We start from the raw sequence: 57,671 nt of genomic DNA, 5'->3' as shown, positions 1-57,671 counted from the left end.
TACACGGTAGACTCACAGGTGGCGCGCAAGGAGGAGGGGGGCTTCGAACTAGCAGACGAACTGGTTAGCCGTCTGGAGGACAATGTTCGTGAACTGGTTCGGGAAACCCGCCTGCGTCAGGGATAGGCCAAGCGTTAATGAGCTACAGAGCCGGCGGTCCGGGAGATTCCGGATGCCGGCTTTTTTTGTGCCGGGGGATGGCTGTGAACCGTTGTTAAATAGTACAATAGAATAAGTTGACTTTAGGAGGATAAGACATCATGTTGAAGTTGGTCTTTTTTGTAGGGGTTGCCGGGACAGGGAAAACCACGGTAGCCCGTAAGCTGGCAAGACGCATGTCCGCAGCTTTCCTGGATCGGGATACGGTGGGCGGACGCTTTGCTGAGAAAATTTTGGAGATGAACGGGCTGGACACCAACGACCGGGACTCCGCTTTTTACAAAGAGCATTTGCGTGATTTGGAGTATGAGGCCACTCGTGATATCTGTATTGAGAATCTGTCGGCGGGTCAGAACGTCTTTATGATCTCCCCCTTTACAGCAGAGCTGAAGAGCAGGGAATGGCTGGGCAAGCTTCTGCAAGATGCAGGGATGTCGAGTCAAGAGGTAGATGTGAAGGTCGTTGTGGTTACGCTTGAGGATATGGATACGCAGAAGGAAAGAATTATTGAACGCAGCACGGACCGCGATAGCTGGAAGCTGAGCCATTGGGACGACTTCAAGCAGCGCGTACAATTTGTACCGGAGATTAACTGGGATATTCCCGCCTCATCTATCTATGTATTCGATAATAGCGGCCAACTGACGGAAGAGAAGGTGGACGCAGTCTTCGAATTTGTCCAAAGTGAGGCTGGACGGATGTAGTTATAGCTTATGCCTTTCCTGCGGCCAAGCCGTCAGGAGGGGCTTTATTTGTCTTCGGACTGGCCGGAAACGGAGGGGTAGGGATGACTGTCATATTTGGATTTCTTAAAAAGTACCGGGTAGCCGCCATTTCGGCGATTGCCATGCTATTGATCGAACTGGCTGTGGAGCTCATTCAGCCGCTATTGATTGCCCGTATCATTGATGATGGCATACGTGAAGGTAATGTGGCCGTCGCCTGGCTCTGGGGCGGAGTTCTGACAGGTAGTGCGTTGCTCGCTTTTCTTGGAGGCATTGGCAGTTCCTTTTTTGCTGCTCACGTCAGCCAGGGGGTAGGTTATGATCTTCGGGATAAGTTGTACGAGAAGGTGCAATCCTTCTCCTATGAAGTGTTCAACCGCTTTGCGGCTTCCTCGCTAATCACTCGGCTGACCGGGGATATCACCGTGTTGCAGGATATGATCTTCATGAGCTTGCGCTTTGCCACACGGGTTCCGTTATTAGTGCTTGGCAGCGTGGTCATGGCCTTGCTGGTCCATGCGAAGCTGGGGCTTCTGCTCACGGTGATGGTGCCTATACTGCTATGGTTCGTGTTGTGGATGATCAAGAAGGCGGCGGCCTTGTTCCGAACTGTGCAGCAGCGTACCGACCGTATGAATGGCTTGATTCAGGAGAATCTGACCGGGATGCGGCTGATTCGGGTATTCGTGCGCATGGGCCATGAGATCGGCCGGTTCCAGCGGCGCAATCGCGAGTTAAGAGAAGACTCGGTTACGGCATTGCGGCTGACGGAGACCACGATGCCATTCCTGTTATTCGTTATGAATGCCGGAATTATTGCGGTACTGTGGTTTGGGAGGCTGGAGATTCAAAGTGGCGGGGCCACCGTGGGGGAGGTTGTCGCCGTTATCAACTATTCCTTACGAACGATTGGCGCTTTGTCGGCGTTGTCATGGATTATGAATTCGTTCTCTCGGGCTTCGGCTTCGGAAGGGCGAATTCGGGAGGTGCTGACCACCGATGATCCGGAAGCGGAGCTTGGGGTTATTACAGGGAATCCGGTGTACCTGGAAGATAGAAATGATGCGGATGGTCCGAATGTTGGGTTGACGGAAGTCCATGGGGAGATTGAATTTTCGGGGGTGTCCTTCCATTACCCTGGCCGAGATGAGGCTGTATTAGAGCAGGTATCCTTCACCGTGAAGCCGGGGCAACGGGTGGCGATTATGGGGGCAACGGGCTCTGGCAAATCTTCGCTGATTCAACTGGTTCCCCGGCTGTACGAACCGACCGAAGGAACGATACGCATCGACGGCAGGGACATTCGGGAGATAGACCGTACGGAGCTACGCCATGCCATCGGCTACGTTCCCCAGGAGGTTATGCTGTTCACCGGAACTATTCGGGAGAATATAGCGTGGGGGCTGGAAGGGGCGGATGACGGGCAGATTGAGACGGCCGCCAGGCGTGCGCAGATCCATGAGATGGTCACTCGGCTCCCTCTCGGCTACAAGACGCGGCTCGGTCAGCGCGGCGTGAACCTGTCGGGCGGGCAGAAGCAGCGTTTATCGATTGCCAGAGCGCTGGTGCGTCAGCCTTCAATTCTCATTCTGGACGACAGTACCAGTGCTCTGGATGTACGCACAGAGGCGGCCTTGCTTGAGGAAGTATCGCATCTTTCCTGCACAACGCTGCTGGTCACTCAAAAGATCAGTGCCGTAGCTTCTGCAGATTTGATTCTGCTGCTGGACGATGGGCGTCTGATTGCCAGCGGGAAGCACGAGGAGTTGCTTGAGAGCTCGGCGTTATATCGCCGCATCTATGAATCCCAATATGGTAAGGAAGGGGAGGTGCAGCATGTTCAAGACCTTCATTGAACCCTTTCGTCATCCTTATCCCAAGCTGGATGTGGCTAAGGGGAACGCAGAGCGGGATGCGCAGGCTGAACGGGCGATGGCGCAGGAGAAGCAGAGACGGGGCGGACATGGCGGAAGCCGGGGAATGCCGGGTCCTAAGATCAGGGCCAAGAACTGGTCGGGTACGCTGGGACGAATTTGGCAGTATCTATCCGTGCACCGGGCCCGGCTGGGAGCAGTTCTGCTCATGGTGGTGTTCAGCTCGGCGCTGGCCCTGCTGGGTCCGTACATGGTCGGTATGGCTGTGGACCATTACCTTGAAGGTGGAGGCGGGTCATGGGGGCTGTTCCTGCTTGGCCTGCTGGCTGTGTATGCCGGTTCTTCCCTGACCACCTGGCTGCAAAATATATGGATGATCGAGATTGCTCAGGAAACGGTGTACCGCATGCGCTCCGAGTTGTTTGCCCAGCTTCACAAGCTACCGATTCCTTTCTACGGGAAGCGGCAGCAGGGCGATATCATGAGCCGATTGACGAATGATATGGATAACGTCAGTTCTACCCTAAACAGCTCGGCTATTCAGATTTTCTCCAGTGTGCTGACCTTGCTGGGTACGCTGGGGGTGATGTTGTATCTTAGCCCGTTATTAACGCTGTTAACCTTCCTCGTGGTTCCGCTTATGCTGGCTGGCATGCGCTGGATTACGAAGCGGACAGGTCCGCTGTATCGCAAACGGCAGCAGGATTTGGGCAGTCTGAATGGTTATATTGAAGAGACCTTGTCCGGTCAGCGTATCATTAAGGCCTTCTCCCAGGAGCAGCGTGTGTTGCGGAACTTTCGTGAGCGTAATGAAGCTATTCTTAGCTCCGGCTTTTGGGCGCAGACCATCTCCGGATTTATCCCGAAGCTGATGAATGGACTGAACAATCTCAGCTTTGCCATGGTTGCGGGAATCGGGGCTATTCTGGCTATCCGTGGTCATGGTGCGGTGACAATAGGGGTTATCATCGTGTTTGTGGAATATGCTCGTCAGTTCACCCGGCCGTTAAATGATCTGGCCAATCAATGGAATACTTTGCTATCAGCGATTGCCGGGGCAGAGCGCGTGTTCGAAGTGCTTGACGAGCAGGTGGAAGCCAGTGACGAAGCTGAAGCGGTAGAACTGGACTCTGTGCACGGAGCGGTTGCTTTCTCTGGGATAGCCTTTTCCTATGGGGAAGACGATAAGGGGAACACTTTGGAGGACATCAGCTTTGCAGCGAAGCCCGGCGAGTTAATCGCTCTGGTCGGCCCAACCGGGGCGGGGAAGACGACGCTCATTCAATTGTTGTCGAGATTTTATGAACCGTCGCGGGGCACGATAACCATAGATGGACGTGATACGAGGACAATCCGCCGCGAGAGCTTGCGTTCGCATATGGCGTTTGTGCTTCAGGATTCCTTCCTGTTCCAGGGGACGGTTCGTGAGAACATTCGTTATGGGCGGCTGGATGCCACCGATGCCGAAGTAGAAGAAGCGGCCAAACTGGCTAACGCTCATTCCTTTATTGTCCGGCTGCCTGGAGGTTATGACAAAGTGCTGGATGTAGGGGGCGGAGGAATCAGTCAGGGCCAACGCCAATTGCTCGGTATCGCACGGGCGATCCTGGCTAATCCGTCTATTCTTGTGCTGGATGAAGCTACGAGCAGCATCGACACGGTGACGGAAATCAAAATTCAGGAGGGCTTGCATCGCTTGATGCAGGGGCGCACCAGCTTTGTCATTGCCCACCGTCTAAACACGATTCGCATGGCTGACAAAATTATCGTCCTCAAAGAAGGACGTCTTATTGAACAAGGCCCGCATGAGGAATTGCTTTCACAGCGCGGGTTTTATCATAGCCTGTATCACGGCGGTCTTATGGAGGAGTAAATGAATGGAGGGAACATGGCATGAATATGCATGCTTATCTGCGGTCCATGCTGCTGCTGCGAGGAGAGGTTCCCGGCTTTGGGGCCTATCCTTTCAACCTTCCGGCCGTGACTTCACTGGAACACCTGGAGTTTCATCCCAAGGTTACTTATATCGTCGGAGAGAACGGTATGGGAAAGTCGACCCTGCTGGAGGCCATCGCGATTGCGCTTGGTTTTAATGCAGAGGGAGGAACGCTCAATTTAAACTTTGCTACAGCGGAGACACATTCGGATCTGTATCGCTATCTTCGGATGGTTCGTGGGGCGGTGCGACCCCGCGACGGCTTCTTCTTCCGGGCAGAGAGTTACTATAATCTGGCGACGGCCATCGATGAGCTGGACCGGCAGCCGATGGCTGGGAGGGCCATTAAGGACTCGTACGGCGGGAAATCTTTGCACATGATGTCGCATGGAGAGTCCTTTTTCGCTACCTTTATGAACCGCTTCGGCGGGCGTGGCCTATACATTCTGGATGAGCCTGAGGCGGCCTTGTCTCCCTATCGTCAGATGGCGATGTTGTCACGCATTCATGAACTGGTGGGGCGTCATTCGCAGTTTATCATTTCAACGCATTCACCTATTTTGATGGCTTACCCGGACAGCCTGATGTATCAATTAACCCCAGCCGGGATTGAGCAAACGGTGCTGGAGGAGACGGATCATTTTGTCATTATGAAGGAGTTTGTGAATAATCGGGCGGGGATGTTGGAAGAACTGTTCAAGGAAGAATAGTAGCAATGCTGTTTGACTTATCGCCAACCTGAAACTATAATGGTTACAGGTTGAAAAATTCTTGATCAAGAATTTAACGATAAAGGAGGAATTCAGGATGAAAATATTAGTAACAGGTGCAACGGGGCAATTAGGCTCGAAGGTAGTGGATGCGTTGCTAGGTCTGGTTCCGGCAGAGCAAGTAGCGGTCAGCGTACGTCAGCCAGAGAAGGCTTCTGCGCTGAGCGCGCTTGGTGTGGAGGTGCGGTACGGGGACTTTGATGAACCAGCTTCATTGGATCAGGCCTTTGCGGGTATTGATCGTCTGCTGATCGTGTCCACGCAAGGGGATAACGATACTCGGGTGCGTCAGCATGGAGCTGCCGTTGATGCAGCGAAGAAGGCAGGGGTTCAGTTCATTGCCTACACCAGCTTGGTGAATGCAGCCAAAAGTCAGTTAGCCTTGGCTCCGGTGCATAAAGCGACAGAGGAAGCCATCTTGAAGACAGGCATTCCTTACGCTTTCCTGCGCAACAACTGGTACATTGAGAATGAGACGGGTACAATTCAGGGCGTTCTCGCTGGAGCACCAGTTATTACCTCGGCCGGTAGTGGCAAGGTAGGCTGGGCTACACGTGGGGATTACGCCGCGGCTGCTGCCGCCGTGCTTGCTGGAACAGGACATGAGAACAAGGTGTATGAGCTCTCGGGCAAGCTGCTTACTCATGATGATCTGGCCAAGAGCATTGGCGAAGCGTTGGGACGTGAGGTTCCTATTCAGCATGTGGACGATGCGGCCTACGCTGAGGCTATGCGCGGAGCCGGAGTACCGGAGCCGGTTGTTCCTTTCCTCGTAGCAATCCAAAGCGGTATTCGCGAGGGTGGTTTGGATGTAGCCAGCAACGACCTCGAAACGCTGCTTGGCCGTCCTGCGACTTCACTGGTGGAAGCCATCCGTGAAATTGTGAAGGAAGTGCAGGGTTAAACCATGATTTGCTAATCGATATAGTTATACAAGGATGAGCATCCTTCCCTTTTAGCGGGGAGGATGCTTTTTTTGATTTATTGGTTTGCGTACGAGATAAAATTAAGAAATTCTTCAGAAAGATCCCGCATGAATGTTAAGATTTTCCCTTTACTATACAATGATGAGAGCAGATTAATAGGGAAAGTAGGGAGAGCATGAGCAATTACGCTGTGCTGGTTGTCGATGATGATAAGGAAATCCGGGATGGCATCGAAATTTACCTCAAGAATGAAGGACTCACGGTACATCAGGCAACAAATGGCATAGAAGCGCTAGAAATCCTGTCCAGCCAGCAGGTTCATCTTATTATTATGGATATTATGATGCCGGGGCTTGATGGAATTGCTGCAACGTCAAAAATTCGTGAGGAGAAGAATATTCCTATCCTGATGCTAAGCGCTAAAAGTGAGGACAGCGATAAGATATTAGGTCTTCATGTGGGAGCCGACGATTATGTGACCAAGCCATTTCATCCAATGGAGCTAGTGGCCCGGGTAAAGTCACAGCTAAGAAGATATGTAAATCTGGGGGCCTATGCGGAAGCCGCCTCCCTCATTGATCTAAAGGGCCTGATTCTGGATACAGCCTCCAAGGAGGTCAAGGTTTTTGAGCAAGCCGTCAAGCTTACGCCAATCGAATATAAAATTGTTGAGTTGTTAATGACGAATGCTGGGCGTGTATTTTCAATCCATGAAATTTATGAGCGGGTATGGAAAGAGCCTTGCTTTAACGCAGAAAATACAGTCGCGGTTCATATTCGAAAAATAAGAGAGAAAATCGAAATTGATCCTAAAAATCCAAAATATTTAAAGGTGGTGTGGGGGATTGGCTACAAAATGGAAAAATAAATACATAGTGGGTCTTTGGGCAATCCTGCTCACTTTTGGTTTGAGCGGAATCGTAATTACTTTTTCCTTAGGCGGTAATTATGTGCAACGAAATTATTTTCATACGCCGGCCTTTCAAGGGAAACTTGATGAGTTTGTCAGCTATTTAAACATGTTTGTGCTTAATGATCTGCCCCTTGAGGAAGCCAAGCAGCAATTGAAGGTTACTGAAGATGAGATCGTTAACTACTGGATGAATCAAGGAGGGATAACGGTACAATCCGACTCCTTGGCAGGCAATTATCAATTTTATATCAGTGATGCACCGCCGGATGGTCATGAAGAAGTGGGGGTTTATCCTAATGCTGAAATGGAGGCTTTTGCTCGGACCGAGCTGCTGCGCGAAAAGCAACGGCAACTGGAGGAATACTATCAACAGAGAGAAGTCCTCAGAAGCCATTATGTAAAGTTTCATGATCAGTTTCAATATTATTTTACAAGCAGCGTTTCCGATAAATTTCACACAAATATGAGCAGTGTTAATGCAAAAGCGGCTGAAATGGAAATGAATGCCCAGAGCTTACAGTATCGGACGCGCTACTATGTTCCTAATGACGTATATCTCATGACTTTTAACGCTGTACATGGGGAACTGAAAGGGAAGTACATCCCGTTTCAAGGGGAAATCGCTGTATCCTCAGACCTAGCTCCAGGCAGTAACCTGATGGTTGAGTACAATAGGTACAGGCAAGGGCAGATCCTCGTCTGGTCTTATGTGTTTGCGGCTATGGCTGCTCTAATTATCTGCGGCCTCAAGCTCAATAAGAAGGTGCTCCTTATGGGGTCAGGGAACAAATGGGGGATGCATTATAATAAGCTGCCTGTCGATCTCCGAATCATTTTAATGTTCTTGAGCAGTATCGGTGCTGTCAGCCTTCTGTTTTTTATGAAAGGAACCTTTGTGTCCTTGTATCACAGTTACTTTGCAGGTGTGTGGACATTTGTTGTCGATATGCTGACAGGCTTGCTACTGGCCTCTCTGCTGGTGCTCATTACTTCTATTCAAGGAAAGTATGTAGTGGAAGCTTTGACGAAGGGGCAATCTCTTCGGCAAGAGTGGGAGAGGAGCCTGCTGTACCGGACTGGTCAACGAATAAAGTTATGGTCACGTGAAGTCAAAATGGGTCTCACCAACGCCTTTCTTAAAAAGAGTGTGGGCATGCAATTTGTGTCGCTTGTGCTTATGGTATTCACTTGGGGAGTGCTGACGGTAATCATCGTGTTTTATCCCGTAATGATCTTCTTGTATGCTCTCTGGCTTGCGGTAGCAATCCCGGTGGCTTGGTTCTTGATTAAGCAGATCGGCTATTTTAACCAGATTGTGATTAAGACCGAAGAACTGACCAGAGGGGATATTAGTCAAGAGCTTTCAGTCAAGGGTAAATCTGTACTGGCTGGGATGGCTGCAAATATGAATTTGTTAACTCAAGCGGCCAAGAGCTGGCAGAATGAGCAGGTCAAGAGTGAACGATTAAAAACGGAGCTGATCACAAATGTGAGTCATGACTTGAGGACACCGTTAACCTCTATTATCACTTATACGGAGTTGCTGAAAAAGGAAGACATTACCCGTGAAGAACGGCAAGCTTACGTAAATATTATTGATCAGAAATCCCAGCGATTAAAGGTGCTGATTAATGATTTATTTGAAATCTCCAAAATGGCTAGTGGAAATGTGGAGGTGGTGAAGGAGAAGGTTGACTTGATTCAGCTACTCCAGCAGGCATTGGCAGAATACAGTGATAGTATTGCTGAATCCAGCTTGCACTTCAGATTCTCGAACGATTCTGGCCCGGTGTATGCTTCAGTGGATGGTCAAAAGCTATGGCGTGTATTTGATAATCTCATTGGAAATGTCTTGAAATATTCTCTTGAACACTCACGCGTCTATATCTCTGTACAAGAGCTTGGCAATCAGGCAATAATCTCCTTTAAGAACGTAACTAAATATGAACTTAGCGGAGATATGGATGAGCTTCTGGAAAGGTTTAAACGGGGAGACTCGTCGCGCCATACAGAGGGCTCTGGGCTGGGTCTGGCGATTGCCAGATCCATTGTAGAGCTTCATGGAGGGAAGTTTGATATTAATGTGGAGGGTGATCTGTTTAAAGTAGATATCATTTTGAGTTAAAATAGAATCCAAAGCTTGATAGAATGAGCGGGGTGGGGAAGATGAGAGATCGTAATATAGCCGGAAATGTCTATTATGCTGAACTTTTTGTGGCCGATAAGCGGGACTTTGAATTTGTTTATTCTGTAGGCATTGACTTGATCACAAACCAATATATGACCGAACATTCGAAGTATATTGAACATTCCTTTGTAGCGTATAATGAAAATACGTATCGCCTAATCGATACCAAAGAATTCTTGCAACTGTTAGAGCAGTCTTTTTCCCGGCATTTCATCACGGAACAGGTCTACACACAGCTCAAGACATATGAGAAGCCTGATCTCAACACTATTAAAGAGCTGTCAGCTCAATACGAGAAAATAGCTCAAAAAATGATAAGGGAGCAGAGAAAGAAAGTTCTCCTCCCTGCCCAGCCGGTCATAAAACCACAGCATGTGTACGCAAATTATCGTAACTACAGGGATCAAAATGATTTTGAACTCTTATATCTAAATCGTTATTCTAAAAATCATGGTTGGTGTGTAAGGCTGGCACATAATGAAATTGGCTACAAATTGGTTGTCGTCTACAGTGAGAATCCTATTGCTGATTTGTATGAACAAGACAACTATATCAGCTTCTTGAAGCGCTACTACAATGAAGTTGACACTTACGTCAGCTATGATGTCTATGAGAAACAACTGACAGCATGGGAAATGAGCGAGATTATACATTTGCTAGAAGATGAGCAGTTCTATGCTCTACTTGCACCTAAAATGAAATTGACTAATCAAAAGAGCGTGGGGTACACGGGGGAATGTCAGATTAAAGTGAAGTATACTCAAACAGAAATAAACGGATATACCCCAAACGATTCTAAAGAAGCGTGTGGCATTGACTTCTTCAAGCTGATTGATCGCTGCCGGAGTATAGCAGAGTACGGGTCTGCTTTTTAAGAACAATACAATCGCTCTGCAAGGTTACCTGTCCACCCGGGTAGCCTTATTTTTTGTTTCTCCCTCCTAAGATTGATCCGATATTTTTCACCCCTATGCCCGCAAATCGTCACCTTACCTATTGATAACGCTTCCATTAGAATGTAATTAATTTAAAGTAAGGGGGAAACGTTCTTGAAGACAAAATGGATAGCTATGATATGCAGTGCTGCCATGATGGTGTTATTGCTCTCCGGTTGTGGTGGAGATAATGAGAGCTCCGGCAGTGGAGGAGAAGGAGAGAAGGTTAGCATTTCCATTTGGCATAACTGGACGGGGCAGGATGCCAAGGCGGTGGCGATGCGCAAGATTATTGAGGACTTCCGCGTCGATCATCCGGAGATTGAGGTCATTGATGAAGGCTTGCCAACCGATGGTCTGAGAACGCGCCTGCGGACGGTAGCTGCGGCTGATGAGATGCCTGAGCTATTCGTTATGTTCCCGGATGCGATGACCAAGGAATTCGTGAAGGGTAATCTGCTGCAACCTATTGATGAGGAATTGAATGCAAATCCCGAATGGAGAGATAACTTCATTCCCAATGCGCTGGACGGCTTCACGGTGGATGGCAAGGTGTACTCCGTACCGATGAATCTGGCGCCTAGCTCCTTTGTATTTTATAACGATGCCCTGTTCAAACAACATAATGTAAAGGTGCCTGAAACGTGGGAGGAATTACAGACAGCGGTGCAAACGTTCAAGGAGAACGGCGTCATTCCGATTGCGCTGGGCAATAAAACGAACTGGGTGGCACAGTCGACGTTCTTCAGTACCGTGGCGGACCGAATCACGGGCACGGATTGGTTCCTGAAGGCCGTCGAACAGGACGGAGCAAAGTTCACAGATCCCGAGTTCATCGATGCGCTGAAGACGTTCCAGGAGCTGGGCGAGCTTGGCGCCTTCCAGGAGGGCTTCAATAGTCTGGATGAGACGCAGATGATGCAGCTTTACTTCCAGGGTAACGCAGCAATGGTGATCAATGGCGGCTGGGCGTTGGCCAATCTGGTCAACAACGCACCACCTGAGGTGCTGGACAATACGCATATTACCATTGTGCCTGCCATTTCTGGTGGCAAAGGTGCACCGGATACCACCTCCGGCGTGGTCGGAACGGGTCTTGGCGTAAGCAAGAAGCTAAGCGGCAGTCAGAAAGAGGCAGCGATGAAGCTGTTCTATGCGCTGGCTGGCCCGGATGGACAGAAGGCGACTTTGGAGAGCAGCACCCTGGTCAGCTATAACATCGAGTTGGATAAGAGCAAGGCTCATCCGCTGTTTGTCGAGTTGTATGATTTGATTCAGAACGTGAAGATTGTGCCAGTATACGATTCCAAGCTCGGCTCGGCCACGGTAGAAGTGGTCAATAACGGACTGCAAGAGCTGCTAATGGGCGGAAATGCCGAGGATATTGCGGCCAAGATTCAAAGTGCTCAGGCTACGGCTGTAGAGAATTAAGCGCAAGCCCTCTCCCGACAATGGGTTGAACTCGCCCTAATAAGGAGGGGGCTTTCTATTTAAGCCTTGTTGAAGCAGGGGACTGTCATGAAAGGATGTGAAAAGAGTATGAATGCACTGCGCAGCAAGCGGTTTATCATCACGGGGCTAGTACCCGCTGTTGTCATCTACTCCTTATTCGTGTTCGTACCTGTCGTTTGGTCGGCTTATTACGGCTTCTTCAGTTGGTCCGGTATGGGCGAGGCCAAATATATCGGACTTGGCAATTATGCAGAAATTTTGAGGGACCCCGTGTTTGGGCGCGCACTCAAGAATAACGTCATTTTTGTGCTGGCCTCGGTATTTGGGCAGATTCCGCTGGCCTTGGTGTTGGCGGTGCTGCTGCATAAGAACAATTTCTTGCAACGCTTCCTGCGTTCGGCGATTTTTCTGCCCATGGTACTTTCGACGGTCGTCATCGGTATGATCTGGCAATATATATATCATCCGCAGATCGGCATTCTGAACTTTTTGCTGGATGCACTCAAGCTGGGGGATTGGAAGCTGCAATGGCTGTCCGACGGACATATCGCCATCTATTCCTTGATTCCACCGCTCATCTGGAGTTATGTGGGCCTATACCTGATCATCTTTATGTCTGCCCTGCAAAATATTCCTGGTGAAATTCACGATGCGGCTAAGATCGATGGCGTCTCCGGTGTGCGTAAGCTGCTCTCTATCTCGCTACCTATGATCAAGAATACCGTACAGGTGGCGGTTATTCTTTGTATTTCGGGGAGCCTCAAGTCCTTTGATCTGGTCTACATCATGACCAAGGGTGGGCCAGCTCATGCCACCGAACTGCTAGCCACATACATGTATAACTCGACGTTTGCGACGTATCGTTATGGCTTCGGGAGCGCTATTTCAACCAGTATTATGCTGATTAGTCTGCTGCTGATCGGCACCAGTCAGTGGCTGACCAGCCGCAGGAGAGCACGCGAATAAGGGGAAAGGGGAGAGGATCATGAGTTCGACAACACCGATGTTCATGGGCAAGGCAGGACCCTCCGCCCAAGCGGGAACGCAGGTATGGCGGCGAACGAGAAACGCGATATTTTGGACCCTGCTGACGTGCTATGGCATCGTGACTTTATATCCGTTTTTGTGGCTGGTACTAAGCGCTTTTAAAACCAACGAAGATTTCTATGTACGCCCCTTCGGGCTACCGCAAGTATGGCATAGCGAAAATTTTATGAAGGCTTGGGATAGCTCCCGACTGGGTACCGCATTTGGCAATTCGCTGATTGTAGCGTTGGGGGCGCTAGTATTGACCTTGTTTATCGCCGCCTTGACTTCTTTTATTTTGGCCCGGTTTCAATTCCGCTGGAAAGGTGGGGTGTTGGCTTTCTTCGTCGTGGGGATGCTGATTCCCATTCACAGCACGCTGGTTCCCTTATTTATTCTGATGAAGCAGATGTCGCTGCTGAATACGTATTGGGCACTCATTTTGCCTTATACTGCCTTTGCCTTGCCAACTGCGGTCTTCGTATTGACGGCCTATCTGACCAGCGTGCCACGCGATCTGGAGGAAGCGGCGTTTATTGATGGTACAGGGTTATGGGGCTTGTTCTTCCGCATCATGTTGCCTATGTCTATCCCGGCGCTGGCTACTGTGACGATTCTCAGCTTTCTGCATTCCTGGAACGATTTCTCCTTTGCCTTGGTATTTATCAATAAAACAGCGCTCAAGACGCTGCCGCTGGCGATTGCCAATTTTGCCGACGGGTATCAGACGGACTACGGCTTGACCTTGGCGGCGATGACGTTATCCGTGATTCCGACAATTGCCCTGTATTTGGTATTTCAGGAGCAGATGATGAAGGGAATGACTGCTGGCGCGGTGAAAGGATAAGGAAGGCATGTCCGGTGGTCAAGCCGGATTACAGAAATCAAAGGGAGGAGCATGGCCATGCGCGGTTGGATGACATCATCCCTGCAACGGAAGCTGTCGGTCGTTGTAGCGGGCTCAATGATTGTGCCTATGCTGGCTCTCGGGTTATTTGCCTTCCTGATCTCCTCCCGCATATCCGAGGAGAAGACCAAGCTGACGGGGAGCGATATGCTGAAGCAGATGGATGCCAACGTGCGGTTCATGCTGGAGGATATCGAGACGATTTCCATTTTTCTAATCGGTGAACGCGACCTGCAAGCCTATCTTAGTCAAACTGAGGATGAGGAAAGTGAACGTATTGCGCTCGTGGGACGAATGACCAATTTGGCGGCTTCCAAGCCGTACATTGCCAATATTGCCATTTACCCGGGACAGTTCCAGGCTGGATTGTCTACGGCTTACTGGTATGAAAGCGGGCTGCCCAAGGAGGCGGAACAATCCTTTGCCGGTGGGGTCAAAGTTTGGTCTGGTGTCTATGAGGTTCATGACTACGCTGGACCGCGGCAAGTAATAACCCTGTTTCGTCCTATCCGCAGTGTGCATGATTTTCGCCATTTAGGGTGGCTGGCCATCAGTCTGGATGAACGAGAGTTGTCCCGCAACTGGAAGGCACCGGAGCTTGGGCAAGCGGCGGGACAGGTGGAGCTAATCGGGAAGGACGGGACGATCCTCTCCGCCAGTGATTCAGGTCGGCTGGGTCAGCCGCTGGAGGCCTTTAGACCGGGGCTGTTGCAGTTAATTACCAGCCGTGCAGCGGGGCCGGAAGAAGTCGCCTATCGAAGCGGGAGTGTGATCTACGGGGAAGGCGAGGGGAAATCGACAGTGTTATACCGCCGGCAGCCGCTTACCGGCTGGATTTTGACGGGGAGCGTGCCGTACGATCAGTATCGCGCGGAGAACCGTTATATGCTGACTCTGACTGCGGCTGTTGTAGGCTTGTCCGTGGCACTCAGCGTGCTGCTGATCTGGTTCATTGTACGGCGAATTACGCTGCCGCTGCGTGTACTGACCCGGCATCTCTTACGTATTGATCCGGAGCGGCCTCTGCCACGGTTCCCAGCCGATACGGATGATGAAATCGGCCGGCTCGGCCGCAGCTATAATATGCTGGGCGCTCACATCGAACGCTTGAAGCGGGAGGTTATTCAGGGCGAAGTTCGGAAGAAGGAAGCGGATTTGCGCGCCCTGCAGGCACAGATTAACCCGCACTTTTTATACAATACCTTGTCCTCCGTGCATTGGATTGCCTTAATGTCAGGGGAACGGAGGATTGCCGAGATGGTCGAGGGGTTGAGTGATTTCTTGCGGATCAGCTTGAATCAAGGGCGGGAATATTGTCCGGTTGAGCAGGAACTGGCGCATATTCATAACTACGTGCGTGTCCAGTCGATTCGGTATCCGGACAAATTTATCGTAGATTACATGGTTGATGAGGATTTGCAGAACAAATGGATGCTTAAGCTGCTATTGCAGCCCCTGGTTGAAAATGCAATGATTCACGGCATTCAGAAGCGAGAAGGGTTGGGAACGATTACGATTTTGCTGCAACATGAAGGTCACTCGATGAAGGTAATGGTCCTGGATGATGGAATCGGCATGGCTCCCGAGCGTTTGCAGGAGGTTCGCCACGCCTTGGCAGCTCCGCTCTCCAAGCAAGCACGGTCGTCCGGAATAGGGGACAGCTATGGACTGGGTAATGTGAACGAACGGCTGCTGCTGCATTACGGCAAGGCAGCTTTACTGCAAGTAGAGAGCCGGGAAGGTGAAGGCACGCAGGTGTCGTTTTCGATTCCGCTTATGGAGGAGGCTCCTCATGAACATACTGATCGTTGATGATGAAGTTATTATCCGTACCGGGTTAGCCAGCGTCATTTCCTGGAGCGAGCTGGGCCTCAATCTACTTCCCCCGGCGGCTTCTGCGGAAGAAGCACTGGAGCGTCTGGAAGAGGAACGTCCGGATATTCTCATGACCGATATTCGAATGAACGGGAAGAGTGGACTTGAACTGGCTGAGGAGGCATCCCGACTGCTTCCCGGGCTGGAGGTGATCATTCTGTCGGGATATGGGGATTTTGACTATACCCAGCAAGCCATTCGTCAAGGCGTAGGGGATTACTTGCTCAAAACAAGCAAGCCGGAAGAGATCATTAAGACGGTGCTGCAGGCGAAGCAACGGCTAATGGAGCGACGGTTGAAGGAATCCCATGCCCAGCGGCTGGCTCGGGAGGACCGGGTCCGGCAATTGCAGCGCTGGGTCATCGGCGGAGAGACAGAGGCAGCAGCATCGATTCTGAATGAAGAGGGAGTTCGGCCAAGCGAGGGCTTATGGCAGGTGCTTCTGGTTGCAGCCGAGGGCTGGGGAACGGAAGGGCAAGCAGCTTCGCTGCTCAGCTTTGCCGTACATAATATGCTGGTGGAATTGCTGCCACATACGGAAGTGTTTATTTATGAAGGCATGAATGTCTGCGTCAGGAGGGCATCCATGGAGGGGCGATATGAGGGAACGATAGAGCGGATTGAAGCCTTGCTGAAATGCCGACTTCATGCGGCCAAAGGGACTTGTGTTCACGACTACAAGCAGGTTCATCAGGCCTACGTTACGGCACAGATCGCATTTACCTATTATCCCTTGCTACCAGGTGGGCATCTGATCGATTACAACGAGGTATCCGGGCGCCAAGGTGGGCGAACGGTATTGTCGCAAGAAGAGGAGAACGGGCTGGGCAGGATATTGCTGGAGCAAGATGCGATGGGCTTAAAAAGCTGGACCCGAACTTTGGCGGAAGCCTTAATCGCTGATCCGGAATGTACGCCGTTATCGTTCAAGGCGTGTCTGCAGTCGGCAGCCGTTGCAGCGCACCGCTGGCTGGAGCGTACGCTTCGAGCGATCGGCCGGGAGGATGGGGCCCGCTATGAGCCTTGCCTGCTGGAGCCTATGGAGGGTCTGAAGCAACGGGATATTTTGTTCCGCCATCTGCATGGCATCATGAGTCTGTACCATACCAAGCTGGCAGAGGGGCAGACCTCTCATGTGCAGCGCGCCAAGGCCTTTATTGAGTCCTGCCCGCCCAGAGAGCTTAGCTTGCAGCAAACGGCGACCTATGTTCATCTCCATCCGGGGCATCTTAGCGAGTTGTTCAAGAAGGAGACGGGAAGCACCTTTGGTGATTATGTCACCGGTACACGTATGCGCCGGGCTATGGAACTGCTCTCTGTGTCCCCGGCCAAAGTCAGTGAAGTAGCGGCCATGACGGGTTATGAGGATGTGAAGTATTTCAGCCGCTTATTTAAGAAGCATACCGGCAAGACGCCTAGTGAGTATCGGGACCACATGCTGAATACCTATGTATAGAGATGATCATATGATCCATGTTGTTTGAATAAGCCAATAGCGTATACTAACAATAGATACGGAATGGATTATTACGCAAAGGGGATTATTACTGACTATGTCAACGGAAAACAACTATGTTATGACCAGTGTCAAGTCCGGGTGGACTCATGCCGAGCAGTCTTGGGAAATGAATTCCCAGTCCAGATTAGTGGTTGATTCTGCTTCTTATACAGCAGGGAGTGCCTTGCAGCAGGTTGTTGATTTGCTTCAGGCAGAGCTAGCGGATGGTGTTCTGCCACAGGGCAAATTGCCGGTAGTTCAAGGAACAGCGGCTGAAGCGGGGCCAGGAGATATTTTCATCGAACTTGATAGATCTGCCGATCCAGACAAGCAGGAGAACTATACCCTGGAGATTGGACAGTATATTCATCTTCGTGCCGCTAGCGGCCGGGCGGTACTTTATGCTCTGCGAGCATTGTTAGTTCAGGCTGCCGGGGACAAGCGCCTTGCCTTTGGAACAGTAACGGACTATCCGGTGATGCAGGAGCGGGCACTCCATCTGGATATGGGACGCAAGTTCTTCTCCAGTGATTGGATTAAGGCGCGCATTAGAGAAATGTCCAGACTTCGCTTAAATATGCTGCAGCTCCACTTTTCCGAAAATGAAGGCTACCGGCTGGAAAGTAAACGTCATCCCGAGGTGATGTCTGAGGAGTATATGACGCAGGAGGAACTGGCCGAGGTATTGAAGGAAGCCGCTGCGTATCAAGTGACGATTATCCCTTCGTTTGATTCGCCAGGGCATCTAGGTCATGCACTGCGGTTGCATCAGGAATGGCTGCTGCATAATCGTGAGGGGCAGGCGGCCAAAGGCGCTCTGGATATTACCAACCCGCAGGCCAAAGCCTTTGTGTTTGATCTGCTCGAAGAATATGCTGAATTGTTTAAAGACAGCCCCTTCTTCCATATCGGCGGTGATGAGTTTATTGATTTTGAGCATTTTGATCAATATCCGCAATTGGCTGATTATGCGAAAAAGACATTGGGTGTGGAGGATGGAACGGGAATTGACGCCTACCTTCACTACATTAATGAAGTGGCTGACATTCTGGAAGGCAAGGGGTTTGTGGTACGCGCATGGAATGACGGATTGTACCGGGCCAATCAGACGCAACGGGTAGAGCTGAAAACCTCGATCCAGATTACTTACTGGACCAAGTGGCATCAGAATATGGCCTCCGTACAAACGATCATGGATCAGGGGCATGAGTTGATCAACTTCAACGATGCTTATTTTTATTATGTACTTGGGGAGAATGCAGGCTATAAATATCCAACAGGTGATAAAATTTACGATGCGTGGCATCCTGGTTTATTCCCAAGAGTGAATGAGTCTGAGAAGCAGGAGTACCTGGCTCCGTACCCTCCACAGCTTAAAGGTTGCTCCTTTGCCATCTGGAGCGATAAGCCGGAGGCCCAGACCCAGGAAGAGGTTGGCACAGGCATTCTGGAGCCATTAATGGCCTTGGCCGAATTGTCCTGGATCGGGGAGAAGCGGATGGGGAGCTTTGAGGAAGTCAAGGCAGCCTTTACTGCCGCATTGTCCTAAAAGGTAATTTAAAAAGTCATCTTAGATGACTCAAAAAAGCCTGCGTCCGATTGGATGCAGGCTTTTGTAATTCAAAATGAAAGCATAGACTCCCATAGAACGACCTGCCCGTGGTGCAGGCTTTGCTGGATATTGATCAAGCGCTGATTGGAGCTGCCGCAATAGAGCAGGGAGGGATCACGTTTGGCTTCCTCAAACCGCCCGTCTACCAGTACCTCGCAGCGTCGTAGTAGCTCAAATTCATCAGAATTAGGACGCGCTAGCAATTCCTCATACGTATAACCGGTATAAATCCATATAGAAATGGGTCCGGTTGCCGCGACCAGTCGATCGATAAATCCGCTCACCTCGGCAGAGGAGAAGAAAGGATCGCCCCCCAGGATCGATAGACCACTCAGCAAGGGATTGTTCTTGATGTCGTCGATAATTTCTGCTTCTCGCTCCTTGGTAAACGGCTCACCATAATCGAAGTTCCATGTCTTGGGGCTAAAACAACCCTTGCAGTAGTGACGACAGCCGCTGATGAAGATCGCAGCCCTTAAGCCTTCGCCTTCATTGATGGATTCCGGGTAATATCCGCAAATATTCATGCGTCGTGCTTCACGCGGTCCCGAACTTCCGCTTGCTTGGCTGCATTGAACCGTGTCTGGAAGTCTCCGGTCAAGTAACCCGTTACGCGGCGCAGACGGCGAATATGGACGTCATGCTCATGAGCTCCGCATGATGGGCAATTTGCTCCGATAATGCCTTCGTAGCCGCAAGCTGAGCAGCGGTCGATCGGGTGGTTAATGCTGAAATAGCTAACCTGCTGCTCAAGCGCGTACCTAATGATCTTGAGGAATGCAGCCGGATTGCTGCGAGCATTACCGTTCAGCTCGATATAAGAGATTGCACCGGCGTTGCACAGGTCATGGAATTTGGCTTCCAGTTCGATCTTCCGGGCCGCGCTCAAGTTGTAGTATACCGGAATATGGAACGAATTCGTGTAATACTCGCGATCTATCACACCGGGAACCGTACCGTATATTGCATGATCGCGTTTGGTGAATTTACCGGACAGCCCTTCAGCGGGCGTAGCAAATAACGTAATGTTCAAATTATGGCGTTCGCTTTGCTCATCGCAATAACGGCGCATATAAGTGATGATATCATAAGCCTTCTGGTAGACTTCTTTATCTTCCCCATGATGCTTGCCATACATAGCCTTCATGCATTCGGCTAGTCCAATGAACCCGATGGACAGGCTACCATGCTTGAGCAAGTCGCCTACCGTATCTTCCGGGCCGAGTTGTTCGCCGCCTTCCCATACGCCTTCCCGCATCATAAAGTCAGAAGCCTTGGCCTTCTGGGAGGCTTGAATCTGGAAGCGATGCAGCAGTCCTTCCAGAGAAATGTCCATATAGTGGGTCAGTTCGCGGTAGAAGCCGCGTTCGTCTGCCGTTTTGCGTTTGCCTAAAGCGGTACCATGCTCCAGTCCCAGCTTGACCAGATTCAGTGTATTAAAGGAAAGGTTCCCCTTCCCGGACAGATGGTTCCGTCCGAAGCGGTCCGCCAGCACCCGCGTCCGGCAACCCATCGTAGCAAATTCCGTATCCGGGTTGGCCGGATCGTAATACATGAGATTGAGCGGAGCATCCAGATTGGCAAAGTTCGGATACAAACGCTTGGCTGAGCATTCTGCGGCTTTAAGGAACAAGGCGTAGTTGGGCTCTCCCGGATTTTGATTAACCCCTTGTTTGCATTTGAAGATTTGAATCGGGAAAATCGGCGTCTCGCCGCTACCCAAGCCACGAATCGTAGCGTCCAGCAGGGAACGAATGACAAGCTGACCTTCCGGTGATGTGCAGGTACCATAGTTAATACTCGTAAAAGGAATCTGTCCCCCGGCCCGGCTCGACATCGTGTTGAGGTTATGCACGAGACTCTCCGCCGCTTGCAACGTTTCGATTTCCGTTTCCTTCATGGCATATTTAAACGTTCTAGGGAGCTGCTCTTGCAGATCCAGGCGGCTCATCGTAATCTCGCCCAAGTCAGCATCTGCAAGGTTTTCCTCGAAATATTCCAGACCTTTGCGGAAATATTTGCTGAAAGATTTGGCGACGTAAGGGGCCAGATCATAATCCAGCTTGTTGGCCGACACACCGCCGTACTGTGAATTTTGCTGGGATTGGAAAATAATTGCGACCAGCGCCATCGCCGTCATGATGGAGGTTGGTGGACGAACACTGCCGTTGCCCGTGTTGAAGCCCTCGCGCAGGAGCTTGTCAAAAGGAATAAAGATACAGTTCGTCGTGCCTATGGCATATTGGTCGAGATCGTGGACATAGACGATATTGTCCTGAATGGCTTGTACCACGCGGCCTGGCATCACAAAATGGTTGGCATACCACTTGGCATATTCACTGCCGAGCTTGCTCATTTTCCCGGAGAAGCTTTCTCCATTCAAATTGGCATTCTCGCGCAGAACCTCCAGGTTCCGGCTTTGGATGATTTCCTCACCTAATTCAATGACTTCGTCCAGCATGATGTCCTGGCTCGTATAGGTCTGATTCAATAAAGCCATAGCACGCTTCTCCTCCCTGTTAACTGAGTTTTTAGTTCTTGAGATAGCAGAAATTGCTTCGTTCTGGAAAGACGACTTTTTGAACAACCTCTTATGAAAAGGCATCTCAACGGGTTAAGTTGATATGCCTTTGTGTGCTGCGAGAAATATCCATATATGTGCCGTAAGGCTTGTATGTATACTATATTTTGTTGCGATGTTTTTAGAATAGCCCAAGATGTTGTGTTTGTAAACGAGATTTAGGGATGTGAAAATGCACGGAAAAGTCATGAAAATCGCCAATCCCAATACTGATGCGGGCAGTGGGGAGAAGGCAAAAGTTGTGAATTTTCTTTGACCAGGACCTTGGTTCTAAATATAGGTCTTAAGAATCTGTTGAGCGTGGGTTTGGCTTAGCAGCAAGTCTTAAGCGCTATCATGATAGCGCCTGGAATTTTGGAGGGAGGATTGCTAAAATGGATATAGTAAAGACGCCAAAAGGAGAGGGTACGAATGGCCATTGCTGAAGTTACCGTCATTCCCATCGGAACCGGAAGCACCAGTCTTAGCAGTTATGTAGCCGAGTTGCAGCATGTTTTGGAGAAGCAGTCAGGGATCACATATACGTTGACCTCGATGAGCACCATTATTGAAGGGCCGCTGGATCAGGTGTTCGTCGCCATTCGGGCCATTCATGAAGCACCATTCCAGTCCGGGGCAGGCCGCGTATCCACCTCGGTCAAAATTGACGACCGCCGCGACAAGGCAAGCTCTTCAGAGCAAAAGCTGCGTTCGGTGCGGGAGAAGCTGTAGCTTTATGGGGAAGCCAGGTGCTTGGGGACAGCGCCAAGCATACCCATTAAATTAGGCTTGCAATATTCACAAAACGAGTTATAATAATTCCTGTTCGCAAAAATGACTTGCTGGTGTAGCTCAGGGGTAGAGCAACGCACTCGTAATGCGTAGGCCGGGGGTTCAATTCCCTTCACCAGCATCCTTAGTAAGTCAAACCAAGCGCGGTCTCCGGGATTTCCGGGGGCCGTGCTTGGTTGTACTACAAAGTGTCTTACATGTATTTCGTTATTATGCTTAGTAAGATTACTCCTCCAAGAAAGTTTAAACGTGAAGAAGTGACTCTCACTGGCTCCAACCTAATGAGTGAGTCACTTCTTTTTTCTTTCATACCACGAGTCTGCTAGGGTTGCAGGCTCTTTTGTTTTGCCTGGAATGAGGTGGCGTATACCACCCATATCTATTCCCCATATCAGCAGCTACCGCCAATGCCGGGCAGCGCCTTGATCTGAATACCATGCGGGCGTACGCCGACTTTAAGCTTGTATTCCACCTTGTAGCTCGCCATATCAATCACGGCAATTTCATCGGATTCACTCAATGTCACATATACCCTGTTTTCCAGCCGGTTGAAAGCCAGATGCTTGGCTCCCGGTAAGTCTTCTACAATAGCTAACGTTTGCTCTTCCTTCAAATCGATGATGGCTAGGGAATTCCCCTCTACACCACTGATGACGGCTATAGATTCGTCTTCTGTAATGACGACATCGGTTGCTCCTTCCACCGCGGCTATGACCGAGAGCTGTTCCCCTGTAGCCGTATCATAGATTTCCAGATTACCGTCATTCGCGGTCGGAACATAGAGCTTGCTGCCATCGCCAGAGACTTTGACTGCGCGTGGCAAGCTTCCGGTGGAAAGAGTTCTCTCCAGGGAGTTTGTCGTTGTATCAACGATATAAACCTTGTCATTCTCATGATCGCTCACATAAATCGTTTTGCCGTAAGAGGTAATATAGTTGGTCTTGGCACCTTCGCCCATATCGATGGTTTGCGTGACTTCGGCCTTCTGGGTATCGAGAACATAAAGATATTGGTCGGCTATGGTAGCTACATAGAGGGTTTTGTTATCTGCGGACAAGACAAGCCCGTGAGGCATGGGGCCGACCTCTACTTCTGCCGTCTGCTTCAAGTTCATCGTATCGATAAAAGAAACCGTACTGCTCAGATGGTTCGTCACATAGGCCTGCCGCATGGTACTGGAAAAGACCGTATTCATCGGCCCTTCGCCAACCTCAATCTCCCCGACGACAGAAGCATCAGCTATATCTACAATAGTAATTTTATTTTCATTCTCCACAGGAACATAGAACTGTACGGATGTCAGCTTCCCTGCTGATCCAGAGTCGTTCAACCTCTTTTCAGCCTCTTCTTTGGTCTCCAGTGCACAAGATGTAAGAAGGGTTGCCAAGAGCCCCCATAAACCCCAATACATCAACCATCTTTGTCCAGCATTTGAAGTCTGTCTAGTCTGCATTATTGTACTCTCCTTATGTATAAATCTCATGGTACACCTCGAAAAATCCATTAAAAATAAACATTGTTATTAGATCGGAATAATGATAGTATATGTTTCAAATCAAGTTAAATCAAGCTTGAAATACAAACTTTTAAGGCATAAAAGCAAAGGGAGAGAGGGCATATGAACAAAACAAACACGAACCGTCGCTACGCAAGCTTAGCTCTACTAGTATTTTCATTTATTCTGGTACTAACAGCTTGCAACAGCGGTGGGAATTCTGCGGCAAATAGCACAAATTCGAACGCTGTGAACGCTTCGCAGACCAATGACAGCCAGTCTGCTGATTATCCGAACGCCCATCTATTGGCCGATGTCTCCTGGGTGGCGGAGCATCTGAATGATGCCGATGTAGTCATCATTGATGCCCGGTCCAAGGGCTACGAGGAAGGCCATATTCCCGGAGCTGTGTCGCTGAGCAGCGGACAGTTGAACGACCCTGACAATGAGATTGCCGGCTTCATTTTGCCGGAGGATAAATATACCGAAGTCGTTCAGAACGCGGGAGTCAATCAGAATTCGACCATTGTTGTCTACGATGACGGCAATGCCCTGAGCGCAACGCGCGTCTTCTATACGCTTGAATATTATGGCTTGCAAGACCGGGTGAAGGTGCTGAACGGCGGTTATGCCGCATGGTTGACGGATGGGCAGGACATTGACATTGATCCGGCTGCACCAGCAAAGGGTAATTTTGTAGCCAAAGCCAATGGGAAGCTCGTGTCGACAAAAGCAGAGGTGGAGCAGGCGATTGGTACAGGTGATGTGGTCTTTCTCGATACGCGCTCTTCCGAGGAATATGAAGGCACGGATTTGAGAGATAACCAGCGGGGCGGGCATATTCCCGGAGCGGTGCATAAGGAATGGACCACGGCAGTAGCCGAAAACGAAGAAGGATTAGAGAAATTTTTAACTCATGAGCAATTAAAGCAGCAATTTGAGGCGATTGGTGTCGTTGAAGATAAGACGGTCATTCCATATTGCCAGACGAATGTACGGGGCTCTCATTCCTATTTCTCCCTTCGCCTGCTTGGTTATTCGGATATCAGACCGTATGAAGGTTCCTGGGCAGAGTGGGGCAACTCGGCAGATACGGACATTGAAATATAAGAGAGGAGTTGGCAGCAGTAATGCCTGAAACTATCGAGGGAGTCTCCCATGTGAGTGCCACAGAGCTCTCAGAAATATTAAATAATCCGGAGCAGCGAAATATTTATGTTATCGATGTTCGTGAGCCCGAAGAATATCAGGAAGCGCATATTCCGGGGATTCCACTTCTCCCGATGGGAGAAATTCCGGAGCTTATCGATCAATTCGACAAGGAAGCGGAATATGTTCTGGTTTGCCGCAGTGGAAGAAGGAGCCTTGAGGTCTCCAAATATTTTCAATCGGAAGGCATACAGAAGGTGCACAATTATGCGGGAGGTATGCTGGCATGGAATGCGGACGTTGCTGAAGGGCCAGAGCATGTCATCACCTCATTTAATATGAAGAATTTGGAGAGGAAGTCGGTAAAATGAGCTATACCCAAGAGGACTTGAGCAAATTGAAAAAAGACCATGTCATCGACGCGATTGGGGAGGTATGCCCCCATACCCTGGACCTGGCATTGAAGGGGCTGAAGAAAGCCGAGTCTGGCGAGATTGTCGTTGAGGTGACTGACCATACGATCGCGACGAAGACGATTCCGGCTGCGGTGAAGATGAACAAGTTAGCCGAATTTCTCGGCATCATAGAAGAGGACGGCAATTATCATATCTATTTGAAGAAGAACTGAAACCTGGCGAGGATAAATAAATGAAAATAAACCTAAAGAGCTTTATGGCCGGCTTGGTTCTTGTCACGGTGATCATCTCGGGCTGTTCCGGTAGTTCATTGACCCCCGTTGCCGAGGTGTCCAAGGAGCAGGTGGAAGCCTTACCAGCCTTTGAATTGGCGGCTATTCGCAGTGGTGACGAGTTGCTGAACACCTCTGACCTCGATGGCCCTATTCTGTACAGCTTCTGGGCTTCGTGGTGCCAATACTGCCAGAAGGAAATTCCGTATATCGACAGTCTGTATTCGGAATATAGCGATGAAATTGCTTTTATTTCCGTGAATGTCACACCGGATGATTCGGTGGAGGGAGCCAGAACCTTTACAGAAGAACACGATTTGCAGATGCCAGCTTACTTCGATCTTGACGGAATGGCCAGCAATTCACTTGGAGTGCTCGCTGTGCCTACGGTCGTTCTGGTAGATCGGGAGGGCCGCATTGTTGAGAAGCTGATTGGACCCAGTGCAATGCAATCCGGGGAGGAGTTCGTCAGTAAGCTGGAGTCGTTGATTCAGATAGGCAAGAACTAACGGAAAGGGGAGATGGCGGGTGTTCGTTCAACTGGCTTTAGCAGGTACCGCCGGGTTACTCTCCTTTTTTTCGCCTTGCATGCTCCCGCTCGTCCCTGTCTATCTCTCCAGAATTACCGGTTTGGAGGTAGGTACGCTTCAGGGGGGACAGCGTAGTGGCCTGAGAATTAAAGTTATTATCCACACCTTGCTGTTTGTATGCGGAATTTCTGTCATTTATTTAGCTTTAGGGTATTCGGCCAGCTTTATAGGACGCCTGTTCATGGAGTACCAGACGGAACTGCGAATAGGCAGCGGACTACTCATGCTGATTATGGGATTTATCTTGCTTGGACTGATCTCTCCCTCATGGCTTTTGCGTGAGCACAGGTTGAATATAACCGGAAGGACCGGAAGTTATGCCGGTTCTTTTATTCTGGGCATTGGTTTTGCCGCAGGCTGGACGCCTTGCATTGGTCCGATGCTGAGTTCCATTGTGGGTTTGTCCGCCTCGGAGCCGGACAGGGGAATGTTGCTGATGCTGGTGTACATCTCCGGCTTTACAATTCCTTTTCTAGGCTTCGCTTTGTTCTATTCCTTCTTTAAAAAGTGGTCGAAAATTACCGGGATATTGTCCAGAGTAGGCGGCGGAATATTTATTGTGTTCGGTGTGTTGCTGCTCTTAGACAAGCTGTCTGTGCTGTCTATTTGGCTCAATGAGTGGTTTAACTTTCAGCCTGTAATCTGAACTGAAATTTAGCTCGTCCCGGTAAATCAAACTTTTACACGAAACGGATGATCATAATGACCTTTACCATCGATACGTTTATCATAGCTGGAGTCTTTGGCTTTCTGTATGGTTTTCTGTTGCAAAAGGCTGACTTTTGCTTCACGGCTTCCATTCGCGATTGGATTACGGTACGGGACACCCGGATTTTGCATGGCGTACTCGTGCTGATCGCTGTGTCCCTGGTAGGCTGGGCAATTGTGCTCAGCCTGGGAATTCGCGGAGTTGCAGATGTATGGACGGTGCCTATCGGGGGTGCCAACCTGATTGGGGGACTCCTGTTCGGGATTGGCATGACCATGGCCGGGGGGTGTGGCTCGGGGACATTGTACCGCTGTGGAATGGGATATGTTCAGTTCTGGATTGTGCTCCTGTTCGCCATGATCGGCAATTTAATCTTTGCTTTTATCTACGATCCGTGGGCCAGAGACTACTTCATCCAACCGCTGACCATCTCGGAGTCCGGCTATACCTTCTTCTCCTTGCCGCTTCATCCGGTGGTGATTCCATTGCTGCTGGTAGGGGGGATGGTCCTGCTCGCTTTCAGGAAGTATGGAGTTAAGGCGTTCTTCCAAGGCTTCAAGGCTACCTTCACCGATTGGAAGAAGAATCCGTTGAGACAGTCGCATTGGGATATTCGCCTGGTGGCGGTGTTGATCGGACTTCTAGCAACCATTCAATTCGCCGTGTTGTCCAACTTCGGAATTACCGGTCCGCAGACCCGTGTCGCAGCAACGGCATTATCGCTGGTTGCAGGTGAGGAAATCGTGCTCAACAACACCTATCTAAACGGTTTGTTTGCCAATTTTCCCAGAATCGGTATCGGGCCGGAGGAGATCCTGATCATATTCCTTGTTGTTGGGGCATTTACAGCCGCGTTGCTTAGCCGTTCTTTCAAGCTGCGTATACCGAGGCTTTCCCGAATACCACATGCCGTCATTGGCGGCCTGTTAATGGGTGTGGCTTCCCGCATTGCACCGGGGTGCAATATCGCCAACGTGATTACAGGGATTGGCGGCCTATCGGTCAGCAGCCTGCTTGTCATCGTCGGCATGATGCTTGGTATATTCGTTGTTATTGCGTATGTTTACAAGATGCCGATGATGCTCTTTTATCGGGATACAGACCTGGAGGGATGACAGAAGATGGGGAGAAAAGTCGTTGCATCTATTTATGAACTGATAGGAGATACGCCGGCCGTCAGGCTGAATCGTCTGGTTGGCGAGCAGGATGCTGAGGTCTACGTCAAGCTGGAATACTTTAATCCCAGCGGAAGCGTCAAGGATCGGGCCGCCTTCAACCTAATTGCGGAAGCGGAACGGCAGGGGAAGCTGAAGCCCGGCTCCGTCATTATTGAACCAACCAGCGGTAATACCGGCATCGGACTTGCTATGAATGCAGCCGCGAAGGGCTACCCTGCAATTCTGGTCATGCCTGATAATATGACCAAAGAGCGGATCAATTTGCTTAAGGCTTACGGTGCGCAAGTTGTGCTCACTCCGGCGGCCGAGCGTATGCCTGGGGCAATCAGCAAAGCTCTGGAATTGCATGAATCAATTCCCGGAAGCTTCATTCCGCAGCAATTTGAAAATGAAGCTAATCCGCAAATTCACCGTCTTACGACAGCTCCGGAAATTTTGGAGCAGTTGGACGGGAAGCTGGATGCGTTTGTTGCTACCGCAGGAACCGGAGGGACGATCACCGGGACGGGAGAAGCTCTGCGCGAGCAGCTTCCCGATATTCGCATTCTGGTAGTGGAGCCGCAGGGCTCGCCGGTGTTGTCCGGGGGAGTGCCGGGTCCTCATAAGCTGGTAGGGACCAGTCCTGGCTTTATTCCTGGCATTTTGAATACGGATATTTATGATGAGATTATTCAGGTTGCCGATGACAACGCGCTACAGACAACCCGCGACTTGGCCCGATATGAGGGCATCCTCGTGGGCCCATCTTCGGGGGCGTCAGTATGGGCGGCGCTTCAGGAAGCAAGGCGGCTTGGCCCCGGCAAGCGGGTGCTTTGCATCGCCCCGGATACCGGAGAACGTTACTTAAGTATGCCGGGATTGTTCGGAGAATAAAGGACATTCAATAGAGATCACTACCGCGAGTCTACGAACTTAGTAGGCTCTTTTTCTTTTGCCCAAAAGGTTATAAACATCATCTATGAATATATTACCTGGACTGCTATAGTTATAGAAATTGGATTTTTGGGGAAGGAAATCATATGCTTAGGGTATAGGAGTGATAGATCATGAAGAATCATAAACTGCTTTTGGCTTTATGCAGCGTCATCGTGTTACTAGGCTTAATAGCTCCCGCGGTATCTGCCAATAAGGTTACGGTGAATGTGCAAGTGGATGATAAGGACCTGAAGTTCCCTGATGCGCAGCCTTTCTATGAAAATAACCGAGTGTTAGTGCCGCTTCGCTTCGTCAGCGAGGCGCTCGGGGCGAAGGTCGATTATAAGAAGGAGTCCGTAGGTAATCAGAAGGAGCGGATTGTCTACGTCAAGCTGGATGGAAAGACAGTTCAAATGCCAATTGATTCGGTTAGCGCATCTGTAGATGGTGTGATTGTGAAACTAGACGTGCCTGCTAGAGACCAGGAATCCCGGGTGTTTGTACCGCTGCGCTTTGTCAGTGAAGCACTTGGGGCCGAGGTAGAGTGGAATCAGTCCAAGCTGTTGGTCAGTATTTATACAGAGGCGGAGACGGGGGAACCCGATCCGATTGCCGGACATGATAATATGTACAACACCGATTTCAAGTGGAAAGATGGACAAAACAATCTGGCTGAGCAGCTTTTCGTAAATAATATGAAGACGGAAAATGGGAAGTTGACCTTCAAGATGCCAAATGGTGCAATGGGATATGCCGGAAATACGGAATTCGTCACCGGGAAAAGCTATTCCTTTGATTTGGGTAAAGGGATGATTACATTTGCCAAAGTTTATCCGGAACAAGGAGAACAAGAGGTGTATACGATATCGTTGGATAGTAGCGCAAACGAGGATCTCAAGGCACTATTTAACGGCGTGAAGGATGCCATTGTAATTGGTGATAAAGGGGCTGCCGCTCCGCTTGCTGAAGTGCTCAAGCTAGCCCAACAATTAAAAAATTAAAGATAACAGCGAGGTGAACGGGTTGCCAAAGGCTCCCAGGGTTCACCTCGCTTTTTGTCTGTTTATATTATTGCTATCAGAATAAACCACAGAATCGGAATTACTAAGGACGGGAGCATATTCATAGCCTTGCAGTCCTTAATCTTCAGAATAGAGAGACCTGAGCTTAAAATTAAGAATCCTCCGACAAGGGAGACCTCATTGAGTAAATCATTCGTTAGAAAGAAGGATAGATGTCCCGATAAAAGATAGATGCCTCCTTGCCATATAAATAATATTATTGCAGAGGCAGCAATGCCTATACCATAGGTGGATGCCAATACTAATGAAGTGACGAAATCTAGAGTAGCATTTGTATACAAGTAAGTGTTGTTTCCATGGAGTGCACTTTCCATAGGGCCCAGAATAGATAGTGTTCCAATACAAAACATGATGATTGCAGTGGAAAGGCCTTGTCCAAGGTTTGCTTTGGAGAAGCGGGTTGTAAGCCGATCAAACCGTTCATCCAGGTTTAAAGCAAAACCAGCCAAGCTACCTATGGCCAGACTGACTATAAATAGAACCGGGTAAATGCTTTTTGGCATAGTCTGTACGATAGCATTAATACCAATACCGCAAGCTGCCAATCCCATAGCATTATATAATGCATTTTGATATTTCTCTCCCAGACCTTTCTTGATGCCGCCTCCAATTATGCTGCCTATCGCAATTGCAGCCGTATTTACAATAGTACCTATCATAATCAAGCCTCCCTCGTGTATATGAACAAAAATAAACCCTCCAATAGTTGGAGGGTCAAGATCTTTTGAAGGGAATTTGTATTTCAGTTGTGAATTTCGAGGAATCTTTGGTGAGTCCGTAATCAATAAGGGCAAATTCGAGCGAATCTCCCGCAAGCTGATACCCTTGTTGCTTCATGTACTGGATCATTTTAACGTAGTAACATTCAGCATCCTTGTGCGTACCTCGAAAGCGTAAAGTAAGATAATTACCCGCTGGCAGGGAAGGGAAGGTTCCTTTAATTTCATCCTCTGGTTCAATGACTACGCAAACCGCTGAGAACGTATCGAAAATTCCTTTTTCAAGATTTGTTTTTGAGATAGAAGCAGCTACTTTTCCAAGGAATATGGCTGCATGGAGAGAGTTGTGCCTTGCTAATTCACGAATAGGATGCTCCAAATTGTCGTTGATGGGGAGCTCCTTCTTAACGATGGCAATCCTTCTTTCTTCTAGCTCACGTTCTATAATGAGGTCATATTCTGTCTGGTAGGCGTCTTCTATTTGTTGTATTCTATTTTTAATTTTTCTTTCTATTCGATCCAGTTGTATTCGTTGTTCTTCCACTTGTTTTTTCTGCTCGTAAAGAATTTCAATTACTTTATCATCATCCCGCTTTTCAAGAAATTCACGAATTTTGGGAAGGGGCATATTTAGCGAGCGAAGATAATGAATGGTATTCAGGTGCTCAAATTGCCGAGTTGAATAATAACGATAGCCATTTTCTTGATTGACAAACTCAGGCTTTAACAATGATATTTTATCGTAATGGCGTAAAAGACGAACATCAATATTAAATAAATTAGAGATTTCTCCTATTGAAAAAAATTCATTCATGAAATACCTCCGTATTAATGAGTATACTACATATTTTCGTACTGATTTATTGTTTGTTCTTTTGGCTAATCATCTATACAGAAGATCATGATTTTCTTAAAATGGAACAAGTAGGTCTACAGGCTTTGAACTAAATACTGCTGGATGGCAGCAAAAAATAGAATGGGAGTGGAGGCCATATGGAACCAAATTATTATATCCCCGTCATCCATGGGGAATTTCAGGTCAATAGAGCCATGCCGGAAGAGACAGAGGAAGTCATGGCTCTCCTGACGGAAGTGGCCGAATGGCTGCAAAGCCGCGGATCAACACAGTGGGAGGGCATACTGGAGGGAGTGGATTCCCACGGTACCGTAGATGCCATTCGTAGAGGCGATGTATTTGTATTTAAACAAGAGGCTGAAATTGCGGGTATGGTTATGCTGTTCCGTCAGCCAAGCTCATGGGATTTGCAATTGTGGGGAGACAAGGCTTCTCCGCAGGATCAGGCTGTCTACTTGCACCGGTTAGCGGTGCGAAGAGCGTATGCTGGCCGGGGGCTAGGCCAAGACATTCTGGACTGGTGCAGTACAGGCGTGCAGTTTCCTGGCAAGCGCATGGTACGTCTGGACTGTGTAGCCAGTGTGGAGACGCTCAATGCTTTTTATGCTAACAGTGGATATACCTGCGTAGGCCATCCGGAGGGTTATACGATATATGAGAAGCCTATAGTTATAGCTGAATGATATTCTGCTGATCGGAGGAAGAGAACGGCTTCACCAAGCTGTTTAGCTTTACGTTGCCCTTGAGATGTTTGGCTACCCCATTCACGGTATATTTGATTTCAATATAAACGGTATCCTGTCCGCGCACTTTGACATTCTCCATCAGATAGCGGGTATCGTAGTGCCTTTTCCCTTCATAGGTATCTGGCAGTGTAAATGGATCGTCGGCTTGATTTACTGACAAAATCATCTGATCTTCAATCGATATGCCGTAGACTATACCTGCGAACTGCCTATCTGCCCCGGTGGCCTCCAGATTATGTCCTGTGAAGTATACGGAATTGGAGCTCCGGTTAACAACAAATTCAAGGCCTTGTAGGCGAAAATCATCGGTTTCTACAGTGAAGTTATACACCTTCGGTATCTGCCGAAGCTGAAATTGCTGAACAGATAGAACAATGATCGCCACAAATAAGATGAGGCTGATCGAGGTTAAGACGTAACGTTTGCCCAATATAATTCCTCTCCTTGGTTTATTATGAGCTTGTACTATATCATACAATCCCTTTTCTTACTGTAAAGGAATTCTCAATCTGTAAATACCCAATTTAGGGGAATGCCCGCCTGAATATGCGGTCGCCAAATTCGCGGTTTCAAGGAGAGAGCAGCCATTGTGGCTGCTCTCTAATGATAATTAATCAATTAATTTGAGTCCAATAACCGAGGCAAGAATGAGCCCAATAAAGAACAACCGAAGCAGGCTTTTGGATTCTCCATAAAGAATCATCCCTAGCAAGGCGCCGCCCACTGTCCCAATACCAGTCCATATAGCGTAAGCCGTTCCCATGGAGATATCCTTCATCGCGAAGGCTAGGAGCACAAAGCTCAATGCAAATCCGCCAGCCATGGTCAGGAAAGAGCGCACCGACGGTTTTCGATTGACCAGTGTAATGCCCATCACTCCGACAACCTCAAAACACCCAGCAAAAATCAAAGCCACCCAACTCATGACACTTCACCCCGCTTCTGTTCCGTTTCCCCATCTGTCGTTACCAGCTTGAGCCCGATAATGCCTGCGAGTAACGAGACGATCAGCCAGACCTTGCCCCAGCTAAAGGGTACATCGAACAAGACCATTTCTGTGATGACGGTTCCTGCTGTTCCTAGCCCGACGAAGATGGCGTATACGGTGCTGGTAGGCAACTTTTTCCCTGCATATAGCAGTCCGGCGAAGCTGATGATGATGGCTACTGCCGTAAGCGCCCACTCCAGTCCGTTATCCGCGTGCTTTAAACCTGCGACCCACATGACTTCAAAGGCGGCGGCAATAATGACCAGTAACCAATGCTTGTTCACGCTTCTAACACTCCTTTGCTTATGCAGTATTCCCCAGGAGAGACACAAGTAAAGCCCGGAAAGAACACCTGAATAACAGATGCTCCTCCCGGGCTTTTATCCCTCCGTGTACACGGCTATGCGTGCGTTTTCTCTCGGACCTGACCGGTGACGCCTCACCGCGGAACCCTAGAAAACCTATGGTATGAAGTTATACTGCATTTTGATTTCAGTAAAGTATACAACACATAAGCCGGATAGGGAACCCCTATCTTAAATTATGCAAGAACAGGGAGGCATTCAGGAACCGCTTGGCCAAAGTTTGAAAATAAGTCGTCTGCACGGACAGCATAGCGATAACGAGAGTATTGCTGACCGCCTCTTGCTGCTCCGAATTTAATCCTGGCAGACTGGAGGCAAACTCATCGGCCTTCTTCTTAATCATCGTTTCCATAAGATGGTCCTGCTTCTTGTCCTTGCTCAAATGGCTGGACTGCAGATCGAGCACCTGGTCGTTGTTCTGATCGAGCTCTTCAAAGATACGGGAGTAGCCTGCATATAAATCAATAGGACTAATCAGATCCTTGGCTTGATCGTCAAAGTCATGGAAGATGAGGAGCAGCAGCTTCCGAATGGATTCCAGGTCCAGTGCAGCCCGTAAATCCTCAATGATGAACAGGATAGCTGCCTGTTCAATGGAGTATTTCTTGCCTAGCTTTGGCGCACCGATAATTTCCTTCAAGTCACGCTTCACCCAATTTTGCACCGCGGTCAAGGCAAAATGATTGTATTCAATCTGAGATCCCAAGGAAACAATATCATTAAGCGATAACCCGAGATCAGAAGGATTCATATTCATGAGCTTCTCAAAGATCGGAGGCAGGGCGGTGGAGATAAAGGCTCCTAAGGATTGGCCGCCTTCAATAAGTTCCCTGTGGGACTTGGCCCAGGCTTCCTGCAGGATGTTTTTGGGAGCTTTTTCACTCTGCCCGTTCAAACTTAGCAGGAGTTGCGACATTTCCCAGCGAGTAAGATGGAATGTTTCCATATTTAGATTCCTCCAAATAAGTTCTTATGAACCTATCCTACGACGGTGAAGAAAAAAAGTCAAAGAAGAAGCTAAATTAGGATGAACGGGGAAAAATACCGTCAAGAAGTTCATTTTTGGTGTATTTTGCCCGAAATCAGGACATGAGAAGGATTGATAAGGTCATTTAAACTCTGTTATTATAAGTTCATAAGAACTTATACATATTGGGTTCTAGAGAATTTGAATTATAAACCTATTGAGGAGTGTTGGCATGTACGCTTTAAATTTGTTTCTTGTGGCCTTGTTAATTGTGGCTACCGCCTTTTTCGTGGCTGCTGAATTTGCAATTGTCAGGTTGAGGTCCAGCCGTGTTGATCAGATGGTGATGGAAGGTAAGAAGAATGCCTTAGCTGTACAACGGGTAACAAGCAATCTGGACGGATACTTGTCGGCGTGCCAATTAGGTATCACGATTACCGCACTCGGCCTAGGTTGGTTAGGTGAACCTACGGTAGAGAAAATTTTGCACCCTGTCTTTGATCGATATGGATTGCCAGCAGAGGTTAGCAGCATTCTGTCGTTCGGTATTGCCTTTGCCTCGATTACGTTCTTACATGTGGTCCTAGGTGAATTGGCCCCGAAAACGGTAGCCATTCAAAAAGCAGAAATGGTCTCGATGATTACCGCTAAACCACTCATTTTCTTCTATAAAGTCATGTATCCATTCATCTGGGTACTCAATGGTTCTGCGAACCGCCTCGTCCGGATTTTCGGAATTAGACCCGCGAAAGAGCATGAAGAAGCCCACTCTGAGGAAGAGCTGCGCATTATCCTGACGGAGAGCTATCAGAGCGGAATGATCAATCAAGCTGAGTACGGATATGTGAGCAAGATCTTTGCTTTTGATGAGTTATTGGCTCGCGAAATTATGGTTCCCCGCACGGATATGATGTGCCTTGATGTGGACATGGATCAGAAGACCGCGCTCCAGATCATGAGAACAGAGCAGTATACCCGCTTCCCTGTAATGAAAGGGAACAAGGACCATGTCATCGGTTTTATTAATACGAAGCAATTGTTCATGCAATTAAGTGAAAATCCGAATTTGGAAATTGCTAAGTTGGTCCAGCCTATTCTTTCGGTCTCTGAGGTTATGCCGGTCAAAAATTTGCTGTTACGCATGCAGCAGGAATCCGTGCACATGGCGGTTCTGGTTGATGAATACGGCGGAACCTCCGGGCTGATTACCATTGAGGATATTTTGGAGGAAATCGTGGGTGAGATTCGTGATGAGTTCGATACGGAAGAGAAAGCCGATGTGGAGCCATTGGGAGAAAATCATTACCTGGTAGATGGCAAGGTGTCGCTGGAATCGGTGTGTACGCTCATGAACATTGAGCTGCTGGATGCAGACCTGGACACGATTGGAGGCTGGGTGTACACGCAAAATCCGACCTTGAGAAAAGGGAGCGAGTGGGTTTATGGCGACCTGAAGTTTATCATTCGTGAGAAGGACCGCCATCGGATTCGGAAGCTGGAGATCATGAAGCTGGATATGGAGGAGCAAAGGGGGCTGGAGGATGCGGAAGGAGTCTGAACGTTTGATTCGACGTTTGAAGACCAATGACATTCACGCATTTAGAACACTAATCGATATGTATTATGGCCGGGTTTTTGACCTTTGTCTGCGGATTTGCCTGAATACCAATCATGTGCAAGACATGGTGGTGCATACCTTTGTTACGGCGAAGCAGCAAATTCATGAATACGACTTTGAGATTCCCTTTGACGTCTGGCTTTACTCGATTGCGGTATCCAGTTCTCTGCAAGTGAGTCATGACGAGGAGCGGGTCAACACGGAAGCCGTAGATGAGGTTGAGCAGTGGCTCCAGCAAATTCCGTTGTATCCAAAGCTCACCTTGGTTCTGAAATCCGTCCATCATCTGACACTGGAAGAGATGGCCTATGTCTTGAACTGTAAAGTTGAAGCGATAAAAGCTTATTTGCGGCAAGGCCGGGAACTGCTGCAAGTGCAACATTCAAAGCAGATGAACGCCGAAATGCTGGTTGGCAGTTAACAAAAATTCGCCCTTCTCTCCATTGTGAGAGAAGGGCAAATTCACTTTTATTCCATTACTCGGATGGCATGGTAGGCTTCATGGACGGCATCGATAATTTTACGGGAAGCGACGGCATCACCAACGGTGGTCAGCGACTTCACCTGATCTTCAAGCTGTGCTTCGAGCGAATTTTCGGCCTTGTAGCCTGCGGCAATAATGACGGTATCGCAAGGCAATTCCTTGATTTGTCCGTCCTGCTCATAAATGACGCGATCCGGCAGGATTTGGGTTACCTTGGCCTGGGCAACGATACCAACCTGGCGGTCGCGCAGCATATCCCGCAGCGACAGGTCATTGTTCTTACTGTGGGCGACCGTCTTCAGGATATCATCCAGTATTTCGATGATGGTCACCTCGGAGGCGGTCTCCTTCATGAAGGCGGCTGTCTCACAGCCGACAAGCCCGCCGCCGATGACTACGACCCGCTCGCCGCAGGTGCGTTCCCCAGTGAGGTAGTCGTTGGACGGATGAGCAAATTCTACACCTGGAATTGGAGGAATGACACTGGTCGATCCTGTAGCCAGCACAACCTTATCATAGTTGCCACGAATAATTTCCTCGGCGGTAGCTTCTTTACCCAGTAGAACCTTAATCCCCAGCGCGTTGACTTGATGCTCCATGTATTCAATCAACTTCAGCACATCATGCTTAAAGGTAGGGTTACCCGCAGCATGTAGCGTGCCTCCAAGGCGGGGGTTCTTCTCCCATAACTCGACGGTAAATCCACGTTTTGCAGCGGTTATTGCAGCTTCCATGCCACCAGGGCCACCGCCAACAACGAGTACGGAACGTGCTTCAGTTGCCGGGGTGAGCTGATAGTCGTGTTCAGCGTAGCAAAGTGGATTGACGGCGCAATAATAATGCTTACCGCTAAAGCCGCCGAACAGACACTCATTGCAACCGATACATGGGACGATTTCTTTGTAATCTCCGGCTTTGACCTTGTTGGCCCAATGAGGATCGGCTAGCATCTGGTGCCCCAAGGCGACGAAATCCGTTTTCTCTTCTTGCAGCACCTGCTCCGCCAAATCAGGGTCTTGCAGCTTCCCTTGGCTGATGACGGGAATGCTGACGTTCTGCTTGATGATAGCGGCCACATCAACCTGATGAGCTTCTGGCTCATATACGGTGGAGATTGCCTTGTACCATACCTCGTAACAGCCGACGTCTACATGAAGGGCATTAACGTTTGCCTGTTCGAAGATTTTTGCCATTTCAATCCCTTCGGCAATTTCCCGGCCACCTTCGATTCCATGATAGGCTGTGTATTTCATAATGACGGGGAAGTCCTCGCCGCAATATTTGCGGATGGATTCAATGGACTCCAGGGAGAAGCGAAGGCGGTTCTCCAGACTGCCGCCATATTCATCAGTACGTTGATTCCAAAGTGACGAGTGGAACTGGTCCATCAGGTAGCCGCCGTAGCCGTGCAACTCCACGGCATCTGCACCTGCGGCTTTGGCCAGACTGGCCGAATAACCGATGCGGTCGACCAAATAATGAATGTCTTCCTTGCTAAGCGCCTTGCATTTCAGCTTCGGGAACCAGAAGGAATAGGCATGGTCGCTGGCGGAATAAGGGGCATTGTAGGGATCGGTATACACCATTCTTCCGAGTCCCGGCGTAATTTGTACGCATACCTTGGCGCCATGATGATGACATCGTTCAATCATGACCGCCAGCTTTTCGACATGGTGAAAGTTGGATAACTCATTTTCAGGACGTTCTTCGAATTGGGCGGTTGCGATGTTGGCTCCGGTAATGATCAGGCCGACGCCACCCTTCGCCCGCTCTTCAAAATAGTGGATGGCATTGTAGCTGTAGCTACCATCCGGTTCAGGTTTGGTGCCCATGGGAGCCATGACAATACGATTTTTCAGTTTCATACGGCCGATGTTCATCTTTGAGAAAATTTTCACAAATAACTCCTCCTTAAACCTTAGTAATTAAAATTATTACCGAGGTAAAGATAACATGAGCTTCCTAGGATAGCAGTGACATATGTGACAGTTCGCTTTGGTACCTACTAAATTTATTGATATAATCAGTTTCAGTGTCTAGGTGTAGTGTATTTAAGTGAAACGGTTCGGGAAGAGGGATGAATGATGAACAAGATGCTTGCCAGAGAGCGGATCTTAGAGACGGCTTACCGTCTTTTTCAGGAAAAAGGATATGACCATGTTACCATCAATGAAATTTGTGAGCACTGCCAGTTAACCAAGACGGCCTTTTATTATCATTTTGACTCCAAGGAAAGTCTGCTGATGCATTACTATGATGATGTCACCGAGAAGATTAACCAGAAGAGCCTGGCCTTTGTGCTAGCTGATAATTATTGGGAGCAGTTGTTGGTGATTTTCGAGGAGATTCTGGATTCCAGCGATAAGCTGGGCGTGGATATACATAGCCAGCTTTTTATTATGAATTTGAAGGAGGATCGGGGGACCTTCAATTTCAATCAGACCTTGATTGATATCTGTGTAGCGGTGATTGGCAAAGCCCAGGACGCTGGGCAAATCCGTAATCATGCGGCGGCCGCGGAGTTGTTCCAAACGGCCGGATTTCTATTTACAGGCTACGAGGTGATGTGGTGCATCAAGAAGGGCGGCTTTGATCGCAAGCAATGGGTGCGACAGTCTCTGGAGGTATTGTTTGATGTGGCACCGGAGCTATCGTCTGCTCAAAGACTGGATGCGGGGCAGATCTTTCGTATCTGATACAAGAGACAACCCAAATTTTTATTAAGTGGTCATGCGTTTCGCTCTCAGACGTTTTAGAACGACGTACAACCCAAAGCCTGCAATAAACAGGATGGCTGCCGGAACGATGTAAGGCTTGATGATTTCGTCCACATGCTCCCACTGCGAGCCTAATTTAAACCCGAGATAAACGTATAAGAAAGTGATGGGAAGCATGGCAAAGAAGGTATAAATACTGAATTTATATACATTCATCTTCGCAATACCGCAAGGGATGGAGATCAGTGTTCTGATGCCCGGGATGAAGCGTCCATAGAATGCTACTCCATTACCGTACTTCGCAAAGAAACGATCGGAAGCTTCCAGGTGCCGGGTGCGAATAAACAGATATTTGCCGTATTTTTCAATCATGGGTCTGCCACCATAGCGTCCAAGAGCGTATAACGTCAATGGTCCAAACGTACCTCCAACTGTTCCGGCGAGAATGGCAAGCCAAAGCTTCATGTCCCCAAGATATACCCAGTACCCCGCAAGCGGCAATACGAGTTCAGCGGGCACAAATTCAAATGACAAGGCAATGACCAAGCCCCCGTACGATAAATCCTTGAAAAATAGTATGAATTCCGTAATCCACTCCGTCATGTTATTCCTCCACGAGTTTATCTCTACAAAGATTAACAATAGCAGCTAGGGCTTGTCAAAAAAAATATTGCTAAAGCATTAGCTTAGATGAATTTGACGGACCCGTGAATTTCTAAAGTGGGTATTATTTACTAATTAACATAGTGAACCCTTTATTCCCAAACCATACTTCCGATATATATATAAGGCATAAGATTCAGGAAATAGGATCTATGTTTTATGAGGATGGGAGGTATTTGGGAGGAATGAATAAGCAAGTAGAGAGAAGAAAAATCCAAGGCTGGAGAATGACTGTACTGCTATGTGGGGCCATTAGTCTCAGTCTGGCAGCAGGAAGTCTGGGAGGACTTACGGTCTTGGTGTATGCAGCAGAGGATCAGGTGACAGCAGCCGCTAACGCGGTAAGTCGCTCGGATTCCAGTGTCTTCGGCGGGACAATCGTTTGGCTGAATACGACCGGGGATGGGGAGCAGCAAATTTATGCCCAGGACGTGTCCTCGGGCACGATTAAGGTGCTTACGAACCGAAATTCTGCCAAGGATGTGCCTTCCATTTATGGAACGACGGTGGTGTGGGCCGATAAAGGTGACCAATCCCCATCGTCAGCCAACTGGGATATTTATAGCTATGATTTGGCTACCGGTGTAGAGCGCAAGCTTAACAGCAAAGCCGGAGAATATGCCCATCCATCGGTGGATGGGGGCGGAGTGGTCTGGGCCGACAATCAAAAATATGGCCGGATGTTCTACTACGATCCCGCAACAGGAGCGGAAACCTCGCTGGGCGAAGGACGTTATCCGGTGCTGAATAATGGGCTGGTCGTGTACCGCAATGCCCGGGACGGCGGACTGAGTTTGCTGGAACTAGGTAGTGGTGTGCATCGTCCCTTAGTTACTTTGGGCGGAAGCCACTATGTTGATTGGTTTGTGACGAATGGCGAATATGTGCTTTTCAAACAGAAGAATGGAAGTCTGGAAAGTAAATATGGTCTGATTTCGCTTCAGGCCCCGTTGCCGACTCCTCAAGATTTGACGCCTATGAGTGCTAAAAGTGAAGAATATGCGTTCATGTCCATAGGGGACTCGCAGGCGGTATTTCTAGTGAATGAAGGTGGGCAGCCGGTATTAAAAGGAATCGATTTGGCCACGGCCAAGGTATACGCTGTGGGGCAGTCCGGGTCTGGCAAGCAATACATAGGATTTAACGGTGACCGTCTCCTGTATGCTGGGATCGACGGCTCGCTCGGCTCCGTAAATTTGGGTGAAGGCTCCACAGGCCCGATCACGGAACCGGGAACGGGTGAAGGCACGACTCCACCGTCCGGTTCGAATAGTGGGACATCAACGGGGACTCACTCTAATGATCATCAAACAACCTTGCCGGAGAACAAGTTTTTGGTTGGGCCGCAAGGCGGTAAGATTAACGTCAAGGATGGCCGACTCCATCTGGAGGTGCTCTCGGGGACGTTTGACAAGGAAACGGAAATCACGGTGTCTGAACTAAAAAATGCCGGATATCCCCTGGTAGATGAGTTGGGCCGCAGGTTGGAAGCGGCGGGAGCCATCTGGGACATTCAGACCGAAGCTATCTGGAATAAGGAAGCTATGCTGTCCTTAGCAACTGATGATGGCGACTGGGCTGAGCTGCGAGAGAAGCTCGGCGTATATCAATACCAGGCAGAGCTTGGCTACTGGATTTACATAGGTGGCATCACGACGGGAGCGGATGAGTCGCAGATAGAGGCCCGTATCGATGCACCAGGAACGTATGCTGTATTACTGCGACAGGTGAGCTTTGAAGATGTGCCTGCGAGTCACTGGGCCGCCAAGCAAGTAGAGGTACTGGCTGCTCGGGGTATCGTGAACGGGATGGAGAAGGAGCTTTTTGCCCCTAAGGCTACATTAACGCGTGCGCAATTTAGCAAAATGCTGGCGGGGGCGTTAGGCATTGCACCTGTTACACCAGAGCAGCCAACCTTCCGGGATGTCGATTCCACCAAATGGAGCTACGGCTGGGTGGAAGCGGCGGCTGCGGCAGGGATCGCGGAAGGCAGCGGAGGTATATTTGCGCCGGAAGCTGCGCTCACGCGCGAGCAGATGATGGCAATGCTGGTTCGGGCCGCTCAGGAGAAGCTCGGGGAAGAACAAGCCCGGGACGACGTAGTCGATCGGTTTGCAGATCGCGATGCCATTAGTGTATGGGCGTTGCCATTGACCCGGCAGGCGGTTGCTTGGCGGCTCGTAGAGGGTAGCGGCGATCTGATTCAGCCGCGGGCAACGACGACCAGGGCAGAAGCGGCGGTTGTGATCTATCGCTTGCTGGAACGCATCGGAGAATTGTAATAGAGGTAGTTCAACACGCACTAATAATAGAAATAGAACGGAGAGGTTAGGCCAATGAATTCCATAAAGAACTTATTCCATCTATGGCGCTCCATTCGCATGAGGCCGTTACTTATCAGCCTGTTGGTTGCTATCTTGCTGGCGACATCTATTCCCTGGGTTCCGGGGATGGATGTGCCTACGGCAAGCGCTTCGACCAATATGCGTATTTCGCCCAGCGAGATTAATACCGATTTGGGAGAAAAGACCGTTATCAGTTTTAGCTTCAGTGCTGCAGACGATGGACAAGCAGAGCATGAGGTGAACATTCATCTGGTTACGCCGGGCAAAAACGGAGGATCGCCACAATTGGGTCAACGGATTGCCAGCGGCAAATACCGGACGAAAAATGCTCAAGGGGAATACATCGTACACGAGGTAGAGTGGGATGGCAACATTGGAGGCGTGGCTTTGCCTGAGGGTAAATACCACATCGCTGTGTCGCCTGGCGATTACAACGGAAGTGGTGTCTATTACGGCCAAATTGGCAGCTTTGAAATTGTGAACAGCACGCAGCCTAAAGCGCCGGCTTCTATTGCGATTGAAGCAGGAGCCTCGGGAAGCGCGGTGGTCAAGGGAACCGCCGAAATCGGTTCGAAGGTAAGCCTGGAGGTACGAGATGCCGAAGGTAAGCTGGTCGACAGCCGTAGCGGGCTTACGGTCAATGCCCAAGGCCAGTGGAGCGACTCGCTTAACCTGGCTGCTGGTCAGCGGTTCCAGCTTGCGGCTCGCGGTCAGCGGGAGGGCAAGACGTCCAGCTATTCCGAGATCATGGAGGTGCTTCGCTACGTTGTACCAAGCTATCCTGTTACATGGCGAGCCTTGGCTGGTTACTACTACAAAGCCGATTCCACGGCTTCTGTCCATGCCAGAGCCCAGGAAATCGCTGCCTGGAACGGTCTGGGCAACGTCAATGTCTCCGATGCGGTGACCGGTACTTCGGTCTTGCTGATTAATCCACAGGCAGAGAGTGCGTTTGCGGAAGGGGATTTGGAACAATTTACAGCCGAAGCAATCAAGAAGCGGCTGCGCATCGTCAATCCTTCCTGGAGTGATGTAGTGGAGCCTGCACGGGGTGATTTTGCCTATTCCACCGATACGCTTACCTTGCCTGCGCTTATGCCGCTCAGCTTCGGTGTGGCTTATCTCAGCCGTGATCCATATACCGGAGCCAACGGGCTGGGATGGCATCATTCCTATGAGTGGCGCCTTACCCCGGTAGACGGCAAGCAGGAGCTTATGCAACCGGATGGGGCGCGGTTCGAATTTGTTCCTGTAGCGGGAGGAAGCTATCTGACTCCGGCTGGAACGGATTGGAGCCTACGCCAAAGCGGTAATGGTCATGAGCTTCAGACTCCACAAGGGATGACGTATCTTTTTGACGCAGATGGGCTGCTGACTTCGATTCGGGATTTAAACGGCAATGAAGTTACGCTGGCCTACCAAGGCGAGAACTTGCAGCAAGTCACGACAGATGGAGCTACGTTCACCTTGTCTTATAACGGCAGCGGGCAACTGGTTGCGGTGAGCGATCATGCGGGACGGAAGCTGGAATACGGCTATGATGGGGCCGGAGATATGGTTTCTTTTACCGATGTGGATGGAGCAGTGACAAAGTTTAGCTATGATGGCGCTCATCATGTTATCTCGGTGACGGCTCCGGGGCAGACCGCGGAGATGCGTGTCACTTATGACGAGGAGCAGCGAGTCACGAGCCTGACGGATTTTTATGGGTCCACGGAGAAGGCCGAATACAGCGGGAAAGTAGCTCCGGTTGTACGCGAGGAAGAGGATGAAGCGGTAGCCATTGACCCGAATCATGGACGGGACATTGCAGAATCGGATGTCGTCCTTCTGTCGGGAACGATGCATAATTTGCGCAACGCTCCGCCACATCAGATTGTGCCGGGGCTGAAGCCGGTTATCAGCAAATATCTGGATAGTTTGACCGAAGGCATTCGCAAGCAATCGGATAGTTTTGAAGCTTCTGCTTCCTCCGGGGTGGCCGGAGATATGGAGTCTGTACAGAAGCTGGTGTCAGCTAGCAATGGCAGTGGTCCTGTAATCGTGCGAGCAGGTCAATTAAATGTGGAAGAGGGGGTTACTTTAGGTAGCCCTAGTAAACCGGTAATTTTGATTGCCGATGGGATGAACACCAATCAAGAGATGACGATCTCCATTTATGGGACGCTGATCTTGAAGCAGGGCATGAACGCCAACACCAAGCTGAATTTAAATGCTTATCAGGTGGGCGGGAAATACGGAAATATTTGGAGCAACGGAACGATTCACCTGAACAATGATTCCACAGTTCAAGTGGACGATACGCTATATGCAGGCGTCTTGACCTATAATAGCGGACAATTGACGGTGGATGCGCAGTCCGTCATTGTGCGTGGCGATTTGTCAATCAATACCAAGGTCACGATGAACCTGGCCAAGGAGATGGTGCTGGGAGGAATCGTTTCCAATAATCTGATCGCCGATTTGAACATGACCCAGGGGGATTTGTTCGTCCGGGATAACGTTCATGTCAACAACCAGATGTCCGTTACGGCTGGAGGCGTGTTCGCCATTGGCGGGGATATGGTTCCCAACCAGACTCCGGTTGTTCGCAGTGGCGTGGGTAATGGCAAGACCAGTTTGACTTATCCTGAAACGCAGAGGTTAACAGGGCAAGAGCCGAACTATTCCGAACTGGCGGAAGAGGCCAGGGGGAAACTCGTGATGCCAGCCACGGTTTCGGCCACATTGTTGTCGGTCAGCGAGACTAAGCGGACAGATGCGCGGGGATATGCCACGGCGTATACGTGGGGTGACCGCTTCCTGTTATCGGAGCTTCGTCTGCCGGATGGATCGAACTGGCAATATGATTATGATGCCGGTCATCGCTTGGCTGCTGTTACGGACGGCAATGGCTATCGAACGACGGCAAGCTATGATGTGCAAGGTAATAAAATCATGGTGGCGGGTGGCAATCGCCAGTCTACCGTCATGCGGTACAATACCCGCAACCTTCCGGTAGAAATCGTCAATGCGGTAGGACAATCGACGGCGTATAGCTATGATGCGGCAGGCAATCTTATTGCCGAAGAGGACGGGCTTGGTCATCGGGTAAGCATTGCCAGAGACAGCCGTGGAGTACCTACCGAGGTGACCGATCCCCGCGGAGGCAAGACGCAATATACGCTGGATGCGGCGGGCTTTGTTAGCTCCATCAAGGACCCGTCCGGATATCGGATAGACCTTGGTCGTGATGAGCTTCATCGCGTGGTCTCCACCCGGGATGACCAAGGTAGCCTGGAAGAAGTAACGTATGATGCCAAGGGAAGAATTACGGCTAGTCGGGATGCGTTGCAGCAACTGGAGGAATGGCAGTACGACGCCAGCGGTAATTTGAAGGTGATCAAAGACCAGAGCGGGGCTGAGGTTTCCTTCGGTTATGACGTTTACCGTATGGCTTCGGTGAAGGACCCGCTGGGACATCTTAGCGAAAGCAAGTATGATGTGGCAGGTAATCTCGTTGAAGAACAAGATGGCAATGGTGGGGTGAGCAAGTACAGCTACGACAGTATGGGCCGTATCGCCAAAATTACAGATGCCGACGGTACCAGCACCAGCTATGCCTATGATAACAACGGCCAAATGTCTGCGGTGACGGACGGCAACGGCCATACGACAGAATACACGTATAATCATGCAGGGCAAGTGCTGACGGTGAAGGACGAGCTTGGCATGGTGGAGCAGTACAAGTATGATGCTGCAGGCCAAATGATCAAGGAAACCGACGCCTTGGGCAATAGCACATGGTACAAATATGATGAGGCGGGCAGATTGATTGAACAGACGGATGCACTTGGTTATGTCACAACCTATGCATACGATGCTGCTGGCAACCAGATAGAGACCACTCTACCCGATGGTAGTGTATGGTCAACAACGTATGATGAACGTGGACTTTCCAAGAGCATGTTGGATCCGTTGTCTCGCGAGACGGCCTTGGATCGTGATGCCCGTGGGCAAGTTATATCTTATACGGATGCGGAAGGACAGGCCACAGAGTATCAATATGATGCACTCGGCCGGACCACTCTGATTCGCAATGCCTTGGGCTTTGAGACCAAGTATACCTATAATGCGCTTGGTCAAGTGGCAGAAATGGCCGATGCCAAGGGCCAGCTTACGAGATTTGACTATGATGCAGCAGGTCAATTAACCGGAGTGGTGGATGCAGTAGGCCAAACCTCATCCTACACTTACGATGCCCTGGGCAATGTTCTTACCAAAACAAATCCGTTGGGGGCTGTAACCAGCTATAGCTATAATGGTCGTGGCTTGGTAGAGCGGACGACAAACCCACTGCAAGAGATTACGTCCATCTCCTATGACGGTAACGGTAATGTGAAGTCGATGGTCGCTCCGGATAACACGGCAACGCAATATGGTTATGATCCGCGGAACCGACTTGCCACAATTCAGTATGGTGACGGCCAGCAGGTGAGATATGGATACGATCTGGCGGACCGCCGTCTTACGATGGATGACACTACGGGACAAACTCGTTATAACTATGACGCCTTAGGCCGTTTAACGGAAATGATTGATCCACGCGGGCAAAATGTCCGTTATGAGTGGACGCCAACGGGCCAGCGTAGCCGAATTATTTACCCGGATAACAGCTCCGTTGTTTATGAGTATGATTTGGCGGGGCAAATCAGCAATGTGAAGGATGGTCAGCAGCAGACAACTCGTTATACGTACAACGGGAATGGACAAGTTGTTAGCCGGAATTTACCAGGTGGAGAGCTTAGCAACTATGAATACGACCGCTTAGGTCAACTCACTGGAATTACACATCGGAATGCAGGAGGAAGTCTGCTCGAACAGCTAAGTTATGTGTACGATCCGGTGGGCAATGTGATTCACAAGGAACGACAGGAGCAAGGCAAGGATGAGGATCGACCTCAAGACACGCCGAAGTCGGCTGATGTTGAGGATTACACTTATGATGCTCTGAATCGCTTGGTTGAGGTGCAGAACCTGAATGGTTCCTCCAGAGTGTCTTATGCCTACGATGCTGCAGGCAACCGTCTGGAGAAGAGTGAGACGCGTCAAGGTATTACAGAAATTGAGAAATATACGTACGATTTCGCGAACAAGCTGACCCATTGGGAAAAAGGTACGGATTATAAGAACTACAGTTATGATCTGCGTGGTAATTTGCTACAAGTAGAGGGCGTCGACAGTGCTGCCGCACGGATGCGTATGGCTTGGAGCGTGCCACAAGATGTATATGGCGTACCGCAGGATGTGTACGGCAGTACAAATAATCATGAATCTATGAATGGCAGTAGCCTACTGCCGAATTTAGGTGGAACATCGGATGTGTTGGGGGAAGTTAACCCACTAGCCGATGCGCTGTCCGATCCGAACCAGCTTGGTGTGCCTGCACAAGTGTATGGCCCGGAAGGCTGGAATGATTTTGATCCGCTTGATTCACTGGTTGATCCACTTATGGCTGCAGCACTCGCTGGACCTGGAGTCCTCGAAAGCTATGAATGGGATGCGGCTAATCGCTTGGTGCATCATACGAACCCGGCAGGCGATCAGACCGAATATCGGTATGATGGGGATAACAACCGGATTTATGTGGGTAACATGGTAGGCACAGGTAGTGTGCAGGCTCTTTATCCAACCGGACATCCTGCTGGAGGGGTTACGGGTTGGGAAGCTCAGTACAAGAAGCAAAGTAGTGAAATCTACTTCACCTACGATATTACGAGTGCTTTGCCAGAACCTTTGTATGCTACGGACGATAGCGGTACGAAATGGAAGCAGAGCTACGTCTACGGGGCAGCCGGAGAGCGACTGAGCATGAGTTACTTACCGAGTGTGGATGCGAATTACAACTGGGAACCTGCTCCGGGAGCCAGTGGAGCCGCACCCAATGCCAAGCCGGAAACATTATTTTACTTAAGTGATATGCTGGGCAGTCCATTGGCCTTGTTAAATCAGGACAGCGAGGTCGCACTCCGCTATCATTACGATGAATTCGGCACTCCGGAACAACCGGAGAAGTTCGATCTGAATTATCCTGGACCCGACAACCTGTTCGGCTATACAGGGTTGGCCTATGATGCCGCCACCGGCCTGTCCTATGCTCGCGCCAGATACTTCGACTCCGGCATCGGCCGATTCGTCAGCCAGGACACCTATCCAGGGGAACTGACCAATCCGCAGAGCTTGAATTTGTATGGGTATGTGGAGAATAATCCGTTGGTTTATACAGATCCAAGTGGACATTATAGTTTTAATGCACATTGGAATGTCTCATTAGGTCTTAAAGACTTCTTTATAGAGAGTCGCATTGATACAGCAACCTATTTATTTAAGTCCGATACTTATAAAGATGCCTATGCTCTTGCAGAAGGTTTATTGACGGGTGCTATAACAGTACAAGAGATAGCCAAGGCTGTGGGGAAAGAGTATATTGCCCCCTTTGAATATGTGTATAAGCATGGCGACCATGTCATTAATGGTAAACCTACTAAGGACGAAGCGTACTCCTTCGGTTATAAATTAGGAGAGGCCTTCGATACTATTGGAACCAGTGTAGCCGGAATGAAGCTTCTCAAGAAGAAGGGGATTGGCACATGTAATTGTTTCACCGCTGGAACCGAGGTACTCACGGATGAGGGTGAAAAACCGATTGAGGAGATTGAGGTCGGTGATAGGGTTCTTGCTAAGTCTGACGAAACAGGGGAAGTGACGTATAAAGAGGTACTGGGGCTGTTCCAAAAGCAAGCTGATGAAATTTACTATGTCCACATCGGAGACGAAATCATAGAGGTTACAGGTGAGCATCCGTTCTGGTTGAACGACAAAGGATGGACGTTTGTTAAGAACTTGAAAGTTAACGATTTGCTTGTTTCAAGTGATGGTTCTACAATGGCAATAGATAAGATTGAGAAAGAGTCGCTAGAAGCAAAAGTATATAATTTTGAGGTAGCGGATTTCAATTCTTATTTTGTATCGAACCTTGGGATATGGGTTCATAATTGTACTATTATCACTGCAGGAAAAAATTTCAAATCTCATTTTTTAAAGCATAAGACATTATTAGAAAAAACTCTTGGAACAAAATATTCAAAACTCGAAGCAGACGGACCTAGATTTCTTGAGGATATTGGGAAAATGATAGATGATGGGACTGTTAAATTCGTGGGTCAAGGTACGCTTAATAAGGATTCGGATTTGATGAACATTTATCGGGGGAACGGGCTAACTTTAGTAACTAAACCTGATGGTGAATGGGTAACATTATTAGAATCTGGTAAGGGTATGGATCTTAATATAGTATTCAAATAAAATTCTTGAAAGGAATTCAAATGCTAAAAAATATTACACAGTTAATACAAGATTTTTGTTTAAATGAGATATATTTAACTGGTTTTGTAGATTATGAAAAAAATGAATTGGCAGAGTTTGTTGCTAATACAGACTATCTTATTTTTGAATTTGGAGAACAATTGATCAAAATTCAATCTGTTGAGCAATACTCTAAAATATCTATATCTAAAGTTGATACTATAAAAATTAATATCGACCTAGAAGATGTAATACCTGCAAAATCAAGAATCAGCGGAATCATCTTTAATAATCCTTTAATAGACAATAAGGTTTCAGTGATTGAGTTCTTCAATTTAGAGGAGAATAATTTTGAGTTAATATGCGATGCTTTTAAAATGATTTTATCTAACAATCAAGAAATATTTATAGATCCTTCATTGTTAGGCATCAATATTGGTGGGTCTGGAGTTGAAGGGCTATGGAGATATAATCTGCCGGAAGGATACAAGTCTATATCTACTATTATAGAATTATAATTAATTGGCTTCTGGGGGTTAAAATACTATAATCATTAAATTTAATTTAATTCAGTCACTTAATAATTACAAAGTAGATTCTTGGATAGATGCTGTGTTATTTCTTTTCAGGTAATTCATTTAAGTACGAGGGCTAAACTGCGATTGTTACGTAAATAGAATTTTGTAGAGAAAACATATCTGTGTTTCTAACACTTTCTAAGTTAGGTGATTAATTCTATTTTATTTTTATAACCTTGATTGGGGTATATACCTTTCAAGGTTTTTTCTACTTAATTGAATTGGAAGTAAATTTTGCAAGCCTATTTTATACATGATCTAGGATAGGGTGCGCCGTGAGAACAAATTAAAAGCACGCTATCCTAGTTGATACAAGACATATAAATTTCATCTATAATTTAGGTTGTTCACCTTAGTTTCTGAAATGGGAGAAAACAAAAGCATGATATACCTAATGGATGAACAAAATATTGGAGGATACAGATGTTTGAAAAAATTCAATTTGAGCCAGGGCAAATCGTCTTTGATGAACTACAAATAGACCCCTTCAGGTCATTAGAGAGTCAGGTTGGCCGTTTAAAAGAGGACTTATTCCAAGTCGTTTATGATCACAAGTTCATTGTTGACGTAGGTTGGTATCCTTCATTCGCCAAAGATGGACACTTTCGCGTTGTAGCAATTCAGGATTTTAATTGGGAAGTCCCCGTGTTTCAAAAAACATGCAGGACAGTTACCGAACTTAGAGAATGCGTTGAAGAAGCGGTGAAAAAGGTTAAGGAGCAGCTCTAACTGTGAGATTGAGATAGGAAGTGATACCATCTATGAAATTAACGCTTGATATTAGTGGGGAAGAATTTGACGCTATAGTTGGGGCAGACATGGAGATTGTACCTACAATCTTTTTAAACTTTCCAAGCGATATACAGGGTGTTTATGAGTTTGAGCTAGTGAATTCAATGGTGAATATTTATGATTTTAAGACGCAGATAACGAAGCAAAACCTTAGTGTAGAAGGCGATTCTCTATTTGTGTTTGGTAAAATGAAAGTCCAAATAGATGGCGTTAAGGGTGCGGATTTCAAATTTACAGAGGGGGATTATTTTACAGGTCATGAGCAATATTATACTTGGCCATATAGTCTCCAACAAGGGGATGTAATTTGTATGTGTGGTGGGAATTTATCTTTTTTTCCAGAATTGTATGCCACAATCATTGTAGTAGCTACGGAAAATCCTAAGATTACATTAACTTTTGATACCGATGAGGCCATTCCCATTGACATTTTTGATAGCCATAGTACTGCCAAAGCGCATTCAAAGGCAACAAGATATGAGAATAATAATTCATCAGGTAAATTATTTGACAATTATTTTTTTAAAAGTTATTTATCAACAGGTAGAAAAGTTATTAGAGAGGAATAGTTTATCTCCTTTCTAAACCTGTTGGGATTGGAGGGGAAATGCTAAATATTCATGACAATGAAATTATTTCCTATGAAGTTGATTTTCGTAATTCTAAAATTACAATTCAAACACTAAATGGTAATGAAAATTCAATTACTACTATTGAGTTTACGGACATCCTGGCCCATGGGTTTGAAACAGAGCTACAAGGAAGTATTATTTTTGATATTAGAACTTTTGTAGTAAGTGACTTTCTGGAAAGCAACAAGGAGCTGTTGGAAAAACAGAAGAACTACGGGTGGCCAATATATTATGAAAATATAGAGGATTTGCTTGAGCATTTACAAAATGAAAAGTATAACTATTATGTAATTTCAGCTTCATATGGTCTTAATGGGTGGGTAATTGCTAAAGAATATAAAGTTTATAATTAAACGGTATGTGTAACAATGGCCGTGGAGGCAACATTCCTCGAAGTTATCTTTGCATTCCCAACCCCCACCCGCTATAATTAAACCAAACGGTCGGTTTATTCGATTTTGTTGGAGGGGGATACCATGAGCACGCCTAAAGGTTCGGAGAAGCGCAGCATGATTCTAGAACAGGCGTTGGAGCTTTTTGTGCAGAAGGGATATGCGGCTACGTCGATGGAGGATATCGTAAAGCACACGGGGGTTAGCAAGGGCAGCATATATTACCACTTTGCCAGCAAAGATGATTTGTTTGTGAGCATGGTTGAGAAGATCAACCGGGAATGGGTGGATGAGTGGGTTGAGATTCGCGGCCAACTCCCTGATGTCGAGAGCAGATTGCTGGGCGCAAGCTTACACTTTGTGAACAGCTTCCAGAGCCCCCTGACGAAGGTGGCTGAAGAGTTCTCAATGAATGCGCAAGAGGGCTATCAGGGAGTGTATGATCGGTTGATTGAGATATCCATGGTACAAATCGAGGTGTTTACCGAAATTCTCCAGGAAGGGATGGAGCAGCAGTTGTTTGCTGAGGGCCATCCGGAGCGGCTGGCGGTGTTGTTCACCAGTATGTTGAGCGGCTTGTCGATCTATCCTCAGGTGTTCCCGGAAAAAGAGATAGAGCGGCACACGAAAGAAGCGGTGGATGTGTTATTGAGTGGAATTAAGCGGCGTTAAATGAAGCGGAGTCTGTTCGCGTTCGTCAACCACATGTTGGGCAGACCCGCTTAAATTGTAGGTATTATTAAACCGAACGGTCGGTTTTATGAAAAGAAGGAGACGATAAAATGAAAGAATTGTTACGAAATCGGGTGTTTCTACTAGTTATGGCTTCGGATGTGTTACAGCAGGTGGGGATTTGGATACGGAATATGGCTTTGCTGTATTATGTGGTGCAGCAGACCCAAGGTGACCCGGTGGCGGTGTCTTTGCTTACGGTGGTGGAATACACGCCGATATTTTTGTTTTCCTTGGTGGGTGGTGTACTGGCCGATCGTTGGCGTCCCAAGCGTACCATGATCTGGGGTGATATATTAAGCTTTCTCTCCATTGTGCCCATATTATTTGTGGTGGCCTGGGGATACTGGCAAGCGGTGTTCGTTGTGACGATGATTTCCGCTATTGTGTCTCAATTTTCCCAGCCTTCCTCAGCCAAGTTATTTAAAACCCATGTTCCGGAAAAGTCGTTGACCTCGGCGATGGCAATGACTCAAATGGTTAGCTCGTTGTTTATCATATTAGGGCCTATCCTTGGTACCTTTGTGTACTATACTTTCGGAGTTACGGTCTCTTTGGGCAGCCTGCTGGCGATCTTTGCTTTGTCTGCTTGCTGTTTGTTCTTCTTACCGGATTCGCCTCGCTCGCTGGAGAAGTTGTCCTGGCAAACCGTGGTCAAGGATTTTCGTGGGGGATTAAGCTACATGCGCGAACATGCCAATTTGAAAGTGTTGCTGGCGATGTTTGGTATTCTGGCTTTGGGAGCCGGGTTGACTGCTCCGCTGGACATTTTTCTCGTTACGGAAAGGTTGGGTCTAGCGGAAGCGGACTTGCAGTGGTTTACGGCATTTTCCGGCGTGGGTCTCTTAATTGGAGCAATCATTGCCGCCGGCCTATCCGGTCGTCTGAAGGGCAAGGGAGTGGTGTTCGCCGGTTTAATTTTGTTGGGGATAGGCACGATGGTTGAGGTGTGGTCCGTCTGGCCAGTGCTGACCGGCGGGATGCGACTGATTACCGGATTGTTTCTGGCATTGACGCAGACCGTGATTGGCACGTATATGCTAACTTTGGTGCAAGCTGAATATATTGGGCGGGTGAACGGACTCATCACTCCTGTATTCACGGGCTGTACGCTAATTGGAACCGGGTTCTCCGGGATGCTGGTCGCCCAAAGCTCACTTATCTTTGTTTACATGCTTGCCGGCGTAATTTTGATGTTGTCGGCTTTGGTCGCGTTACGGCTACGGTTCAACTAATCCAGCATATAGCAGCTTTCCTTGGGTCATGATCGCAATTAATATCAAAGCAGAGCCACCTGATTATGTTAATCTATTCATCGAAAGGAGCATGCGTCATGATGCAATTTGAATTTGAAAAGGCGATTCAGTATGTTGAAGCCAATCTGGAGAATGACCTCACTTTGAATGATGTAGCTCAGCAGTGTAACTACTCGCCCTACCACTTCTCTGTATTGTTCCATCAATATTTCGGTGAAACTATGAAAAGCTATATCAAGAAACGCCGTCTTACCCGTGCGGCAGAACATCTTAAACATACGGAAACTACCATTCTCCATATTGCAGTAAAATACGGGTATTCATCGCAAGAGGCCTTTTCCCGTGCTTTCACGGATCTGTTTGGGATTACGCCCCATAAATATAGACAGACACAAGTACCCATTCAAGAAACGAATCAGAAAACCAGTCCACAATGGTATGAGAAGGGGAGCGAGACGATGAATGATACAATTAAACTTTTGCAAGAGAAAATTGAAGCCAAGGCCAAATATCCTGTAAATATTCTCCATATCCTCAATGGCTCCCATATGCTTAATAAATTCAAGACCCATAAGCTGATGAACAGTAAGGCAACCTATGTGTCATTTAATGAGGCGATGTGCTGGGGCGAAGCGGACCCACAGATATTTTCGCAATCATTTATAGAGAAGCGGGCAACATCATTACGAACGACGGAGGAAGGATACCGAGGAAATGTAATTGAGGCGCTAAAGCCTTTGTTTGAGGAAAAGTTTGAGATTATTGTCTTGTGGTTTGGCGACGATATGTTTTGCCAGATGAACTTAATTACAATCGCTGCCTATCTGGAGCAAATTGGTTATAACGGCGATGTGCTGTTCTGTATGGCCCTGGAGAGAACGGATGAAATGCTGGATGAAGCCTATGAGCTTGATATTAGCGGTTACCTGGAGGTTTATAAGGCGGCTATAGTTAACCGCCAAAAACCGGCTTCCCAGATGATGCCCGTCACTTATCAGGCAATCAACATGTATTTGACTTATAGAGAGGAGAAGAGCCCGATTGTCAAATACATCAGGGGCCATGCAGGTGATGAAAACCTCATCAACAGCTTGTTGAAACGATTTCCCGAATATGGGCTTGGCGATTTGCAGTATCACTGGATGATTCAGGAACATCAATCTTTGTAAATATCAACCACTTTGAAATTTTGACATACCAGTAACATATCCGGGGAAAAGGAGAGGCCGTAGAGTCCCAGTTCCCAGGTGAAGAATCTTTCATGTTCCTCATACCAATAGGAATAGCTTAAGTCGCCTTCTCCTTCGGACTTGGCAAACTCTTCAGTCACTTTGTTCATCGGGATAATCTCTATGTTGGTATACTGAATAATCACTAGCGGACGATTTTGCCCGTCCAGAACAATATCGTATTGTCCAACTTCGGGATAACTCTCATGTTCCAATTCATATACTTGTAAGGAGGAACAGGTCCCTGTCTTGATGCCTTTCACCACCAATTCGCCTAATTCATTGCCCATTTGCTCTGTCCCATCCCCAAACATCCAGGAATCGGGCGTGTTCAACACTAATTGATGTTGCTGTGCAAATCGGTTCCAATATTGCTCTACTTCACCCATAATGACACCTTCCTTAACTGTAACATGCCGCTTCTGCTCTAGGCCGAAGTCAGGCATAGCGTTTTATATAGTTTACCTTCAACCATCAAGTTTTAGCTACAGTAAGGTTGTACCCGCTTGTTGAAGACAATTTTAGATATTATACTTATAAAATATTTAAATTGGACGCAATTGGTGGAGGAAGAGAGAAATGGAACTGGGAATTAGCAGCTTTGTAGAAACGACTCCGGATGTGGGGACGGGGGTAACGTTAAGTCATGCCGAGCGAATACGTGAGGTAGTTGAGGAAATAGTGCTAGCCGATGAGGTGGGCCTGGATGTGTATGGGATAGGGGAGCATCATCGTCCTGATTTTGCTGCCTCCTCGCCTGCGGTAATCATGGCGGCAGCGGCAGCGCGGACACAGAGAATTCGTCTGACGAGCGCGGTGACGATTTTATCCTCCTGTGATCCGGTCAGAGTATTTCAGGATTTTGCCACTTTGGACGGCCTGTCGAATGGGCGGGCTGAAATAATGGTAGGGCGGGGCTCCTTCCTGGAGTCGTTCCCGCTCTTTGGATGCGATCTGGAGGACTATAAAGAATTGTTCGAGGAGAAGCTGGAGCTGCTGCTCCAGATCCAAGCATCCGAATTCGTAACCTGGTCAGGCAAGCACCGCCCGGCGATTCACCATCAGGGGATTTATCCTCGTCCGGTGCAGCAGCCGTTGCCTATCTGGATCGGGAGCGCTGGAAGCCTTGAATCTGCCGCCAAGGCAGGTGAGATGGGGCTTCCATTTGCTTTGGCGATTATCGGTAATGTGAAGCCGGATGATTACAAAGAGCATGTAGCCTTGTATAAAGAAGCGGCCAAGCGGGCTGGTCATGATATCGCCAAGCTGCCGGTAGCCTCCCATTCCCACGGATTTGTGGCGGAGACGACAGAGAAGGCCTTGGCGCAATTTTATCCATCTACCTTTGCCAGAACGAACTTTAGAGCCAAGGAGAAGGGGACTCCGCCTTATCTTCAATCCGATTATGAAGTAGCTTGTCGCTTTGAGGGGGCGCTTTATGTGGGCGATCCGCAAACGGTGGCAGATAAAATTATTTACCTGCATCAGGAGATTGGGATCGATCGGTTCCTGCTCCATGTCCCTCACGGTTCGATGCCCCATCAGGAAGTGATGGAGGCCATTCGTTTATTCGGCACTGAAGTAGCTCCCCTCGTTCGGAAGCAAACGCAGACTCGTTAATGGGATTAATTCTGGCCACAACAGCCGAGCATTGGCTCAATCCAGCGTACCAGCGTAATAATGTAATACTTAAGAAGGCCTTGAGGATCATCTCCTCAAGGCCTTTATTTATTGTCAAGTCTGCCTGTCATTGTCACCGCTATTTAATCATCGAACCAGTATCCCCCTCTTGGCAACTGGCGAAAGGTCATATAGAATTATTCGCAAAAGATTAGCAAAATCTCTGACAACCGGCGGTGGACAAGCATGTATAAAGCAATCATTGTGGATGACGAGGAATCTGTGCGGGAAGGGCTGCAACATCATCTGGACTGGCAGGCCTTTGATATCGAAGTGGTCGGGACGGCACAGGATGGTGTTCAGGCGCTTGCACTGGTAGAGGAGGTCCTGCCGGATATCGTCGTGACCGATGTACGAATGCCTCAGATGGATGGCATTCAGTTAACCAAGCAGCTAAGCGCACGTAATCCGTTCATCAAGATCGTGTTCGTGAGTGGACATGATGATGTGGACTATCTGAGAAATGCCTTGCAGGTAAAGGCTATTGATTATATCCTCAAGCCGGTGCGAATCGACGAACTGCATGAGGTAATTGAAAGCGTAATCAAACAGCTCCAGGCAGAGGAGCAAGGCCGCCTGCGTATAGCGGATATGCGCAGTAAGCTGTCCTTGAG

Annotated in this window: 51 protein-coding genes, 1 tRNA gene and 1 riboswitch (2 of these 53 running past the window's edge); of the genes, 40 read left to right on the top strand and 12 right to left on the bottom strand. The window is 48.5% G+C overall.

Features of this window, described 5'->3' with window-relative positions; translation table 11 throughout:
* The 15 genes from ssuE to BN3279_RS06730 form a co-directional block, all read left to right on the top strand.
* On the top strand, positions 1-126 hold the 3' portion of the coding sequence (gene ssuE / locus BN3279_RS06800; protein ID WP_059049890.1) for an NADPH-dependent FMN reductase. The gene continues 411 nt to the left of window position 1, outside the view; the window shows 126 of its 537 coding nt (coding positions 412-537); the start codon falls outside the window, past its left edge; the stop codon is at positions 124-126.
* Between the two features lie 134 nt (positions 127-260).
* The gene (locus BN3279_RS06795; protein ID WP_059049889.1) at positions 261-863 is read left to right on the top strand and encodes a P-loop nucleotide/nucleoside kinase family protein; all 603 of its coding nucleotides are present in this window, start codon (positions 261-263) and stop codon (positions 861-863) included.
* A gap of 83 nt (positions 864-946) precedes the next feature.
* Positions 947-2,740 carry an ABC transporter ATP-binding protein gene (locus BN3279_RS06790; RefSeq protein WP_059049888.1) on the top strand — a complete coding sequence of 598 codons (1,794 nt, stop codon included), beginning with the start codon at positions 947-949 and terminating at the stop codon, positions 2,738-2,740.
* Positions 2,721-4,631, top strand: coding sequence for an ABC transporter ATP-binding protein (locus BN3279_RS06785; RefSeq protein ID WP_059049887.1), 1,911 nt, complete (start codon positions 2,721-2,723; stop codon positions 4,629-4,631). The genes BN3279_RS06790 and BN3279_RS06785 overlap by 20 nt, the downstream gene beginning before the upstream one ends.
* A 20-nt stretch (positions 4,632-4,651) precedes the next feature.
* Entirely contained in the window at positions 4,652-5,404 is a 753-nt protein-coding gene (locus BN3279_RS06780; protein WP_059049886.1) for an AAA family ATPase, read from the top strand.
* A 97-nt stretch (positions 5,405-5,501) separates the two neighbouring features.
* Positions 5,502-6,368 (top strand): SDR family oxidoreductase, encoded by an 867-nt coding sequence (locus tag BN3279_RS06775; protein WP_059049885.1) that lies wholly within the window; start codon positions 5,502-5,504, stop codon positions 6,366-6,368.
* Positions 6,369-6,565: 197 nt separating this feature from the next.
* On the top strand, positions 6,566-7,258 hold the full coding sequence (locus tag BN3279_RS06770) for a response regulator transcription factor (RefSeq protein WP_059049884.1): 693 nt from the start codon (positions 6,566-6,568) through the stop codon (positions 7,256-7,258).
* Between the two features lie 40 nt (positions 7,259-7,298).
* Complete coding sequence (locus BN3279_RS06765; protein WP_187377749.1) at positions 7,299-9,428, top strand: sensor histidine kinase; 2,130 nt, start codon at positions 7,299-7,301, stop codon at positions 9,426-9,428.
* Positions 9,429-9,469: 41 nt separating this feature from the next.
* Positions 9,470-10,366 (top strand): hypothetical protein, encoded by an 897-nt coding sequence (locus BN3279_RS06760; RefSeq protein WP_059049882.1) that lies wholly within the window; start codon positions 9,470-9,472, stop codon positions 10,364-10,366.
* A 195-nt stretch (positions 10,367-10,561) separates the two neighbouring features.
* The gene (locus tag BN3279_RS06755; RefSeq protein WP_059050471.1) at positions 10,562-11,857 is read left to right on the top strand and encodes an extracellular solute-binding protein; all 1,296 of its coding nucleotides are present in this window, start codon (positions 10,562-10,564) and stop codon (positions 11,855-11,857) included.
* A gap of 108 nt (positions 11,858-11,965) precedes the next feature.
* Positions 11,966-12,844: a carbohydrate ABC transporter permease gene (locus BN3279_RS06750; protein ID WP_059049881.1), complete on the top strand. Its 879-nt coding sequence runs from the start codon at positions 11,966-11,968 to the stop codon at positions 12,842-12,844.
* 43 nt (positions 12,845-12,887) lie between these two features.
* Positions 12,888-13,751, top strand: a complete 864-nt coding sequence (locus BN3279_RS06745) for a carbohydrate ABC transporter permease (protein WP_392396858.1) — start codon at positions 12,888-12,890, stop codon at positions 13,749-13,751.
* A 57-nt stretch (positions 13,752-13,808) separates the two neighbouring features.
* The gene (locus BN3279_RS06740; RefSeq protein ID WP_059049880.1) at positions 13,809-15,623 is read left to right on the top strand and encodes a cache domain-containing sensor histidine kinase; all 1,815 of its coding nucleotides are present in this window, start codon (positions 13,809-13,811) and stop codon (positions 15,621-15,623) included.
* On the top strand, positions 15,604-17,142 hold the full coding sequence (locus BN3279_RS06735; RefSeq protein ID WP_059049879.1) for a response regulator transcription factor: 1,539 nt from the start codon (positions 15,604-15,606) through the stop codon (positions 17,140-17,142). Before BN3279_RS06740 ends, BN3279_RS06735 begins: the two co-directional genes overlap by 20 nt.
* A gap of 97 nt (positions 17,143-17,239) precedes the next feature.
* Positions 17,240-18,733 (top strand): family 20 glycosylhydrolase, encoded by a 1,494-nt coding sequence (locus tag BN3279_RS06730; RefSeq protein ID WP_059049878.1) that lies wholly within the window; start codon positions 17,240-17,242, stop codon positions 18,731-18,733.
* A 71-nt stretch (positions 18,734-18,804) separates the two neighbouring features.
* On the opposite strand, the gene nrdG is transcribed toward BN3279_RS06730, so the two are convergent.
* A complete protein-coding gene (gene nrdG, locus BN3279_RS06725; RefSeq protein WP_059049877.1) occupies positions 18,805-19,323 on the bottom strand; it encodes an anaerobic ribonucleoside-triphosphate reductase activating protein in 519 nt (172 codons plus the stop codon).
* On the bottom strand, positions 19,320-21,296 hold the full coding sequence (locus BN3279_RS06720; protein ID WP_059049876.1) for an anaerobic ribonucleoside triphosphate reductase: 1,977 nt from the start codon (positions 21,294-21,296) through the stop codon (positions 19,320-19,322). The genes nrdG and BN3279_RS06720 overlap by 4 nt, the downstream gene beginning before the upstream one ends.
* Positions 21,297-21,788: 492 nt before the next feature.
* Here BN3279_RS06720 and BN3279_RS06715 point away from each other — a divergent pair, with 492 nt between their 5' ends.
* Together BN3279_RS06715 and BN3279_RS06710 are read left to right on the top strand one after the other, a co-directional pair.
* Positions 21,789-22,088 (top strand): MTH1187 family thiamine-binding protein, encoded by a 300-nt coding sequence (locus BN3279_RS06715; RefSeq protein WP_059049875.1) that lies wholly within the window; start codon positions 21,789-21,791, stop codon positions 22,086-22,088.
* A gap of 109 nt (positions 22,089-22,197) precedes the next feature.
* Positions 22,198-22,269: transfer RNA gene (locus BN3279_RS06710), tRNA-Thr, on the top strand.
* 270 nt (positions 22,270-22,539) lie between these two features.
* Here the strand turns inward: BN3279_RS06710 and BN3279_RS06705 are convergent.
* Positions 22,540-23,601 carry a YVTN family beta-propeller repeat protein gene (locus tag BN3279_RS06705; protein ID WP_059049874.1) on the bottom strand — a complete coding sequence of 354 codons (1,062 nt, stop codon included), beginning with the start codon at positions 23,599-23,601 and terminating at the stop codon, positions 22,540-22,542.
* Between the two features lie 165 nt (positions 23,602-23,766).
* Here BN3279_RS06705 and BN3279_RS06700 point away from each other — a divergent pair, with 165 nt between their 5' ends.
* The 8 genes from BN3279_RS06700 (at position 23,767) to BN3279_RS06665 (ending at position 29,873) form a co-directional block, all read left to right on the top strand.
* Positions 23,767-24,753 (top strand): sulfurtransferase, encoded by a 987-nt coding sequence (locus tag BN3279_RS06700; RefSeq protein ID WP_059049873.1) that lies wholly within the window; start codon positions 23,767-23,769, stop codon positions 24,751-24,753.
* A 20-nt stretch (positions 24,754-24,773) separates the two neighbouring features.
* Positions 24,774-25,163 carry a rhodanese-like domain-containing protein gene (locus BN3279_RS06695; RefSeq protein ID WP_059049872.1) on the top strand — a complete coding sequence of 130 codons (390 nt, stop codon included), beginning with the start codon at positions 24,774-24,776 and terminating at the stop codon, positions 25,161-25,163.
* On the top strand, positions 25,160-25,420 hold the full coding sequence (locus tag BN3279_RS06690; protein WP_059049871.1) for a sulfurtransferase TusA family protein: 261 nt from the start codon (positions 25,160-25,162) through the stop codon (positions 25,418-25,420). Before BN3279_RS06695 ends, BN3279_RS06690 begins: the two co-directional genes overlap by 4 nt.
* 20 nt (positions 25,421-25,440) lie before the next feature.
* Positions 25,441-25,989 carry a TlpA family protein disulfide reductase gene (locus BN3279_RS06685; protein WP_059049870.1) on the top strand — a complete coding sequence of 183 codons (549 nt, stop codon included), beginning with the start codon at positions 25,441-25,443 and terminating at the stop codon, positions 25,987-25,989.
* Between the two features lie 19 nt (positions 25,990-26,008).
* A complete protein-coding gene (locus BN3279_RS06680; RefSeq protein WP_059049869.1) occupies positions 26,009-26,716 on the top strand; it encodes a cytochrome c biogenesis CcdA family protein in 708 nt (235 codons plus the stop codon).
* Positions 26,717-26,772: 56 nt separating this feature from the next.
* Entirely contained in the window at positions 26,773-27,894 is a 1,122-nt protein-coding gene (locus tag BN3279_RS06675; RefSeq protein ID WP_059049868.1) for a YeeE/YedE family protein, read from the top strand.
* A gap of 6 nt (positions 27,895-27,900) precedes the next feature.
* Positions 27,901-28,830: a cysteine synthase A gene (gene cysK, locus BN3279_RS06670; protein WP_059049867.1), complete on the top strand. Its 930-nt coding sequence runs from the start codon at positions 27,901-27,903 to the stop codon at positions 28,828-28,830.
* A 173-nt stretch (positions 28,831-29,003) separates the two neighbouring features.
* A complete protein-coding gene (locus tag BN3279_RS06665) occupies positions 29,004-29,873 on the top strand; it encodes a copper amine oxidase N-terminal domain-containing protein (protein WP_059049866.1) in 870 nt (289 codons plus the stop codon).
* A gap of 62 nt (positions 29,874-29,935) precedes the next feature.
* Here the strand turns inward: BN3279_RS06665 and BN3279_RS06660 are convergent, their stop codons facing one another.
* Positions 29,936-30,613 (bottom strand): DUF554 domain-containing protein, encoded by a 678-nt coding sequence (locus tag BN3279_RS06660; protein ID WP_059049865.1) that lies wholly within the window; start codon positions 30,611-30,613, stop codon positions 29,936-29,938.
* A gap of 55 nt (positions 30,614-30,668) precedes the next feature.
* Positions 30,669-31,487, bottom strand: coding sequence for a MerR family transcriptional regulator (locus BN3279_RS06655; RefSeq protein ID WP_059049864.1), 819 nt, complete (start codon positions 31,485-31,487; stop codon positions 30,669-30,671).
* Positions 31,488-31,666: 179 nt separating this feature from the next.
* Between BN3279_RS06655 and BN3279_RS06650 the strand changes: the two genes are divergently transcribed.
* Positions 31,667-32,212 carry a GNAT family N-acetyltransferase gene (locus BN3279_RS06650; protein WP_059049863.1) on the top strand — a complete coding sequence of 182 codons (546 nt, stop codon included), beginning with the start codon at positions 31,667-31,669 and terminating at the stop codon, positions 32,210-32,212.
* Here the strand turns inward: BN3279_RS06650 and BN3279_RS06645 are convergent.
* From BN3279_RS06645 to BN3279_RS06630, 4 genes are all read right to left on the bottom strand, one after another.
* The gene (locus tag BN3279_RS06645; protein ID WP_059049862.1) at positions 32,199-32,705 is read right to left on the bottom strand and encodes a hypothetical protein; all 507 of its coding nucleotides are present in this window, start codon (positions 32,703-32,705) and stop codon (positions 32,199-32,201) included. The two genes, BN3279_RS06650 and BN3279_RS06645, sit on opposite strands and share 14 nt — an antisense overlap.
* A gap of 180 nt (positions 32,706-32,885) precedes the next feature.
* On the bottom strand, positions 32,886-33,200 hold the full coding sequence (locus BN3279_RS06640; RefSeq protein WP_059049861.1) for a DMT family transporter: 315 nt from the start codon (positions 33,198-33,200) through the stop codon (positions 32,886-32,888).
* Positions 33,197-33,547 carry a DMT family transporter gene (locus BN3279_RS06635; RefSeq protein ID WP_059049860.1) on the bottom strand — a complete coding sequence of 117 codons (351 nt, stop codon included), beginning with the start codon at positions 33,545-33,547 and terminating at the stop codon, positions 33,197-33,199. The genes BN3279_RS06640 and BN3279_RS06635 overlap by 4 nt, the downstream gene beginning before the upstream one ends.
* An 83-nt stretch (positions 33,548-33,630) precedes the next feature.
* Positions 33,631-33,730, bottom strand: a riboswitch (guanidine-I (ykkC/yxkD leader).
* Positions 33,731-33,794: 64 nt separating this feature from the next.
* Entirely contained in the window at positions 33,795-34,574 is a 780-nt protein-coding gene (locus tag BN3279_RS06630) for a DUF1836 domain-containing protein (RefSeq protein ID WP_059049859.1), read from the bottom strand.
* A gap of 253 nt (positions 34,575-34,827) precedes the next feature.
* On the opposite strand from BN3279_RS06630, the gene BN3279_RS06625 reads away from it, so the two are divergent.
* Entirely contained in the window at positions 34,828-36,153 is a 1,326-nt protein-coding gene (locus tag BN3279_RS06625) for a hemolysin family protein (RefSeq protein WP_059049858.1), read from the top strand.
* Entirely contained in the window at positions 36,137-36,634 is a 498-nt protein-coding gene (locus BN3279_RS06620) for an RNA polymerase sigma factor (protein ID WP_059049857.1), read from the top strand. Before BN3279_RS06625 ends, BN3279_RS06620 begins: the two co-directional genes overlap by 17 nt.
* A gap of 47 nt (positions 36,635-36,681) precedes the next feature.
* Here the strand turns inward: BN3279_RS06620 and BN3279_RS06615 are convergent, their stop codons facing one another.
* A complete protein-coding gene (locus tag BN3279_RS06615; RefSeq protein WP_198343572.1) occupies positions 36,682-38,595 on the bottom strand; it encodes an oxidoreductase in 1,914 nt (637 codons plus the stop codon).
* A gap of 186 nt (positions 38,596-38,781) precedes the next feature.
* On the opposite strand from BN3279_RS06615, the gene BN3279_RS06610 reads away from it, so the two are divergent.
* Positions 38,782-39,393, top strand: a complete 612-nt coding sequence (locus tag BN3279_RS06610; protein WP_059049856.1) for a TetR/AcrR family transcriptional regulator — start codon at positions 38,782-38,784, stop codon at positions 39,391-39,393.
* Between the two features lie 24 nt (positions 39,394-39,417).
* On the opposite strand, the gene BN3279_RS06605 is transcribed toward BN3279_RS06610, so the two are convergent.
* On the bottom strand, positions 39,418-40,017 hold the full coding sequence (locus BN3279_RS06605; protein ID WP_059049855.1) for a DedA family protein: 600 nt from the start codon (positions 40,015-40,017) through the stop codon (positions 39,418-39,420).
* A 245-nt stretch (positions 40,018-40,262) separates the two neighbouring features.
* Here BN3279_RS06605 and BN3279_RS06600 point away from each other — a divergent pair, with 245 nt between their 5' ends.
* The 9 genes from BN3279_RS06600 to BN3279_RS06560 all read left to right on the top strand — a co-directional run bounded on the left by BN3279_RS06600 (position 40,263) and on the right by BN3279_RS06560 (position 55,317).
* Complete coding sequence (locus BN3279_RS06600; protein WP_187377748.1) at positions 40,263-42,359, top strand: S-layer homology domain-containing protein; 2,097 nt, start codon at positions 40,263-40,265, stop codon at positions 42,357-42,359.
* 54 nt (positions 42,360-42,413) lie between these two features.
* Complete coding sequence (locus BN3279_RS06595; RefSeq protein WP_059049853.1) at positions 42,414-49,766, top strand: polymorphic toxin-type HINT domain-containing protein; 7,353 nt, start codon at positions 42,414-42,416, stop codon at positions 49,764-49,766.
* 5 nt (positions 49,767-49,771) lie between these two features.
* On the top strand, positions 49,772-50,284 hold the full coding sequence (locus BN3279_RS06590; RefSeq protein ID WP_148466812.1) for a hypothetical protein: 513 nt from the start codon (positions 49,772-49,774) through the stop codon (positions 50,282-50,284).
* Positions 50,285-50,767: 483 nt separating this feature from the next.
* Positions 50,768-51,073 carry a hypothetical protein gene (locus tag BN3279_RS06585; RefSeq protein WP_059049851.1) on the top strand — a complete coding sequence of 102 codons (306 nt, stop codon included), beginning with the start codon at positions 50,768-50,770 and terminating at the stop codon, positions 51,071-51,073.
* A 32-nt stretch (positions 51,074-51,105) separates the two neighbouring features.
* Entirely contained in the window at positions 51,106-51,705 is a 600-nt protein-coding gene (locus BN3279_RS06580) for a hypothetical protein (protein ID WP_059049850.1), read from the top strand.
* A 38-nt stretch (positions 51,706-51,743) separates the two neighbouring features.
* A complete protein-coding gene (locus BN3279_RS06575) occupies positions 51,744-52,121 on the top strand; it encodes a hypothetical protein (protein ID WP_059049849.1) in 378 nt (125 codons plus the stop codon).
* A 123-nt stretch (positions 52,122-52,244) separates the two neighbouring features.
* Positions 52,245-52,832 carry a TetR/AcrR family transcriptional regulator gene (locus tag BN3279_RS06570; RefSeq protein WP_059049848.1) on the top strand — a complete coding sequence of 196 codons (588 nt, stop codon included), beginning with the start codon at positions 52,245-52,247 and terminating at the stop codon, positions 52,830-52,832.
* Between the two features lie 110 nt (positions 52,833-52,942).
* Complete coding sequence (locus BN3279_RS06565) at positions 52,943-54,127, top strand: MFS transporter (RefSeq protein ID WP_059049847.1); 1,185 nt, start codon at positions 52,943-52,945, stop codon at positions 54,125-54,127.
* 98 nt (positions 54,128-54,225) lie between these two features.
* Positions 54,226-55,317 (top strand): helix-turn-helix transcriptional regulator, encoded by a 1,092-nt coding sequence (locus BN3279_RS06560; protein ID WP_082672966.1) that lies wholly within the window; start codon positions 54,226-54,228, stop codon positions 55,315-55,317.
* On the opposite strand, the gene BN3279_RS06555 is transcribed toward BN3279_RS06560, so the two are convergent.
* Positions 55,305-55,766, bottom strand: coding sequence for an ASCH domain-containing protein (locus BN3279_RS06555; RefSeq protein WP_059049846.1), 462 nt, complete (start codon positions 55,764-55,766; stop codon positions 55,305-55,307). The genes BN3279_RS06560 and BN3279_RS06555 overlap by 13 nt on opposite strands.
* Before the next feature lie 190 nt (positions 55,767-55,956).
* Here BN3279_RS06555 and BN3279_RS06550 point away from each other — a divergent pair, with 190 nt between their 5' ends.
* Both BN3279_RS06550 and BN3279_RS06545 read left to right on the top strand, forming a co-directional pair.
* The gene (locus tag BN3279_RS06550; RefSeq protein WP_059049845.1) at positions 55,957-56,997 is read left to right on the top strand and encodes an Atu2307/SP_0267 family LLM class monooxygenase; all 1,041 of its coding nucleotides are present in this window, start codon (positions 55,957-55,959) and stop codon (positions 56,995-56,997) included.
* Positions 56,998-57,243: 246 nt separating this feature from the next.
* Positions 57,244-57,671 carry the 5' end (the start) of a response regulator gene (locus tag BN3279_RS06545; protein WP_059049844.1) on the top strand. 1,192 nt of this gene lie beyond the right edge of the window, so only the first 428 of its 1,620 coding nucleotides appear in the window; its start codon is at positions 57,244-57,246; its stop codon lies off the right edge, out of view.

This window comes from Paenibacillus senegalimassiliensis (assembly GCF_001486585.1).
GTDB lineage: Bacteria > Bacillota > Bacilli > Paenibacillales > Paenibacillaceae > Fontibacillus > Fontibacillus senegalimassiliensis.
Note: the sequence above shows the minus strand (reverse complement) of the source record. Positions and strands in the feature narration are given on the sequence as shown.

What these genes read in the sequence shown, in the direction of transcription:
- BN3279_RS06795 (WP_059049889.1), top strand. Translation starts at nt 261, where the DNA reads ATGTTGAAGTTGGTCTTTTTTGTAGGGGTTGCCGGGACAGGGAAAACC.
- BN3279_RS06790 (WP_059049888.1), top strand. Translation starts at nt 947, where the DNA reads ATGACTGTCATATTTGGATTTCTTAAAAAGTACCGGGTAGCCGCCATT.
- BN3279_RS06785 (WP_059049887.1), top strand. Translation starts at nt 2,721, where the DNA reads ATGTTCAAGACCTTCATTGAACCCTTTCGTCATCCTTATCCCAAGCTG.
- BN3279_RS06780 (WP_059049886.1), top strand. Translation starts at nt 4,652, where the DNA reads ATGAATATGCATGCTTATCTGCGGTCCATGCTGCTGCTGCGAGGAGAG.
- BN3279_RS06775 (WP_059049885.1), top strand. Translation starts at nt 5,502, where the DNA reads ATGAAAATATTAGTAACAGGTGCAACGGGGCAATTAGGCTCGAAGGTA.
- BN3279_RS06770 (WP_059049884.1), top strand. Translation starts at nt 6,566, where the DNA reads ATGAGCAATTACGCTGTGCTGGTTGTCGATGATGATAAGGAAATCCGG.
- BN3279_RS06760 (WP_059049882.1), top strand. Translation starts at nt 9,470, where the DNA reads ATGAGAGATCGTAATATAGCCGGAAATGTCTATTATGCTGAACTTTTT.
- BN3279_RS06755 (WP_059050471.1), top strand. Translation starts at nt 10,562, where the DNA reads ATGATATGCAGTGCTGCCATGATGGTGTTATTGCTCTCCGGTTGTGGT.
- BN3279_RS06750 (WP_059049881.1), top strand. Translation starts at nt 11,966, where the DNA reads ATGAATGCACTGCGCAGCAAGCGGTTTATCATCACGGGGCTAGTACCC.
- BN3279_RS06745 (WP_392396858.1), top strand. Translation starts at nt 12,888, where the DNA reads ATGGGCAAGGCAGGACCCTCCGCCCAAGCGGGAACGCAGGTATGGCGG.
- BN3279_RS06740 (WP_059049880.1), top strand. Translation starts at nt 13,809, where the DNA reads ATGCGCGGTTGGATGACATCATCCCTGCAACGGAAGCTGTCGGTCGTT.
- BN3279_RS06735 (WP_059049879.1), top strand. Translation starts at nt 15,604, where the DNA reads ATGAACATACTGATCGTTGATGATGAAGTTATTATCCGTACCGGGTTA.
- BN3279_RS06730 (WP_059049878.1), top strand. Translation starts at nt 17,240, where the DNA reads ATGTCAACGGAAAACAACTATGTTATGACCAGTGTCAAGTCCGGGTGG.
- nrdG (WP_059049877.1), bottom strand. Translation starts at nt 19,323, where the DNA reads ATGAATATTTGCGGATATTACCCGGAATCCATCAATGAAGGCGAAGGC.
- BN3279_RS06720 (WP_059049876.1), bottom strand. Translation starts at nt 21,296, where the DNA reads ATGGCTTTATTGAATCAGACCTATACGAGCCAGGACATCATGCTGGAC.
- BN3279_RS06715 (WP_059049875.1), top strand. Translation starts at nt 21,789, where the DNA reads ATGGCCATTGCTGAAGTTACCGTCATTCCCATCGGAACCGGAAGCACC.
- BN3279_RS06705 (WP_059049874.1), bottom strand. Translation starts at nt 23,601, where the DNA reads ATGCAGACTAGACAGACTTCAAATGCTGGACAAAGATGGTTGATGTAT.
- BN3279_RS06700 (WP_059049873.1), top strand. Translation starts at nt 23,767, where the DNA reads ATGAACAAAACAAACACGAACCGTCGCTACGCAAGCTTAGCTCTACTA.
- BN3279_RS06695 (WP_059049872.1), top strand. Translation starts at nt 24,774, where the DNA reads ATGCCTGAAACTATCGAGGGAGTCTCCCATGTGAGTGCCACAGAGCTC.
- BN3279_RS06690 (WP_059049871.1), top strand. Translation starts at nt 25,160, where the DNA reads ATGAGCTATACCCAAGAGGACTTGAGCAAATTGAAAAAAGACCATGTC.
- BN3279_RS06685 (WP_059049870.1), top strand. Translation starts at nt 25,441, where the DNA reads ATGAAAATAAACCTAAAGAGCTTTATGGCCGGCTTGGTTCTTGTCACG.
- BN3279_RS06675 (WP_059049868.1), top strand. Translation starts at nt 26,773, where the DNA reads ATGACCTTTACCATCGATACGTTTATCATAGCTGGAGTCTTTGGCTTT.
- cysK (WP_059049867.1), top strand. Translation starts at nt 27,901, where the DNA reads ATGGGGAGAAAAGTCGTTGCATCTATTTATGAACTGATAGGAGATACG.
- BN3279_RS06665 (WP_059049866.1), top strand. Translation starts at nt 29,004, where the DNA reads ATGAAGAATCATAAACTGCTTTTGGCTTTATGCAGCGTCATCGTGTTA.
- BN3279_RS06660 (WP_059049865.1), bottom strand. Translation starts at nt 30,613, where the DNA reads ATGATAGGTACTATTGTAAATACGGCTGCAATTGCGATAGGCAGCATA.
- BN3279_RS06655 (WP_059049864.1), bottom strand. Translation starts at nt 31,487, where the DNA reads ATGAATGAATTTTTTTCAATAGGAGAAATCTCTAATTTATTTAATATT.
- BN3279_RS06650 (WP_059049863.1), top strand. Translation starts at nt 31,667, where the DNA reads ATGGAACCAAATTATTATATCCCCGTCATCCATGGGGAATTTCAGGTC.
- BN3279_RS06640 (WP_059049861.1), bottom strand. Translation starts at nt 33,200, where the DNA reads ATGAGTTGGGTGGCTTTGATTTTTGCTGGGTGTTTTGAGGTTGTCGGA.
- BN3279_RS06630 (WP_059049859.1), bottom strand. Translation starts at nt 34,574, where the DNA reads ATGGAAACATTCCATCTTACTCGCTGGGAAATGTCGCAACTCCTGCTA.
- BN3279_RS06625 (WP_059049858.1), top strand. Translation starts at nt 34,828, where the DNA reads ATGTACGCTTTAAATTTGTTTCTTGTGGCCTTGTTAATTGTGGCTACC.
- BN3279_RS06620 (WP_059049857.1), top strand. Translation starts at nt 36,137, where the DNA reads ATGCGGAAGGAGTCTGAACGTTTGATTCGACGTTTGAAGACCAATGAC.
- BN3279_RS06610 (WP_059049856.1), top strand. Translation starts at nt 38,782, where the DNA reads ATGAACAAGATGCTTGCCAGAGAGCGGATCTTAGAGACGGCTTACCGT.
- BN3279_RS06605 (WP_059049855.1), bottom strand. Translation starts at nt 40,017, where the DNA reads ATGACGGAGTGGATTACGGAATTCATACTATTTTTCAAGGATTTATCG.
- BN3279_RS06600 (WP_187377748.1), top strand. Translation starts at nt 40,263, where the DNA reads ATGAATAAGCAAGTAGAGAGAAGAAAAATCCAAGGCTGGAGAATGACT.
- BN3279_RS06595 (WP_059049853.1), top strand. Translation starts at nt 42,414, where the DNA reads ATGAATTCCATAAAGAACTTATTCCATCTATGGCGCTCCATTCGCATG.
- BN3279_RS06585 (WP_059049851.1), top strand. Translation starts at nt 50,768, where the DNA reads ATGTTTGAAAAAATTCAATTTGAGCCAGGGCAAATCGTCTTTGATGAA.
- BN3279_RS06580 (WP_059049850.1), top strand. Translation starts at nt 51,106, where the DNA reads ATGAAATTAACGCTTGATATTAGTGGGGAAGAATTTGACGCTATAGTT.
- BN3279_RS06575 (WP_059049849.1), top strand. Translation starts at nt 51,744, where the DNA reads ATGCTAAATATTCATGACAATGAAATTATTTCCTATGAAGTTGATTTT.
- BN3279_RS06570 (WP_059049848.1), top strand. Translation starts at nt 52,245, where the DNA reads ATGAGCACGCCTAAAGGTTCGGAGAAGCGCAGCATGATTCTAGAACAG.
- BN3279_RS06565 (WP_059049847.1), top strand. Translation starts at nt 52,943, where the DNA reads ATGAAAGAATTGTTACGAAATCGGGTGTTTCTACTAGTTATGGCTTCG.
- BN3279_RS06560 (WP_082672966.1), top strand. Translation starts at nt 54,226, where the DNA reads ATGATGCAATTTGAATTTGAAAAGGCGATTCAGTATGTTGAAGCCAAT.
- BN3279_RS06555 (WP_059049846.1), bottom strand. Translation starts at nt 55,766, where the DNA reads ATGGGTGAAGTAGAGCAATATTGGAACCGATTTGCACAGCAACATCAA.
- BN3279_RS06550 (WP_059049845.1), top strand. Translation starts at nt 55,957, where the DNA reads ATGGAACTGGGAATTAGCAGCTTTGTAGAAACGACTCCGGATGTGGGG.